A 54,678-nucleotide genomic window follows, 5' to 3' on the forward strand; every position below is an offset into this window, starting at 1 on the left:
GTCGCTGTTCGCCAACCGCCTGAAGTATGCAATCAACTCTGTGGCCTGGAAACCTCCGCGGAGGAATTTCGATGAGATGACGCCAAAAGAGGCGGGACTTTGGCGCAACCGGGAGGCCCTGCTCCGGAACAAGCGGCTGCCGGGGCAGTGAGGACAGGGAGAGACAACGGCGGATAGGAGGAATCGGAGATGCTGGAATTGTTGATATCCCTGGCGGAAGCGGTGCTGGATCTTTGGCCATCCGACCGAAACCGGACGATTAACCGGCGGGTCCGCCTTTTGAAGGAATGCGGGGTTTACGAAGGCTTGAAGGAGAGATACGGTCCGGTGGTGCTGATGAACCGCGAGTTCCGTGAGTTCATTTATTCCGAGAAGGTCGAGGACTTTGCGGACGATTGGGAGAAGATGGAGGGGTTCCTGCACCGGCTCGATGGATTTGTGAAGCGGGAAGGATTGTGAACGGGGAAAAGGCAAGGACACACGGCGTCCTTGCCTTTTCGCATCTATAGAAACCGGCATGGTGTTTGCCGGACATTCACCGTCCCGCGCTGAACGTGCGATAGCCGTTCACTGCATGCCCGGCTGCTGGCCGCCGGTGGCAGGTGCATAGGCATTGAGGATTGCCTGCATATCGGTGTCGGCAAGTTGCGGAACCTGGTAGTAGTGGTGCTTGTTCTGGTAGATCGACAGCTCGTAGGCCATTTCGATGCAGTTCGGGACCGAGTCGGCGAGCACGCGGCGCACGACCGGGTTTGTCGTCTCCAGGGCGGCAGCCGTTTTGCCGGTTGCGCTCGCTTTTGCGGAGCCGAGCAGGAAGCCGGAAATCGCCGCATCGTCAAGTTCCTGAGGAGACATCATCGGTTTTTTCGGCTGGGTCTGGGTCATGCCGTAGATGAAGTCATTGCCGCCCGCCATCTTATAACTCTGGGTCGGCACCTGCGGGTCCTGGCCGGTTTTGAAGCAATCAACGAGCGTATTGTACTCCTGGCGCATGAACCGATACTGGCGGTCCATGATATCAATGAGTTCCGGATCTTTTGCGTGCTGGCGAAGCAGCGTGGACTGGTCCATGGCTGCGATGGACAGCGACAGCACTTCGTGGACATCAAACAGCTCATGGCCGCCGTGGTTCATGTCGGGCGGAACGGTTCCGGTGTGCATGTTCTGGTGAGTCTGGCCCTGGTTCTGGCCTTGGTTTTGACCGAACGGATTTTGGGTCATTGTGGTCGATTCCCTCCATTTAAATTTGTTTTTCGAACGCCGATAGTATGTACCGGCCGGACCCGGATATGCGCCCTCTGTTTTGGTATGATGGGGGCAAAGGGGGCAACGCCTGTGAACGGAAACGATCTCTTCATCGAAACGGAACGGCTCATCCTCAGACCGTACCGCGAAAGCGATTACGATTCCTGGCGCTCTGGACTGGAAGGGCGGACGCTGTCTCAGCATCCCTATGACGAAGGGCGGCCGGTAAACCTGGGCGCCTCAACGCGAAGCTGGTTCAGCGACTGGATCCGGGGGTTCCAACAGGCTGCCGATCTGGACAGGATGGTCATCCTCGGGATTTTCCGCAAGTCGGACGGCGCAAACATCGGCAAGATTGAGATCATCACCATTCTCCGGATGGACTACGACTGGGCGATGATGGGCTACCAGATCAACAACCAGTTTTTCCGGATGGGGTACGGCAAGGAAGCGGTCGTCGCAGCAGCGGAAGCCTTTTTCAGGGAACTCGGTTTTCACCGGATCGAGCTGCACATCCGGCCCGACAATCTTCCGTCGAAAAAGCTTGCGGAAAGCGCCGGGTTCCGGTTTGAATGCACCCGACCCCAGTTCGCATACGAGGGCGGGAAATGGCGCGACTATGACGTTTTTACCAAATACGAATAAAACAGGCGGCACAGTCGGGCTTCGACAAGTGCCGCCTTTATTCGACTCTGTAACTTTAGAACCATTTGAATAGTGGAACTTATTTTGTAGAATAGTGAAGAAGGTTTACTTTCTGTGTCGAAAGGGAAAGTTAGAAAAGGTTTTGAGTACATAACCAAAAAAGGGGGGGCTCTGAATGCGACATCTGAAATGGCTGAGCGTTTTATTCATCGCGGTACTTGTCTTGTCGGGCTGCAACGGCTTCACGAAAGGCGATTCCGCAAAGAAAGACAAACAGGCCGAAGGAGAGGACGGCAAAGTGGTCCTGGACTTCTGGACATTCTGGGGCTCCGAGATCCGGCGGCCGGTCGTCGAAAAGATCGTCGAGGACTTCAACAAATCCCAGGACAAGATTGAAGTGAAGCATACATTCGTCCCATGGGGCGACATCTGGACGAAGGAACTCGCTTCGATCGCGGCCGGTTCACCGCCGGACGTCGTGATCAACGATATCAATGCCACGGCGTTGCGCGGAGAGAAGAAGCAGGCAGAAAACCTGTCCAAGTATCTCGAGAAAGACGACATTTCGGGCAACTTCTATGAAGAGCTCTGGAACGCGACACTCTATGAAGGCGATTCTTACGGCATTCCTTTCAATACGGACACACGGGTCCTCTTTTACAATAAAGACGCCTTCAAAGAAGCAGGGCTTGATCCGGAACAGCCGCCGAAAACATGGGACGAGCTGTGGGAGTTCGCCGAGAAGCTGGACGTGAAAAACGGCGACAAATACGACCGGATGGGCTTCTATCCGCTGTTTGGGGCTGGCACGGACGTCTGGATGCTCAATGCGGACAAAGTCAATTTCATCGATGAAAACGATGAAGTGAAGATCAATACACCGGAAAAGCTGGACACGCTCAAGTGGCTGAAGTCCTGGCATGACAAGTACGGCGACAACAACATCAATTCCTGGCAATCCCAGATGGAGAGCCAGCAAGGCAACCCGTTCTTCTCGGGAGACCTCGGCATGCTCGTCCAGCAGCCGACATTCTTCACACAGATCCGCGACTATGCGCCTGACCTGAACTTCGGCGTCGCGCTGCTCCCGGAAAAAGAGCCGGGCAACGGCAATACAAGCTGGGGCGGCGGCTTCGTTGCGGAAATCCCTTACGGCGCAAAGCATCCCGACGAATCATGGGAGTTCATCAAGTACTTGACGGACAAGGAAGCGCAGGAGTACTGGGCCGTGAAGAACTTCGATAATGTGGCGAACAAGGAAGCGGCCGAGACGGCGGCGGAAAGCGATGAGTTCAGCGAAGACGGCAAGATGGTCTACGGCCTTGCCGTCGAAGCGATGCCTCACACGATGCTGACGCCGACGCCTGTCGTGGCGCCGGACTTCCCGACGCTCATCAATCCTGAGTTCGACAATGTGTACCTCGGCAAGAAAACGCCGGAACAGGCGCTTGAAGACGCCGAGAAGAAAGTACAGAAGCTGATCGACCAGAACAAATAATACAAAAGGAAGGAGGGCGGCGCCGTCCTCCTTCTTTTCTTTTACATCCATGACAAGGAGGCGAGAGGGGATGGCCGGACGAAAACGATTCAACTATAAGACGAGGGAGGGCCTTCAGGGATACCTGTTCATCCTGCCATGGATCATCGGGTTTCTTGTATTCACCGCAGGCCCGCTCCTGTTCTCTTTCGCTGCCAGCTTCACGAATTACAATATTACATCCCAGATGGATTTCATCGGGCTGAAAAACTATGAGAAGCTTTTCGCCGATGACCAGCTGTTCTGGACCTCGCTCTACAACACACTGTACTTCGTGGTGTTCTCGGTGCCGATCACGACAGTCGGCGCCATTGTCTTGTCGGCTCTGCTGAACCGGGATATTCCGGGGATGCGGTTCTTCCGGACGGTTTATTACTTGCCGGCGGTCCTTTCGGGCGTCGGGGTGTACCTGCTCTGGATGCAGCTGCTGGAGCCGGGCACCGGCCTTGTGAACACGGTGCTTGCCTGGTTCGGCATCGCGGGACCGAACTGGTTGTTCGACCCCGACTGGGCAAAGCCCGCGCTGATCTTCATGAAGCTGTGGAGCGTCGGGGGCGGCATGCTGCTGTACCTCGCAAGCATGCAGGGGATTTCCAAAAGCCTGTATGAAGCAGCGGAGATCGACGGTGCCAACGCCTGGCAGCAGTTCATCCGCATCACGGTCCCGATGATCACGCCTGTCATCTTCTTCGACGTCGTGACCAGCCTGATCGGCGGATTCCAGATTTTCCAGGAAGCCTACGTCATGTCCAACGGCGAAGGCGGACCGGTCAACTCCCTCCTCTTCTACAATCTCTACATGTGGAAAAAGGCGTTCGAAGCGTTTGACATGGGCTATGCGATGGCGATGTCGTGGATTCTGTTCATCATCGTCTTTGTCCTGACCATCATCAACCTGAAACTGGCGCCAAAATGGGTGCATTACGAAGGGGGCGGGAAATGATGGTGAAATCCGCCGCCGAAAAGCACTCTCATTTCGATACGATCCAGGGCAGGCGCCGCGCGCTGAACATCATCAACTGGATTTTGCTTGCGGCGGGCAGCCTGCTCGTCCTGTCGCCGCTCTGGTGGATGGTCATCACTTCCGTCAAAACGATGCAGGAAGTGATGACCTACCCGCCCACCTTCTGGCCGGAAAGCTGGAACTGGAGCAACTACGCCAAGACATGGGAAGCCGCCCCGTTTGACTTGTATACGATCAACACGCTGACCATCACGATCCTCGTCGTCATCGGCAACGTATTCGTCAACTCGTTCATCGCGTACGGATTCGCCAAAGTGCCGTTCAAGGGACGGAACGCGCTGTTTGCGATCGTCTTGTCGACGATGATGATTCCGGGATTCGTCACGCTCATCCCGCAGTACGTCCTGTTTGCAAAACTCCAGTGGCTCAACACGTACTATCCGCTTGTTGTCCCGGCGTTTTTCGGGAGTGCGTTCAACATTTTCCTGCTCCGGCAGTTTTACATGACAATCCCTGATGAGCTCATCGAAGCGGCTAAGATGGAAGGGGCCAGCCACTTTTGGATCTGGTGGAAGATCGGCCTGCCGCTCACGAAGCCGGCGCTTGCCACGGTCGCGATCTTCTCGTTCAACGGTGCCTGGAACGACTTCCTCGGTCCGCTCCTGTACGTGAACGACGAAAGCCTGTACACGCTCCAGCTTGGGCTCCAGGTGTTCAAGGGCCAGATGAGCACACAGTGGAACTATCTCATGGCCGGGTCGCTGCTCGTCCTCCTGCCTGTGATTGTGCTGTTCTTCTTCTTCCAGAAGTACTTTATCCAGGGGATCAACCTGCAGTCTGGCGGCAAATGACAGCCACGCAGAAAGGAGAGATCAAATGCTGAAACTTGAAATGAAAAAGTGGGATCACGGCCGGGAAAATGAAGCTGCACCGGCAAAGGAAACCCGGATTGAGATCAGCACCGCATTTTTGCTCGTCCTCGTTTTGCCGCTGATCCTCCTTCTAAGAAGCGGCAGCCGCGTTCCGTTCATGCAAAACACGAATCACACTTACAACATCGGGCGACAGAAGGGAGGCGTCGGACATGGCGAAGATTGAACTGGCGCACATCTCGAAAACATACGAAAAAGACGTTACCGCCGTGAAAGACTTCAACCTGGAGATTGAAGACGGAGAGTTCATCGTCCTTGTCGGGCCGTCGGGCTGCGGCAAGTCGACGATGCTCCGGATGATCGCGGGACTCGAAGAGATCACGGACGGCGAGTTCAAAATGGACGGGCGTCTCATGAACGATGTCCCGCCAAAAAACCGGGACATCGCAATGGTGTTCCAAAACTATGCGCTGTATCCGCATATGAGCGTCTACGACAACATGGCGTTCGCGCTCAAGATGCGGAAGTTCAAAAAAGACGAGATCCGCCGGCGGGTGACCGAAGCGGCGAAAGTGCTCGGCCTCGAAGAATACCTGAAGCGGAAGCCCCGTGCGCTCTCCGGAGGACAGCGACAGCGCGTCGCACTCGGGCGCGCGATCGTCCGCGACGCCAAGTTGTTTCTCATGGACGAACCGCTTTCAAATCTGGACGCGAAGCTCCGGTTCCAGATGCGCGCGGAAATCTCAAAACTCCACCACCGGCTGAAGACGACCACGGTCTACGTCACGCATGACCAGACCGAGGCGATGACGATGGCGACTCGGATCGTCATCATGAAAGACGGCGTCATCCAGCAGGTCGGCTCGCCGAAGGAAGTGTACGATTACCCGGCAAACCAGTTTGTCGGCGGGTTCATCGGCTCTCCGGCGATGAACTTCTTTGAAGGCAAGCTTGAAGGGGGCGCGTTCGTCACGCACGACGGCATCCCGCTCACGCTTCCGGCTCCAAAGGCGGCGGCACTGCAGGCGGCGGGCTTTTCGGACGGAGCCCGCATCACGATGGGCATCCGGCCGGAAAGCGTCACGCTTGAGCCGCCGGGCATCACCGCCGGGTCGCTCGTCCCGGTCGAGTCCGAAGTGATCGTCTCGGAGCTCACGGGTGCCGAAACGCTGCTTTACTCGAAGCTTGGAAACCAGGACCTCATCGCCCGCATCGACTCGGGGCTGGACCTCCGGACAGGCGACAAAGTGACGCTCGCCTATGACATGGAACTGGCCCACTTTTTCGATCCGGCAACCGGCGACCGCCTCAGACTCGGGGAAGAAGCGGGCATATCAATCTGAAACAAAAAAAGAGGCATTGCGGTGACCGGCAAAATCCGGCCTTCTGCAACGCCTCTTTTCTTATTTGCCGTCCTCTTCGTCGGATGCGGCGGTGCTGTCCGTTTCTTCCCGGACTTCCCGTTTGATGTCATCGAGTTTTTCTTCGGCTGACTTGGCTGCCTCGTTTGCCGTCTCGGCCCACTTTTTCTTATCGCCGTCGTTGTCTGCATAGCTTCTCGTCATGCGGATCGCTCTCCTTTTGGCGTACTTGCCTATAGTATTCCCGCCGGCCGGCACATCAAACAGAGGTTTCCGGTCATTCTAAGCAGGGAATAGTGGAGCGATCATTGTTTTTTAAGGAGACTGACAGCATGGCAATGCGCATAGATCAAGAATCGAAAGTCGGATGCAACACCGAATACGGAGAACTGCAGAAGGTCATTCTCTGCCCGCCGCGCTACATGGCGATCGAAGAGGCGATCAATGAAGTGCAAAAGCGATATGAAGATGAAAACATCGACCGCGGGCTGGCCATGAAGCAGTACCGCGAATTCCGCGACACATTGAGGGATCACGGCGTGGAGGTCATTGAGCTGGAGCCATCCGAAGAGTATCCGGAACAGGTCTTCACCCGCGACATCGGATTCACCGTCGGCGGCGAACTGTTCGTTTCCCGAATGGCGAGCGACATCCGGCAGGGGGAGGAAGAGGCCCTCGAACAGCTGCTGGAAGAGCACGGCATCCGGTATCACAAATTTGAAGGCGGCCGCATCGAAGGCGGCGACGTCATCGTGGACGGCGACAGCGTATATGTCGGCGTCAGCGAACGGACATCCCGGGAAACGATCGCCGAACTGCCGGATCATCTTCCGGGACGGACTGTCCATCCTGTCCCGTTCGACGGGAAATACCTGCACCTGGACTGCGTGTTCAACGTCCTGTCGCCGAAGACAGCCCTGATCTTCAAAGAAGCGCTTCCCGAAGAGACGGTCCGCGCGCTCGGAGAGAAATACGAACTGATCGAAGTCGGCAAAGACGAGCAGTTCACGATGGGCACGAACGTCCTCTCGATCGGCGGCGGCAAGCTGTTCAGCCTGCCGGTCAACCGCCGGGTGAACGCCGCCATGCGGGAGAAGGGCTATGAAGTCATCGAGATCGATTTCTCGGAGATCATCAAGTCCGGCGGTTCGTTCCGCTGCTGCTCGATGCCGGTGGAGCGGAGCTGAACATCTCCAAGCCGGAACAAGGCACGGGAATCAGTTGATTCCCGTGCTTTGTTTTGGGGTATAGGCAATCATCTGCAAGTGTGAAAAAAGTCAATCTAAAGGGGGGGAGTGCCATGATCAAGAAGCTCTGGTTCCAGATCGGCGTTGCGATTCTGCTTGCCATCCTGATCATCAAATATTTTTTGGAGATCAAGTTCATCTTCGACCCGCTGTTCATCATTGCCAAGACGGCTCTCATACCGGTCATTTTCGGCGGCGTACTGTTTTATCTGGCGGAACCGGTGCAACGGCGGCTGGAAAGAAGCAACGTTCCGCGCTGGGGCAGCATCACCATCATCATCGCCTGTGTGGCGGTCATCATCTGGGTGTTTGTCGCTTTGATCGGACCGGTCGTTTCCCGGCAGGCGAACAATCTCGGTGAGAATGCACCGGCACTGACCCACCAGCTGAACGAATTCCGGATCGACCTGCTGAACCAGCGGGATGACCTGCCGGAGCAGGCCAAGTCGGCGATCGACAGTGCCCTCGACTCAGTGGAAGCGGGTGCCGTCAAGTTCGGGAAATGGTTTATCCAGTTTCTCCAAACGGTTCTTCAGGCAGTGGTTCTGCTCATTCTCGTGCCATTTTTCTTCATCTTCATGTTGAAGGATCATGAAAAGTTTGCACCGCGGATTTACAATCTGTTTCACGGCAAACGCCGGGAATGGGTGAAAAACACGTTGAGAGACATCGACCTCGTGCTGCGTTCCTACATTCAGGGTCAGCTTCTGATCAGCACGATCCTGGCCACGCTGATCTTTATCGGCTATTTAATTATCGGTTTGAATTATGCCCTGTTGCTGGCGCTTTTTGCGCTCGTCATGAATGTCATCCCGTTCCTCGGTCCGTGGATCGCCTTCGCGCCTGCCGCAATCATCGCCTTCCTGCAGGATCCGAAGATGGTCATCTGGGTGTCGGTCGTCACGCTTGCCGCCCAGCAGACCGACAGCCACCTCATCACGCCGAACGTCATGGGCAAGACGCTCGACATCCATCCGCTCACCGTCATTACGCTCATCCTGGCAGCGGGCAGCATTGCCGGCTTCTTCGGCATCCTGCTCGCCATCCCGACCTATGCGGTGATCAAGTCGGTGGTCATCAACATTTACGAGGCGAGGAAGGATATCAAGCGGGCAGCCACGAAAAGTATTTAGGAAATCATTCAGGAAACGATTTATTTCCCGGGAAATCGCATTATTTCCCGGGAAATCGACATTTCCCGCGCAATATTTCCCGGTCAAAGGGAATATTGCGCGGAATCAGGGAGGAATAGGAGATGTTCGATTATACGGTGAACACCCGAAAAACAAAGGACGAAGCGGTCAAAGCAGTGGAGGAATGCCTGTCGGAAGTGAAGTTCGGCGTGTTGTGGAATTTCGACATGACAGCCACCCTCCAGAAAAAAGGCCAGGATTTCGAAACGCCTGTCACCATTCTTGAAGTATGCAGTCCTGCGGCTGCCGCGAAGATGCTGAAGGAAGATCTGAGGGCGAGTTATCTGCTGCCGTGCAAGATTGTCGTCTATGAACAAGGCGGCAGCGTTAAGATCGGGATGCCGAAGCCAACCGCGACTCTCGGCCTGATGGAAAACGCGGAGATCCGCTCACTGGCTGAAGAAGTGGAGGGAATTTTGAAGTCATGCATCGACAAGGCGGCGCAATGACCGTTATTTCCCACGCATGAGCTTGCCTGGGCCGGCAACCCTAAACGGTGAGAGGAGGTTTTCACCGTGCGCCATTGGCTGTGGCTGCCGGCCTATTTGCTTATGCTGTCATTCCTCATGTATGCGCTCGTTTCCGCGGAAAGCGGGGAAGGCGGCGCGGCTTCCGAGATGTCGCTTGCCGAGGAACGGACCAGCCTGTACATGGCCTACGAAACGCCTTCCGTCCCGTGGCATCTGCTCGCCGCGGTCGACCGGTATGAGCGGAACATCCAGCGGCTACGCAATGACTTGGAGGAAGTGGAAGGCCTGGTTTCCTTCCGGTTCCCCGAGGCGTTCTGGGCCGGCGCGCCGAACCCGGAGGCGGGCGACAGCGACCCGGCCGCAATCGAATTTTTCGACGGCAGGGGAATGGACGGGAACGGGGACGGCAAAGCCGACCCGAATGATGCCGAAGACATTCTCTTCACGCTGGCTGCCGCGCTCGGGGAACATGGCGGGGACGAAGACGCCCACCGTCTCGCCCTTTGGGGGTTTTATGGAAGCGAGGAAGCAGTCGGACAAGTCATGACCATTTCGGAGCTGTTCCGGCAGTTCGGCACGATCGAACTCGATGAATATGTGTTCCCGCTGCCGAAGACCCACCATTATACGTACAAGGGAACATGGGGCGCCAAGCGCGGCTGGGGCGGACGGCGCATGCATGAAGGCACCGACCTGTTCGCATCCTACGGCGTCCCGGTCCGTTCGGTCACATACGGGGTGGTCGAGGTGAAGGGATGGAACGAGTTCGGCGGCTGGCGCATCGGCATCCGCGATGCTCACAATGTATATCATTATTTCGCTCATCTTGCGTATTTCGAAAAAGGGATCGAACAGGGACAGATCGTCGAACCCGGCACCGTCGTCGGCTATGTCGGCTCTTCCGGCTACGGCAAGGAAGGCACCGCCGGCAAGTTCCCGCCGCATCTACATTACGGCATGTACAAATTTGACGGCCGCTCCGAGTGGGCGTTCGATCCGTATCCATCGCTCCGCCGCTGGGAACAAGAGGGGAAATGATTAAACAATAAAAAGGCTGCCCTCCGAGCTGGAGAGGCAGCCGTTTTGAATTGATAGAGGGGGATCCTCGAGTGGCGCAAGTTTGGTCTCGAGTGGCGCAAGTTTGCCCTCGAGTGGCGCAAGTTTGGCTTCGAGTGGCGCAAGTTTGCCCGAGTGGCGCAAGTTCGGCCTCGAGTGGCGCAAGTTTGGTCTCGAGTGGCGCAAGTTTGCCCTCGAGTGGCGCAAGTTTGCCCGAGTGGCGCGAGTTGGTCTCGAGTGGCGCAAGTTTGGCCTCGAGTGGCGCAAGTTCGGGCGCAGTCGGCGCCTGTCCGCCGATCTTATCCATTCCCTCCGGGCAGCCGGATGGTGAAGACGGTTCCTTCGCCGATGCGGCTTTTGACCGAAACGTCGCCGCCGTGCAGCCGGACGAGCTGGCGGACGATCGACAGGCCGAGGCCGAATTCGCCGAACGGATTGGACGTTCTCGACACGCCGGCCCGGTAGAACCGCCCCCAGATCTTCTCCACTTCTTCAGGATCAATTCCGCTGCCGGTGTCCGCTACTTCAATCACCGCTTCGTCGCCGTCCATGAAGCCCCGGAGCTGGATTTCGCCGTTTTCGGTGAACTGGATGCTGTTTTTTGTGATGTTGATGAGAATCTGGATGAGCCGGTCGTAGTCAGCCGAAACGACCGCGTCACCGGAAACGTCGATCCGGATGAGGTCGCCTTTTTCCTCGGCCAGCGGCTCCAGTTGCTCCGCGATCACCGCCAGCACATCTTCCAGCCGGATCGGCTCCTTTTCGAGCGTGATCTGGCCGGAGCGGATTTTTTCATAGTCCAGATTTTCATTCACCAGCCGGATCAGCCGCCGGGTTTCCTTGCCGGCGAGCGCCAGTGCTCGGTTCCGTTCAGCGTCCGGGATCATGTCTCCGCGGATGCCGTCAAGGATGCCCCGGATCGTCGTGAGCGGCGTGCGCATTTCGTGCGACACGTCCGCGATGAACTGCCGCCTGCGGTTCTCGAGCCGGTCGATTTCTTGCATCGATTCGCCGAGCCGGCCGACCATCGCATTGAAGTCGCCCGACAGCTCGCCGATCTCGTCGATGCCGGAGGCGGGCACCCGGACGGAATAATCCCCGGACGCCACATCCGACGCCGCGTCGCGCAGCCGACGCAGCCGCCTGACATGGAATGCCGACAGCGCCCCGCCGAGCAGGAGAGAGGCCGCAAGTGCAGCAAGCATCGCCAGCAGGAGATAGCGGTTCAGCTGCGAGATGATTTCCCTTGAGCCGGAGATCGGCGAAGTGAGCAGGATCCCGCCGGTGAATGCCCCGTCGCGCACGTACGGGAGCAGGGTGAATGTCACGCCTTCGCCGGATCGTTCATATTCCTGGTTCACGACGAGCGTCCGCCCGTTTTTGATCTTGTTCCATTCCTCCTGGCGCAGCCTGATGAGCGAAGCAGGGCGGCCGGACGAATAAAGCACGGCCGAATCCGCGTCGAACAGACTGTACTGGATGTCACGTCCGCCAAGCACCCGGCCGTACTCCCCGAGTGTCGCGGCGGAAGCCTTGGGATCCGCCGACAGGTCATGGAGAAGGTTCTCCCCGTAGGCGACCAGTTCGTCGGTTTTATTTTTGTAGATCAGCCCTTCCGCAAAATGCGAGAACATGATGTTCAGGATGAGGAACGCGATCAGGAGGACACCAACATGGCTCGCCGTGAGCTGGTACAAATAACGGAACTTCATGCGCGGTCCTCCGGCTCTTCAAACCGGTAGCCGACGCCCCAGACCGTGTGGAAAAACTGCCTTCCGTCCGTCTCGGTCTTGCTGCGGAGCCGCTTCACATGGACATCCACGGTACGATCGTCGCCGTAAAAGTCGTAGCCCCACACACTGTCGATCAGCTGCTCGCGGGAAAACACCTGCTTCGGATGGCGGGCGAACTGGGCGAGCAGGTCGAACTCTTTCGGCGTCAGGTTCGGCAAGGTCTGCCCGTCGAGCCGGACTTCCCGTGTCTTTTCGTTGATTAGAAAATGCCGCGTCCGGATGAGGCCTTCCTCGTCTTCGCCGCCTCCCCGGATCCCGTATCGCCGCGTGACGGCCCGGATTCTGGCCATCAGCGCCGCAGGGCTGAACGGCTTCGTCACATAGTCATCTGCACCTGTCTCAAGGCCCGTCACCTGATCGTCCTCGGACGTTTTTGCCGTCAGCATGATGATCGGCACTTCAAGCCCCGCCTTGCGCACCCGGCGGCAAATGGAAACACCGTCCATCCCAGGCAGCATCCAGTCGATGATCAGGCAGTCATACCGTCCGGACAGCGCCTCCCGGCAGCCGGTGTCCCCGTCCGGCACGAATGTCCCGTCGATCCCTTCCTTCTGGAAAAACATGCCGATCATCGCCGATACGCTCTCGCTGTCTTCGATCACCAGAATCTTCACCGCCGTCGCCTCCGTCCCCAATCGGTTCACTTCCTTTCAGTATAATCAAACACGCCGGGCGCGTCAGTTGAACCGTCCGTCTCTTGATTTCAAAAAAACACCCGCCGGGGCACGGGGCCCGCAGCGGGTGCAATCTTGATCACGAGCGGGAAGAAGGCTTGCTTGTCCCGAGCGTCACTTCGATCTTTTGTTTGTCGGCACCGCGATAGACGGTGAATGTCGCCTTGTCGCCGACCTTCAGCTCGGAGTACAGGAAGCGCCGGAGCTGCTGCCCGTCTTCGATCTTTTCGCCGTTGATTTCGGTGATGACGTCGCCTTCCTTCAGGCCGGCCTTGGCGGCTGCGGCTTCAGGATCGACGCCTTCCACGTAAACGCCCTGGGAGATGTCATTTGGCAGGCCGTTCACGTAGCCGCGCGGAATTTCATTGACGTTGTACATCGAGATGCCGATGTACGGGCGTTCCACATGGCCGCTCGCCATCATTTCTTCAACGAGCGGGAGAACGTCATCGGACGGAATGGCGAATCCGAGCCCTTCCACGCCCTGACCGCCGATCTTCAGGCTGTTGATGCCGACGACTTCGCCGTTCATGTTGATGAGCGCGCCGCCGGAGTTCCCCTGGTTGATCGCCGCGTCTGTCTGGATGACTGTCATTTCCCATTCGCCGGCGGATGTGTCGACGCTGATCGACCGGTCGACCGCACTGACGATCCCTTCCGTGACGGAGCGGGAGAACTGCAGGCCGAGGGGGTTGCCGATCGCCACGACCGAATCACCCGCACGGAGCGCGTCCGAGTCGCCGAACTTAAGCGGTGCGGCGTCGATCTTGCCGGCATCCACGCTTACGACGGCGAGGTCGCTAAGAGCATCCGACCCGACGAGTTCGGCCTCGGCGCGGTCTCCGTTGCCAAGCGACACTTCCAGCTTCGAGGCGCCTTCGACCACGTGGTTGTTTGTGACGATGTACGCCTTGCCGTTGTCTTTCTTGATCAGCACCCCGGACCCCGTTGCGTACTCGACATCTTTGGCCGATCCCTGGGAAAACGGATTTTGCTGCTTCTGATAGTTCACGATGCCGAAGATCGACCCGGATGCCTGCTCGACCATGTCGGCGAGCGATCCGTCCGTCGAGACTTTCACCGGGTTGGCCGTCTGCGAATCAGACTGGACGGACGTTTGCGCCGGCTCGCTCGTCTGGGGTTCTTCGTGGTCCAGGAACGGCACCGCGATCGCCAGTGTCAGCACCGAACCGATCACGCCGCCCCCGATCGTCTGCAGCCATCCGAGTGAGCGGCGGGGCTTGTCGGGCTTCGGTGCGGAGCGCTTCACATTAACGGGCTCTCCGGCAGTTGCCGAAGCACGGTTTGGTTCTTCGGAATCCGCGGCCCCGGGCATGTCAGAGCGGTATGCCTCTTCTCGCCCGATGCTCTCAGGTTCCTTCTCTGGCTCTCCGGCAGGGCCGGCGCTTGGAGCGGTCATTTCCTGATCCGCCTCCGCATCCCCCGGAAGCCACTCCTCGCGACGGACGTCCCTGCCATTATTTGCGTCTTCATTCAGATTGCGTTCACGGTCATCTGAGCCATTATAATTCGTCATCGTCGGTTCCTCCTCGATTCTCTTGTACGAACATCTTACTAACCAGATATGAACAAACTATTAACAACGCTTCATAAATGAAAAAGTAGATTTTTCGCGCCCCCGCTCGGGTATAATGAAAAGACGAATACACGAACGAAAGGTTTTGAAGCAATGGACATCACAGGCCACACCGTCGAAAAACTCAACGACCCGACCGGCATCATCGAAGGCGACCGGTACGAATTCTTCCTCGACCTCAACATCGACGAGGAAGACGAGCTGTATACGGAAGGCGGGGTGAAACTGCGCGTCCTTTATGCGCGCCGGGACGGCAGGGAGTGGATCGCCACCTATGACTTCCTCGAATCGGCGACCGGTGAAGTGCTCGGCTTTGCCATGGAAGAAGACGAAGAGGAAGCGGTCGGCGCCTACTGCAGTGCACACCTCGGCGAATGACCCTCGGCGGGCCGGACATCCGGCCCGTTTTTGCATTCTCCCCACTTTTCCCGCAGGGGCCGGCATGCAAACAAGGCATGACGGCATACACTAGGAAAACATGAGGCTTTCAATTTGAATGAATATTTAGTATAATATAGTGGAAGAGGATGCAGTTCAGCCTCAGGTTCAAGTCGTCATCAGTCCCGGAAAGGAAAGGGGTGAACGAAGTGATCCTGCGATTCGGCGACCCGGAAGAGATGAAGCGCCGCCGTGATCCCGATGAACATGCCATCTTGAACATGATCGATGAAGGCAGCCCGGTGACAAGCGGCACAAAGGCCGCGGAGCCGTTCCGAACCGCCCGGGAAGAAAACGGGTTCGGCGAGGACGAGCTCAGGAACATTACGTATCAGTGAACCAAGAAAAGCCCCTGCGGACCGGGTCCGCGGGGGCTTTTGCATGCACGCCGTGCGTTTGGAAATTTTGGGAGCGGGAATGCGGAAAGGAAAGCCGAATTCCCGGGAGGTCCGCCATGCCGCTGACTTTGTTTAGATTCATCCTCGCAGCCGGTTTCGTCCTGCTGCACCTGTTCTCAAAAAACATGAAGTTTCTAAGAGACTCCCCGCGCAGCCGGATACTTTCGGTCGCGGGCGGAATCGCCGTCGCGTATGTGTTCCTGCACCTCCTGCCGGATCTCGCCGAGTATGAGGACGAACTTAAAGGGACGCTGGACTTCGCGACGAACCGGTTCCTGGAACACCACCTGTACATGATCGCCATGCTCGGGCTCGCGATCTTTTACGGGCTCGAGCAGATGGCCAAGGCGTCCAAGCGGCACAACGTAGAAGACGGCCGGCACAAGGCCCGCCCGCTCGTCTTCTGGATCCATATCGGGTCGTTCACCCTGTACAACGCACTCATCGGCTACCTGCTCGTCCGCGAAAACTTCACGAGCCACTACGGCCGCCTGTTCTTCTTCATCGCGATGGGCGTCCACTTTGTCACGAACGACCGCGGCCTGCGCGCCACGCACAAGGAAGACTACGACCGGTATGGCCGCTGGCTGCTCGCCGTCGCAATCCTCGCCGGATGGCTTATCGGCACCATCACCGAAGTGAGCGACGTGGTCATCTCCTACCTGACCGCGCTGCTTGCGGGCGGCGTCATCATGAACGTCATGAAGGAAGAACTGCCGGAAGAGCGGGAAAGCAGCTTCCCGGCGTTCTTGCTCGGCCTCGTCGCTTACTCGCTCATCCTCATCCTGCTTTAACGGGCAGGGAGGGGGATCAACGCCGTCTTTTGGAGGGATGCCCAATGCCGATCGGCCTGCTGACCCTGCTGCTCGCCGCAGGGTTTGTCTTGATTCACTTGTTCTCAAGAAAAATGATCTTCCTCGATGGCACGCCGAGAAGCCGGCTGCTGTCGGGCGCGGGCGGCGTCGCCGTCGCCTACGTCTTCCTGCGCCTGCTGCCGAACCTCGCCGACTACGAGGAAGAACTGAAAGGGACGCTGACGTACGCCACCAACCGATTCCTGGAACACCATCTGTACATCATCGCGCTTGCCGGCCTCGTCATCTACTACGGCCTCGAACAGCTCGCCGAATCGTCGAAAAGGCGCCGCGACGCCGCCAGCCAAAACGGCCGTCCCCGGATCTTCTGGATCCACATCGGCTCATTCGCCCTGCTCAACCTCATCACCGGCTACCTGCTCGTCCACGGCCACTTCCCGCACCTGCACAACCGGATCCTCTTCTTCGTCGCGATGGCCCTCAACTTCGTCGTCAACGACTGGGGCCTGCGCAACATTCACAGAAGCCACTACGACCGGTACGGCCGCTGGCTGCTCGGCCTTGTCATCCTCGCTGGCTGGGCGATCGGCATGACCACGAAGATCGACGACGTCTTCATCTCGTACCTGAGCGCCTTCCTCGCAGGCGGCGTGATCATGAATGTCATGAAAGAAGAACTGCCGAAGGAGAGGCAGAGCAGCTTCTTGGCGTTCCTGGTCGGGGTGGTGGCGTATTCGGGGATTTTGTTGGCGGTATGAATGAAAGTGAATGATCAGTTAATTATGGTAGAATGGAAAGGACTTGGAAGCTGGGGGGGAGCGTCATGAAGAGAGAGATACACGTTGTTGGAGCAGTAATTTGGCAGAATGGAAAAATACTTTGCGCCCAAAGGGGAGCTTTGAAAACACTCGCATTTAAGTGGGAGTTTCCTGGCGGCAAAGTGGAACGAGGGGAAACACCTGAAGACGCATTGAAACGAGAAATCAATGAAGAAATGAACTTTAAAATCCGAATCGGTGAACAAGTTGAGCACACTGTTCATGAATATGATTTCGGCATCGTTCATTTAACGACCTATCATTGCGAGCTAGAAAATGGTGAACCAACAATAACAGAACACGTGGCGGTCAGATGGCTCTATCCGAGCGAGTTAGCTACACTAGACTGGGCTCCGGCGGATATTCCGGCGATCGAAAAGCTCATGCTTAGCGAGGTGGACGGGAATGCAACAAGGAATTTATGAACAGTTAATTAACGAGAAAATCCGTACGGACTTGAATGCACTTTCACTCGAGTTATATGCAATCCATACAGACCAGCTAGACGAGGAGGAAGCGAAAACATTCTTGTCCGCATACATAGGTGCCGTCACGAAAAAGGCTTTAGGTTTAATTAGGGAACAACAAACAGACCACACACTCTTGTCACAGATCCGTGTATGCAATGAAGTGATCGAAACACTCAGCAATCAACTGGAACGGGAAGAGTTTCTCGAGTTGAAGTTAGATGAAAAAGGGGAAGTCCTGACCTCTATTTATGAAAGATTGAATTCAGTCTATGCAATTAAAGACGAAAAACCAGTTCGGCCGATCACATCTCTTTCGCAAAGTTCCTTATTCACCGGGTCTCAGGCAGAGCCGAATATGCTGGAGGAACTTCGGAAAGAAGTCTTATCGTCTGATGAAATCGATTGGCTCGTTTCATTCGTCAAATGGTCAGGAACACGAATTATTTTGGATGAACTGAAAACCTTTACAGAACGAGGTGGAAAACTTCGAATCATCACCACGTCTTACATGGAAGCGACTGACTATAAAGCGTTAGAAGAGCTAAACAAGTTACCAAACACAGAGATCCGTGTCTCACTGGATAAGGAGCGTACCCGTCTTCATGCTAAAGCTTATTTGTTCAAGCGAGAAACCGGCTTTAGCACAGCATATATTGGGTCGTCCAATCTCTCAAATCCCGCACTCACTTCTGGACTCGAGTGGAACTTAAAAGTAACTGAACAAGACTCATTTGACATTATTCGTAAGTTCAAGGCAACCTTTGAAAGCTACTGGAATGATGAGGAATTCCGCTCGCTTTCTGAACCAAATACATGGTTCATGCTCCGCTCTTCTCTGACAAGTGACCGGGTGGCAGAGCGCCAGATTGTGTACAACTTGGACATCCGTCCTTACTATTATCAGCAAGAGATCTTAGATGAACTTGAGGCAGAACGAGTTGTTCACGGACGGTTTCGGAATCTAGTTGTCGCAGCAACAGGCGTTGGGAAAACGGTGATTTCAGCATTCGATTTCAAACGAATGTTAAAGAAAAAGCCAGATGCTCGTTTACTATTTATCGCTCACCGAGAGGAAATTTTAACTCAAAGCATGGCGACTTTTCGAGCCATCTTAAAAGATGCCAACTTCGGTGAGTTATTTGTTGGTCGTCATGTTCCAAACTCGCTTGATCAGCTGTTTATGAGTATCCAAAGCTGGAACAGCAAGCAGATGGAAAATCTAACGACCTCTGGATTTTACGATTTTATCATCATCGATGAGTTCCACCATGCTGCGGCTCCGTCTTATCAGCGGTTACTCTCCTATTACCAGCCAGCAATCTTACTAGGATTAACGGCAACGCCGGAACGGATGGACCAGAAGAGCATCTTCTCATTCTTCGATGATTATATCGCATCGGAAATGCGGTTAACTGAAGCAATCAATCGGAAGCTCCTCGCTCCGTTCCAATACTTTTGTGTGACGGACATTGTTGATCTCACATCAATCAAATGGACACGAAAAGGCTATGATTTGGAGCAGTTATCTAATTTATATACAGCGAATGACCGTCGAAGCGACTTAATCATCGATGCGATCCAGCGGTATGTTACATCGGTTGAAACGGTTAAGGGCCTAGGTTTTTGTGTTTCTGTCGAGCACGCAAAATATATGGCTTCTTATTTCAATAAAAAAGGCATTTCATCCATCGCATTGCACGGAAAATCGGGGGATGAAGAAAGAACTGAAGCGAAACAAAGATTGGAAAGCGGGGAAGTGAAGTTCATTTTCGTTGTGGATTTATACAACGAAGGGATTGATATCCCGGCTGTTAATACAATCCTATTCCTTCGCCCGACCGAAAGTTTAACAGTTTTCCTCCAACAACTTGGTCGAGGACTCCGTTTGCATGAAGACAAAGAGTGTCTCACTGTTTTGGACTTCGTGGGACAAGCCCATCAAGACTACCCATTCGAAGATAAATTCAGAGCGCTCGTAGGGCCTTCGAAGCACTCGATTAAATACTATGTAGAAAATGGGTTCTCTTACTTGCCGAAAGGGTCCGTCATCTTGATGGAACGTCAGGCAAAAGAATACATTTTGAGAAATGTAAAAACAACTAAGGTATCTAAAAAACAGTTGATCGCTAAAATCCAATACTTCGAGCAAGACACAGGGCTCCCGCTAACTTTGTTGAATTTTTTAAGGTACGAGGGCTTAACCCTCTATGATTTTTATGGAAGTCGAAACCGTTTGTTTGAGGGTTTGAAGGCTGAAGGAGGAATGAGGGAACCTTATTCGAATCCGTATAAGGAAACACTAAAAAAGCAGCTGCATAAATTAGCTCATCTAGATTCCACAGATCTCTTAAATTTCCTAGCTCGATATATTGAAGGAGAGGAGCCGACGACCAAGGAACAATACTTAATGGTGGGCATGCTGTATTATTCCTTGTTTGAGCGAACACCTGAACAGTTAGGTTATACCACTATGGATGAGACCCTTAGATCATTGCTCTCATTTGACGAAAATAAGCAAGAACTCCAAGGTGTCCTCCATGTTTGTTATGAAAATATCCATCACGTGGATCGTCCATCTCCATTCCCATTTGTTTCTCCACTTCGTGTCCATGGCCAGTATACGACCGATCAAGTTATGGCTGCATTTGGATTCAATAACGATAAAAAGGCTGCCCGTCTGCAAGCAGGCGTCAAATATTTCCCTGATCTGAAAACAGATGTCTTTTTCATTACACTGAATAAATCTAATAAGGACTTTTCCGAAACCACGATGTATGAAGACTATGCAATTAGCAGTCAGTTGTTCCATTGGCAATCACAAAATCAAACAAAAGACACAAGCACCACGGCACAGCGGTATATTCACCACCGGGAGAATGACCATCAAATTGCTTTATTTGTAAGAGAAACAAAAACAATTGAAGGCAACTTGGCAGCGCCGTATACCTTTTTAGGAACCGCTGATTATGTTAGCCACGAAGGAAGCGAACCAGTTAGCTTTGTCTGGAAACTACACACTCCGATGCCCGGGCAACTCGTACCCATCGCGAACAAAAGTATATTGTAAAAGCTTGAGGTGCAGAGAGGATCTCGACCGGTTATTCTAATCTGGATAACTTTTTCAGAGAACTATCTACTACTTATACGGAGGAATATCGATGAACGTACTTCGTGTTTCGCTGAAAGGGTTCGGTATCGCAATGATTGTGCTCGGAATGTTCCTGGGTATTGAAACATTGGATAGCGGGGCACACCAAGACATGCAGGACGGTGGTTTTGCTGGCAGGCTGTCCGGATTGGCGATATTCATATCTGGCATCTCCATCGGCCTGTTAATGCTCGGTGTGGCAGCACTTCTCGAAATACACCAGGGGGCTGCTTCGAACGTGGGATCACTGCAGTCGGAGGGAGAAAGTAAATCAGTAAATGATTGACGGGCGGGTGACCCGTTTGCTGACCGGTTGATGGAGAATTTTAAGACAGAAAGAGAAGGGATCAAATGATCAGGCAAGCAACACTTCAAGACAGTATGGAAGTCGCCACTCTCGCCGACCGGCTCTGGCCCGGTCAGGGCGTACAGGAATTCCAAACGGAGATGCAGGAGCTTCTCGCAAGTGATCAAGCGGCCGTCTTTCTAACACTCACCGGCGATAAGCCGGTCGGATTCGCACAGGTTCAGCTTCGGCATGATTATGTGGAAGGGACGTCCACGAGTCCGGTCGGTTATCTGGAGGGGCTTTTCGTCGAAGAAGGCTACCGTCAGGAGGGGCTGGCCCGGGATCTTGTATATCGCTGCGAGGAATGGGCCAGACAACAGGGGTGCACGGAGTTTGCGAGTGATTGTGAACTCGGAAATGATGTGAGCCGTGATGTTCATCTGCACCTCGGATTTAAAGAGGTGAACCGAATTATCGCCTTCGCAAAAAAACTTTAGAAGAACCGTTCTGTCCGGCAGAGCGGTTTTTTCTTCCACCGGAAGGCGAAGATGAGCGGAAACGGGTATACTGGATAAAGCATTCAATGCGATGAATTTGAGGTGATTCGGTGTATAAATTATTGTCCCATAACGACCTGGACGGCATCGGCTGCGGCATCGTGGCAAAGATGGCGTTTAGGGATGACGTGAACGTTCGGTATAACTCGGTTCAGGTGCTCGACCGCGAAGTGGAGAAGTTTCTCGACAGCGGCGACAAGGCGACCGAACTGATCATCACCGATCTGTCGGTGAATGAAGACAACGAAGCCCGGCTTGAGGAATTCCGCAAGGCCGGCGGGAAGGTCGTCTTGATCGATCATCACAAGACGGCGCTTCACTTGAACGAATACGAATGGGGACGCGTGCAGGTGGAAGAGGAAGAGGGACGCCTGGCATGCGCCACGTCGCTTCTGTACCGCCACCTGATCGGGGAAGGGTTCCTGGAGCCGACGCGTGCCGCGGACGAGTTCGTGGAGCTTGTGCGGCAGTACGACACATGGGAATGGGAGAAGAACGGCAATGACAAGGCCCGCCAGCTCAATGCCCTGTTCTTCCTCGTGTCGTTCGATGAATTCGAGTCGATGATGCTTGAGCGGCTCCAGGAGAGCGGTCCGTTCAAGTTCAGTTCGTTCGAGAAGAAGCTGCTGGACATGGAAGACGACAAGATGGTCCGCTACATCCGCAAGAAAAGGCGGGAAATGGTCCAGCTTGAGGCGGACGGGCTGTATGCGGGCGTTGTGCACGCGGAGTCGTATCACTCTGAACTGGGCAATGAGCTCGGCAAAGACAATCCGCATCTCGACTATATCGTCATCTTGAACATGGGCGGGCGCAAAGTGTCGTTCCGGACGGTCCATGACGATGTAGACGTGTCGGAAGTCGCCGGGGGATTCGGCGGCGGCGGCCACGCCAAGGCGAGCGGCGCCTCGATGTCGAAGGAAGCGTTCGACCTGTATGTGGTCGAGTCGTTCCACAAAGATCCGCTGCGCGAAGACGCGCGCCACACCCGCTACAACGTGAAGGAGTCCCAGTTCGGGACGATTTACCGCGCGCCGGAAGGGGACCTGTACTATATCCACCCGCTTGAAGGCCGCTGGGGCGTCGAACGCAACGGCAACAAGCTTGAGGAGACCTACGGGTCGTTTGCGGACGCAGAGAAGGCCCTGAAGCGCGAGAAGGGCGTCTGGCTGCTCAATGATGATCAGTTCGTGAAGTTTTTGATGAAGCGTTTGGAAAAGGCGGAGCAGGAAGGCTGAAAATCTTTCTGAGGGGGAACCGGCATGCATGAGCGGGTCGGAACGTGCGAAGTGTGCGGCAGGGAAGTGTTTTGCCTGAACGGGTTTTTGAACGGCGTGGCGGAAAACGGACGGCTTCGCTGCTTTGATTGTGCGGACCGGGAAGACGTTGCCGCCGATGCCCGGAAGGAAGAAGAAAAGCGAACAGAGTAAGATATCCACTTGTGGACTGCCGGAAAATCCGCAGCGACTATCCACATGTTGATGGATCCAATGATAAGAAAATGGTTGTGGATAACCGTTTGAAAAAACTTATCCACGGAAATCCATAGAAAAAACCCGCCAATCGGCGGGTTTTTCACGTTCTTATGCAAACGGGTCGTCAAAGTCGTCCAGTGCTCCCCAAGCGGGGGCGGGTTCCTTCGGTTTCTCGGGTTGCGGCTCTTCTTCTTCTTCGATCAGGAATGCTTTTGGCATCGGCTGAGGGAAGGGCGGCCGGTAGTCGGCGCCGTCGAGCTCGAAGTTGATCTTCCTCGGCATCACTTCGGCGACGTCGACGAAGCCGGTCTGGCGATACAGCTGCTGGGCGGCGTACAGGAAGAAGTTCGACAGGTCGGACTGAGTGTTGATCCAGTCCATGAACTCCGGTGTAAGGTCGCGGCTCAGGTAGATGTTGATGCGCTCGCCTGTTGTGTATTCCTTACTTCGTGTCCGCGCCACTTGCGACGACACCTAATTCTTTTTCTTTTTGCTGTTCGTAACGCGGGGAGCAAGTGTAGACGAGCAGGCCGCGCGCGTTGACGAACATCGGGTCGGTGAGGAAGGTGACATTGATCATCCGGCCCTTGGAGTTCAGGATCTGCTGGAGGTATTTCTTGAGGATGGCCGCGCCGCCGCCGTAGATGAAGACGTACGGGTCATCCTTCATGTCGTCGATCTTGTTGATGATCGGCCGGCTGAGCTGCTGGGCGAGCTGCATGAGGCCGGTCTGGGACTCCGCCAGCAGTTCGTTGTGGCGGGGGTGCTCAGGGTCGAAGTAGATCTCGTTGAACTCGGCCATGGAGTCGATCGACTTGCGCGGGTGGTTGCGGTTCCAGCGCTTGATGATCTCGCTGACGGCCGTTTTCACACCGAAGTTGAGGCCTTCCGACAGTTTCGGATTGAATTTGACGCCTTCCGTCACGACGATTTCCGTTGTGCCCGAGCCGATGTCAAAGTGAAGGAGTGTTTTGTCGCTGAAGTCGACTTTCATGACTTTGTCGCCAATTTCGACTTTGCGTTCGGAGAGCTTGCCGGTTTCGTCGAAGACGACGCCCCACGCGGCGGCGGCGCCTTCCGGAAGGCATTTGCAGTACTCGATTTTGATCGTGGCGGTCACGTTGCGGCCGGATGGGTGGTGGAAGATGACTTCGTGTGTGCCCATGTAGCGCGCCGCGTTGTTTTTGGCGGCATCCTGCGTGATCATGCCGACCGGGAGCGCGACGGACAGGTCGTAGGTTGCGGAGACCTTGTTTTTCTTGTACTCACGGCGCATGGCGTCGATGGCGAGGCCTGCAAGCGTGACGATGACCGGAATTTCGTCCGTGGACTTATCGGTCTTCTTTTCGAGTTCGATGCCCGGGAGGTTGTCGTTGAGGACCTTCTCCCCGATCACATAGCGCTGGCCGTTGATGGAGAGCGCCTTGGAGTTGATCGTCACGTCGATGTTGTTGATCAGATCGTCTGCAGCGATGTCGTCCATGTCCATCAGTTCCGTCGTTTCGCCCATATACAGCGAATAAACAGTTGGAATGTGAATCGGTTTATGATCTTTCACCCATAATTTTAGTGCGTTGTTCCCGGCATCTGCGCCGGCTTTGAGTACTGCCATGCTGTTCACTCCTTCTCGGTTTCTACTTTGGATTATACACGTAGCGGCACATGATAGAAATAGAGATTATGCAGAATGTGCGCACAAAATTGAGACAAAAACCGAGGTTTTCCGCTGTTTCCGCCCGATTTGGAAACAGATCGTGCGCCAATTGTGCGCATATCATATGTATAAAATTGTGGTGACATTGTGTGCTCTTTGTGCGCACAATATGAGGATTTACCCGAAAGTCTTTGAGCCCCTTTTTTCCGCCGTTTCATGCTCTCCTTCTCATCAAAAAGTTTCACCCAGCTACAAAAAATGAGGAGCAGAGTCTTTGCCAAACATCCTATTGAAGCGAAACAATGCGCAATTTATGAGGATGTTGTGCGCATAAAAGGAATATACGCAGTGTGTGTGTATAATATCCTCAAAAAATGCGGCTGTACAGGCAAAACTTCTTCCTCTTTATCCAAAGTTGAATTCAAGCAGCCTATGCGCATGGAGTGTTTCGTCTTTGCGCAATCTATGCGCACAAACGAAACATAATGCGGAAATGCGCATTATGGATATACAAAATGCGCACAAAATGCGCACAACAAAAAGACCGGCCAATTGCGGCCGGAGTTGGATCCCTTAGACCATCTGCCTCAGTTTTTCCAGCACATCTGCGAATGGCTGCACGGCGCGGGCAGCCTCCATGCGCCGGAATGGATCCCCGATTTCCTGAATGCGGCGAGGCAGGACGGGAACGGTCAGATCCTGCGGCCGGATGCCGTCCTCGAGCTCGTGCCACTCTAGGGGGGTGGAGACAGGCGCATGGGCAGTCCCTCTTGTGGAATACGGGCAGATGATCGTTTTACCCTCCGCATGCTGGACATAGTCGACATACAGCCGGCCGTGGCGGTTTTTGATGAGCCGTTCGGTCGTGAACCGGTCCGGGGCCTGCTCACAGAGAAACCTGGCGGTGATTTCGGTGAACTGGCGGGTGTCCGCGTAGCTAAACCGATTCTTGGGAAGCGGAAGGTACAATTGAAGCCCTTTTCCGCCGGACGTTTTGACGAATGAATGCAGGCCGAAGCTGTCGAACACGTCCTTCAGCCGGAGAGCCGCGTCGCGGGCCAGGTCGAACCGGGCGGCATCCGGCGGATCGAGGTCGAAGATGATCTCATCCGGGTACGGCGAGTCCAGCCGGCCGAAGGGCACGTGGAACTCCAGTGCCGCCTGGTTGCCGAGCCAGAGAAGCGTCTCGATGTTGTTGCACAGGATCCGCGGTCCTTCTTCACCGGGGTACGTCTCGACGAATGGAGGGATGGGATCCGGGGCATGTTTCTGATAAAAGCGCTCGTCTTCCGTGCCGTGCGGCCACCGGATGACGGTGAGCGGCCGGTCTTGAAGCCAAGGAAGGAGAAACGGGGCGGCTTCCTGCAGATAAAGAAGAAAGCCGTCTTTGTCGACCCCGGCTTCCGGGAACAGAGGCTTGTCCGGATTGGTGACGGCGACGCCCGGCGGAATCGGTTCCAGTGCTCTCCGGAGACGCTTCATGGTGATCGATTCCGGATCTTCACCGTGGAGGAATCGGCTGAACCGCGGCTCGCGAAGTTTGCCGCCTGCCACGCCGATCGTCAGCAGTTCGGCGCATATGGCGGGCCCGAGCGTCCAAATGCCGGCCGTTTTCTTCTCGCCGTTTTGCTTGAACAGAAGAGCGAGCGTTTCCGCTTCCTCATCGGACAGCCCGTGTTTCAGGGAGACGACGGGGATCAGTTTTTCCTGGTCCCGGACACAGCCGGTGAAGTGGCCGTTTTCGCCGTCGTATTCGGTGAGGATGACAGGGGGGTGCCGCCAGTTTTTCACTTTCATCCAGTCTGTCGTGCGGATGCCATCGGTCCACCGGCTGCCGATCCGTTTGGCGACAAGGCCTTCACCGTTGCCGGAGAGCAGTTTCTTGCGGATCTCTTCGGCTTGCTTTGTTGCTGCGATGCCCTGGACAGGGGAAGGGGCGGCCGCGGAAACATCGGTTGGAAAGCCGGCGGTCTCCAGCAGTTTGTGGAGCGACTTTTTCCGATTCTCAAGTGGTTCGGCACGCAGATCCCGCCCCTGTTCTTCCAAGATGTCGAAAGCGGCGAACCGGCACGGAAACCGGTCGGCCGCGTCGGTGATCGTGGATGTTGCACGCATCCGGGACCGCCTGGAAACCGTGGGAAAATCGCTCCTGGCGTCGTTGAGCAGGTGGACGAGTTCGCCGTCGAGGAGCAGGGGGAGAAGGGGAGACATGTCGCCGGTTTTCTCCAGACAATAAGAGACAATTTCCGGAAATGCGGCGGCCAGATCATGGCCGTTCCGGCTGAGGAGGCGGACGCGGTCTTCCCGCCAGTCGAGCAGGCAGCGGAAACCGTCGTATTTAATTTCATACAGCCAGCCGGGACCGTCCGGCAGGTTTTCGACAGGCGTCAGCTTCATCGGTTTGAAGATCGGGATCAGCTCCGTTTGACTGTTGTTTTTGTCGAGTGTGTGCGTCTGCTTGAATTTCATACATATTCGGGCGTCAGCGGCGCATGCTACGGGAAAAAGCGGGTGAATGGACATGCATACGGTCTGGAAGGGCAGCATCAGTTTCGGGCTCGTCAATATTCCGGTGAAGCTCCACGCGGCGACGGAGGACCATGACATTAAGCTCCGTCAGCTGCACAAGGCGTGCAATGCGCCGATTTCGTACAAGAAGGTGTGCACGGCATGCAATGAGGAAGTGCAGACAGACGATATCGTAAAGGCGTACGAGTACACGAAAGGGAAGTTCGTCGTGCTGGACGCGGAAGATCTGGAGAAGCTGAAGAAGGAGAACGAGGACAAGGCGGTGGAAATCGTCGACTTCGTGAAGCTGGAGGAGATCGACCCGATTTATTTTGAGCGGTCGTATTTTTTAGCTCCCGACAAAGGCGGCGGCAAGGCGTATGCTTTGCTTCGTGCCGCGCTCGACAAATCGGACAAAATTGGGGTCGCGAAGATCATCTTGCGTCAGAAAGAGCAGCTCGCCGCGGTCCGGGTGTTCAAGGATGCGCTCGTCTTGGAGACGATCCACTGGCCGGACGAGGTGCGGAAAGTGGAAGACGTGCCGAGCGTCCCCGAGGCGGAAGGGGTCGTCGGGAAGGAATTGGACGTGGCGCTGCTTCTCATCGACCAGCTCACCACGCCGTTCGACCCGACGAAATACACGGACGACTACCGGAACGCCCTCATGGAGCTGATCGAGGCGAAGAAGGCGGGCAAGGACACGGTCACCGTTGCGGAGCGCGAGGCACCGGCCGCCGCCACCGCAACCGACCTCATGGCCGCACTTCAGGCATCATTAGATAAAACCGGCACGAAAAAGAAAAAGGCCCCACCGAAGAAAAGAGCGGCGGCGAAGAAGAAACAGGCGTGACAGGCGGACATTTTGGCCTTTGGCATATAGGAAGGAAAGGGACCATCCGGACTTGCGGATGGTCCCTTTTGCGGTTGTGCGGGTTGGGCTCGAGTGAGGAGAGTTGGTCCGAGTGGCGCAAGTTGAGGCTCGAGTGGCGCAAGTTCGGCCCCGAGTGGCGCAAGTTGAGGCTCGAGTGGCGCAAGTTGAGGCTCCGAGTGGCGCAAGTCGCCCCCCGCCCCCCTCAATCCCCCTCTAAGTATTTCCTGAGAAATGTTCCGCCGCTTTTGCCTGTCAGGTCCAGTCCGAAATGTACGAGCAGCGTGGTCAGGATCGCCCAAAAGACGATGCTGGCCGCCACCCAGAGAAAGGCCGCCCGCTTTGTGCCGCCGAGCGTCACGGCGAGGAACGCGGCGAGGTGGCTGCCGACGATGAGCGGGCCGAGAAGGGCGAGGCCCGGCACGCCGTATTTTTGAAACAGCCGGGCGGCCCGTTCACTGCGCTTGGTACCGGCGGCCGGTTGTTTGCGGCGGCGCTCCCGCCATCTCCTGTAACGGTCCATGAACAGCACGACCACAAGCACTGTCAGCACGTTTCCGGCGATGCCGGCCGCCAACGCCAATACCGGGCTCAGCCCGCCAAGGACGCCGACGGGAACAATGACATAAGCCTCGACCATCGGCACCGCTCCGAGCAGGAACACCAGGCCATACGCCGTGAACAGACGCACCATTCAACCCACCTCCAATCAGATGATCCGCCTGGCAAAATGCAAGCGTTAACAGAGATAATACAGAATCGGCGTCCAACATTTTCTATTAAAAGCAGGTTGAATTGTCGATCCATTCTGTTTAGTATAGAAAACATTCTTATAGCACTTCACCGTAATAAAGGGGGAAATCGACATGGCAACCACCGCTGAAGCAAAAGTGAAGCAGAAAAAAAGCTTTTTCAATCGCTTCCTGGACTTCATTGAAAAATACGGGAACAAGCTGCCGGATCCGGTCATGCTGTTCGTTTACATCACCGCCGCCATCCTCGCCGCCTCGGCCGTTTTCGGCCTGATGGGCGTATCAGCCGTGCACCCGGGGACGGGCGAGACGATCACCGCCGTCAACCTGCTGAGCGGGGAAGGAATCGTCAAGATGCTCACCGGCCTCGTGACGAACTTCACCGAATTCCCGCCGCTCGGCCTCGTGCTCGTCGTCATGCTCGGCGTCGGGCTGGCCGAGTCGACCGGTCTCATCACGGCATTCATGAAGGCGTCGATCCTGAAGGCGCCGACTAAAATCATCCTTCCGACGATCATTCTCGTCGCTGTCTGCGGAAACGCGGCGGCCGATGCGGCATCGGTCGTCCTGCCGCCGATTGTCGCCATGATCTTCATCGCGCTCGGCCGCCATCCGATCGCCGGGCTCGCCGCAGCCTATGCCGCCTGCGTCGGCGGATTCGGCGCGAACCTGATCCTGTCGGTGTCCGACCCGCTCATCTACGGCTTCACCGAGCCGGCTGCGCACATGGTCGATGCCTCCTACAAAGGCAACCCGATGATCAACTACTACTTTATCGCAGTTTCGGCAATTGTTCTCGTCCCGGTCGCGACATTCGTGACAAACCGGATCGTCGAGCCGCGCCTCGGCAAGTAGGAAGCACCGGGGAAGAGATTGACGAGAAGATCTCGCCTGCCGAGAAGAAGGGCCTGCTCTGGGCAGGTGTCTCGCTCCTCGTGCTGGGCGTCCTCATCGCCCTCATGACCCTTCCGCAAAACGGCATCCTGCGCAATCCGGAAGACGGCAGCCTCATCATCTCGCCGTTCATGGATTCCATCGTGCCGATCATGATGATCCTCTTCCTCGTGCCGGCGCTCGTCTACGGCAAGATCACCGGCTCGCTGAAAAACTCCAAAGATCTCGGCGACCAGCTCGGCAAGGCGATGTCCGGCATGGGCACCTACATCGTCATCGCCTTCGTCGCCGCTCAGATGATCGCCTACTTCAACTGGAGCAACCTCGGCCCGATCGTCGCCATCAACGGCGCCGCCCTGCTTGAGAAAATCGGCTTCACCGGACTGCCGCTGTTTGTCGGATTCATCATCATCGCCGCGATCATCAACTTCCTCGTTGCGAGCCAGTCTGCGAAATGGGCGATCCTTGCCCCGGTGTTCATCCCGATGTTCATGCTGCTCGGCTATGACCCGGCCGTCACGCAGGCCGCCTACCGCGTGGGGGACTCGATCACGAACCCGATCACCCCGATGCTCGCGTACTTCGCGATCGCCCTCACCTTCGCGAAGCGTTTTGACCCGAAAATGGGCATGGGCACGTTCATGACTTCCCTGCTTCCATTCTCGGTCGCCTTCGCCATCATGTGGACCATCCTCTTTGCCGCCTGGTTCCTCCTCGGCTTGCCGCTCGGTCCCGGAGGCGGAATCTTCATGGCAAAATAAAAGCCGCATGCCGGCCGCCCGGATCCGCTGTCCCGGACAGCGGGGCCCGGGCGGTTTTGCCGTTTCCGCCGAAGGGAAAGGGAAGAACAGGAGGAGATGCGAAATGAAACTGCATGAACCGATGCCTGAACTAAACGGGGCCACCGGGTGGCTCAACGGCGAAGTGACGCGGGCGGACCTGGTCGGCGACAAGCCGGCGCTCGTCCACTTCTGGTCGGCGAGCTGTGAGGTGTGCAAGGAAACGATGCCTGAAGTGAACGCCCTGCGGGACAAACACAAAGGAGAACTAAATGTCCTCGCCGTCCACATGCCGCTCACTCCTGCGGATCAGAAGGAAGAAAAGGTGCAAGAGACGGCAGAAAAGGCCGGCATGACACAGCCGGTCTTCATCGACGGCGATCTCAAGCTCACCGATCGCTTTGAAAATCAGTATGCCCCGGCCTATTACCTGTTCGACAAGACCGGCCAGCTCCGCCATTACCAGGCCGGCCGCACGGCGGTCTCGATGGTGGAAGACCGCGTGGAGCATGTGCTGGGAGAATAAATCAACCCAGAAACCGCCTGAATTCCGGAATGCCGGAGTCCGGGCGGTTTTTTCGTGATGAACCCGCCGATGCTTTCATTGTTGAACTGCCGTCCCGAAAGTGAGAAAGTTAATACGGTATTTTATTTTATTCAATCCACCGGGGGGAGCCGATATGAACGGAACTTCCAAGTCCGGGCGAAACCACCTGATCACCTTCGGCATTCTGATCTTCCTGTGTGCCGTTTCGATGGTTTTCGTTTTTCACAATCACCAATTCTACGACCGGCCGATCGTGAAAGTGACCGGGACGCAGACGACGGCCTCCGAGAAACAATCCGATGCGGGCGGCAATGAAGACCGGCTTGTCACCCAGAAGATCACCGCCGTGCTGATGAACGGTCCGGACAAGGGCCGGTCGATTCAATTGTCCAACGACTATTCGCACTCCGGTGCGTTTGACCAGGAGTACCGCGAAGGGGACGAACTGTTTGTCCACCTTGACCCCGGCGGCAAAACCGGCGACATCGAAGACGTGAAGCGGGACAAATACATGGCGGGCGCCTTTTGGCTGTTCATGTTCGTACTGGCGGCAGTCGGACAGAAAAAAGGGCTGTTCGCGGTCCTGAGCCTCGCGGTAAATATCACCCTGCTTGTTTTCGCCATCGAGCTTTACGTGCGGACGGACATCAACCTGCTTGTGGTCGCCGCCCTGCTCGCCGTTCTGTTCACGGTGCTGTCGCTGCTGTTCTTCAACGGATTCAACGGCAAAACCTACGCGGCGATGGTGACGACGCTGCTCGGGACGTTCGCCTCGCTCGCCGTCACCCTGCTCGTCATGTGGCTGACGAAGCAGAACGGACTCCACTATGAAGAAATGCAATTCCTCACCCGGCCGTATCATCTCGTCTTTATCGCCGGCCTGTTCATCGGTGCGCTCGGGGCGGTGATGGACGTGGCGATCACGATGTCGTCGTCCGTGTTCGAGCTTTATGAGAAGAATCCGGGCATTTCGATGAAGGCACTCAAGGCGTCGGGCCTTGAAGTCGGCCGCGACATCATGGGCACGATGACGAGCATCCTGTTTTTTGCTTATATCAGCGGCTCCATCCCGATGCTCATTCTTTACTTTAAAAATGCCACGCCGTTCGGCTACACGCTGTCGATCAACCTGTCGCTCGAGCTGGCGCGTGCCTTGTCAGGCGGGATCGGTATCGTGCTCGCCATCCCGATCGGCCTGTATGTGTCGATGTTTTTCGTGAAGCGAAGGGGGGCTGAACGATGAATACGCTCGTTTTGCTCGCGGCGATTCTGCTTGGCCTCATGGTATGGGTCGGCGGCGGTAAAGGGGCGCGGTCGTTCATCGCGCTGTTTTTGAACTTTGGCGTATTCCTCGCCACGCTCATGTTCATGATGGACCCGAACGTGGATCCGGTCCTCCTGACGCTGTTTGCCGCGGCGGGAGTGAGCGCGATCAACCTGTTCTTCACAAACGGGGTGAACAGCAAGACCGTCATGGCGTTCAGCTCGACGCTCGTCACGATCGCGGTCCTGCTGTTCATGATCTACTGGTTCGCCAAAAAAGCGATGATCCAGGGCTTCAGCGAAGAAGAGGTGGAGGAGATCAGCATCTTCTCGCTATACGTCGGCGTGGACTTCACGAAAATCGCCGTGTCGATGGTTATCATCGCCGTGATCGGTGCGATCACCGACGTCGCGATCGCCATCTCCTCGCCGATGCGCGAACTGTTCTTCCATCATCCGGAAGTCAGCCGGACCGGCCTGTTCCGTTCGGGCATGTCAATCGGCCGGGATATCCTCGGCTCTGATACGAACACGCTGTTCTTCGCGTTTATCGGCGGCTACATGTCGCTCCTCATCTGGTTCCGCGACCTGCATTACACCTTCGGACAGATCGTCAACTCGAAAGTATTCGGCGGAGAAATGCTGACGATCTTCTTCGCCGGCATCGGCATCGCGCTCATCATTCCGATTGCCTCGGGCCTGAACGCATGGTATTTGACGAGAAAGCGGGCCGGCGGAGGGGAGAAGTAAGTTGTGTTGAGATCAAAGAGGATTCCGGCAGGGAGGAACGAACATGGACAAACCGAAAATCTACACCATGAGCTTTGCGAAAGTGTATCCGCTCTATATCGCAAAAGCGGAAAGAAAAGGGCGCACAAAAGACGAGGTGGATGAAATCGTCCGCTGGCTGACCGGTTACAGCGACGAAGAGCTCGAGCAGCTGCTGGCGAAAGAAGCCGACGTTGAGACTTTCTTTGAAGAGGCACCAAAGCTGAACCCGGATCGCCGCCTGATCAAAGGCGTGGTCTGCGGCGTCCGGGTGGAAACCATCGAAGAGCCAGTCATGCGGGAAATCCGCTATCTGGACAAGCTCATCGACGAGCTGGCAAAGGGAAAAGCGATGGAGAAAATTTTGAGGAACTCTACAGGTTGACTTGGCCGGCGCTCAGAAGCGAAGCGTTGAGCGGCATCCCGCTGTCTTCAGCCCGCAAAGTCTAATTCGACAAAAAGATAACGTTCCGCCGGATAAAGATAACGTTTTGGAAGATAAAGATAACGCTCCGCCGGATAAAGATAACGTCGTCCGGAAATCTGCATTTTTTAGCGCCCCCTGCATGCCAGGGGGCTTTTTGATTGGCACGGACCCGCAAGTCCCGGACTCCGCCGCATCGTTTCACCCGACAAGTTCAGAAAACTCAATTATAATGGGGGCAGACAACAGACGGAAAGCGGGGGAGCGGAAGTGGAATACGAAGTCATCATTGTCGGGGCGGGGCTGTCGGGGCTTGTCGCCGCATCGGAACTGGCGGACGCGGGAAAGAAGGTGCTGCTGCTCGATCAGGAGCCGGCATCAAACCTCGGGGGACAGGCATGGTGGTCGTTCGGCGGGCTGTTTCTCGTGGATTCGCCGGAGCAGCGGAGGCTCGGAATCCGGGACTCTCAAGAACTGGCCTGGCAGGACTGGCTCGGGACAGCGGGCTTTGACCGGCTGGAAGACGAGGACGGCTGGGGCTTCCGTTGGGCGGAGAGCTACGTGGACTTTGCGGCGAATGAAAAACGGGACTGGCTCCATTCGCTCGGCGTCCGGTTCTTCCCGGTCGTCGGCTGGGCGGAGCGCGGCGGCAGCCTGGCGGACGGCCACGGCAATTCGGTGCCGCGGTTCCATATTGTGTGGGGCACCGGCCCGGGAATCGTCCGGCCGTTCCGTGACCGGGTACGCCGGGGCATCGGCAAAGGGCTGATCCACTATCTCCCGAGGCACCGTGTGACGGAACTCATCACCGAAAAAGGGGCCGTCGCAGGCGTTCGGGGAGAAAAGCTCGTCCAAAGCGCTGAAAAACGGGGAGTGGCCACGTCCCGTGAAGTGGAAAGCCTGTTCGAAGTTCGGGGCGGGGCCGTTCTCGTCACGAGCGGCGGCATCGGCGGCAACCACGGGCTCATCCGAAAAAATTGGCCGGCCCGCCTCGGAAACCCGCCGGCGCGGATGCTGTCGGGCGTGCCGGAATATGTCGACGGCCACATGCTGGAAGCGGCCGAAAAGGCGGGCGGGCGTCTCGTGAACCGAGACCGGATGTGGCATTACACCGAAGGCATCAAAAACTTTGATCCGGTATGGCCGAACCACGGCATCCGGATCTTGCCGGGCCCTTCTTCGCTCTGGTTTGACGCGGAAGGCCGTCGGTTCGGCGCACCGAACTTTCCGGGGTTCGACACGCTTGCCACGCTTGAAGCGATCGGGAAAAGCGGCCATGACTATTCGTGGTTCGTCCTCACCCGCAAGATCATCGAAAAGGAATTCGCCCTCTCAGGCTCCGAACAAAACCCGGATCTGACCGGCAAAGACATCCGGATGATCCTGTCGCGCATCCTGCCCGGTGCGCCGGCGCCCGTCCAGGCGTTTCTTGACAAGGGGGAGGACTTCGTCACCGCCGATACGCTTCCGGAGCTGGTGGACAACATGAACCGGCTCGCGGGTTCGGACTTGATCCGCCTTGAGGAGATCGAGCGCCAGGTACGGGCACGCGACCGTGAAATGGACAACAAGTTTGCGAAGGATCTGCAGGTGACCGCGCTCCGGGGCGCACGGAACTCGCTGGGCGACAAGCTCATCCGCGTTGCCCCGCCGCACAAGATCCTCGATCCGGCGGCCGGTCCGCTCATCGCCGTCCGGCTGAACATCGTCAGCCGCAAAACGCTCGGCGGGCTGCAGACGGATCTCGGCGGGCGTGTGCTCGGCACGGACGGAAAACCGGTTCCGGGCCTTTACGCTGCCGGCGAAGCTTCCGGTTTCGGGGGCGGCGGCGTCCACGGATACCGATCGCTTGAAGGCACTTTCCTCGGCGGGTGCCTGTTTTCCGGAAGGCAGGCGGGCCGGGCGCTTGCGAAAATGTAAAAGTCAGGGGGAATGAATGATGAAACTGCTTGCCATCGTCGGCAGCCTCAGGAAACAGTCGTACAACCTCAGGCTCGCCCGTACAGTGCGGGAACGCTTCGCGGACCGGTTCGAGCTCCGCATCGCGGACATCGGATCTCTTCCGCTGTTCAACGAAGATCTGGAGGATCGGCCGCCGGAACACGTCGCGGCATTCCGCCGCCAGATCAAAGAGGCGGACGGTGTCTTCGTCATTACACCGGAGTATAACTGGTCGGTTCCGGGCGTGCTCAAAAATGCGATCGACTGGGCGTCCCGCGAAGACCGCCCGCTCAGCGGCAAGCCGGTCATGGTGATGGGCGTGTCAAACGGCTCTGTCGGGACGCTCCGTGCCCAGTTGCACCTGCGGCAGATCCTTGCTTCTTCCGGCGTGCAGGCGGACGTGCTTCCCCCTGCCGGCAACGAAGTGCTTGTGCGCACGGGCGGCGAAAAATTTGGCAGCGGCGACGGCCTGCTGACGGATGACAAGACCCTTGCCTCGCTCGACAGGAAAATCAGCAAGTTCCTCGAGTTTGTGGAATCGCGGAAAGAAGGGCGCTAGACCCCGCCTGCCTGATATGGTATGATTCGATTAATCTGAAAACGGAAAGGACTGACGGGTGGACGATGGACAAATGACGGAACTTCCAGCGCAAATCGCAGGCACCGCAACCGGTGCATTCCGATCGGCAACGGGATCCGTCTGTCCATTTTTCCATCCGTCGTCCTGATGTCGCCTGCGGGCGGCTTATTCGGCGACGGCCCGGAAAACGGCGTCGCGGCGGTTCCCTCCGATCTTCAATGACGGAGGGTTTTTTGTGCCCTCCTGTTCTAAAGGAGGAATCATTTATGCAAATGGGTGAACTGAGCAATCTGAAGGCCGCATACGGGGATGAAGTGATTTTTGAAGAGGTGTCGGCAGAACTGCCGGAGGGGGCGGTCGTGGCGCTTGTCGGGCCGAACGGGGCAGGGAAGTCGACACTGCTGGAAATGATGGCGGGTGTACGGGAACCGGACGGCGGAGGAATCCGCTGGATCGGAAAGCGCCCGGCGGCCACTTATTTCCGGCAGGAGCAGGAAAAAGAACCGGCTTCACGCGGGGACACCGCCGCCGTGCTGGAAGAGCTCAGCAGGTGGGGCGTTCCGGAAAGAGTTGCATACAATACCGCGAGCGGGGGCGAACGGATGAAGCTGCGCCTGGCTGCCGCGCTCGCCGAAAACAGCCGGCTTTTCCTGCTTGACGAGCCGACGAACCACCTTGACCGGGATTCGCTCGGCCGCCTGGTGGACCACATCAAAAAGTCCGGTGCCACATTCGTCATCGTGTCGCATGACCGGCACTTCATCGACCGGGTCGCCGGCCGCGTCTGGGAACTCGATCACGGCAGGCTCATGGTCTATGAGGGCAATTACAGCGACTACCGGGAAAAGAAAGAAGCCGCCCGCGCCGCCCAGCAGAAGCACTGGGAGCAGCAACAGCGGAAGATCGCCTGCGTGGAAGAGCAGATCGGGCAACTGTCCCGGTGGTCGGACAAAGCGCACCGGGAATCGACAAAAAAGGCCGGCACAAAAGAATATTTCCGCATGAAGGCCAAGAAAAAGGACGTCCAGATCCGCTCAAAACGCCGGCGGCTCGAGGCGGAACTGGAAAAGGAAAGGGTCGAAAAGCCGGAGGAAGAACACTCGGTCGAATTCGACGTTCCGGGGGGCCGGAAAAAAGGCCGCCGGGTGTTCGAGCTGAAAGATGTCTCCAAGTCGTTTGGCGGACGCGCGGTACCGAAGGGGCGTCTCGGGGAGCACCTGCTGTTCAAGGGCGTGCGTTTCACTGTCCTGGCCGGAGAACGGCTCGGCCTGGTCGGCCCGAACGGCTCCGGCAAGTCGACGCTGTTCCGGATGTTGCTCGGCGAAGAACCGCATGGCGGCGAAATCTGGCGGACGGAAGGAATGACGGTCGGCTGGCTCAGCCAGTCGGTGCTCGACCTGCCGCTTGATCTGACGATGGAGGAGTATTTCCACCGGGGGACATTCGAAGCACAGGGCAGGCTGCGGACCGATCTGGCGAATCTCGGGTTCACGGCCGGGCAGTGGCTCCTTCCCCTTTCCTCACTCAGCATGGGCGAACGGCTGAAGGTGAAGCTCATGCGGTTCATACACGAAGGCGCCGATGTCCTGCTGCTTGACGAGCCGACAAACCATCTGGATCTGCCGTCGCGCGAAGAACTGGAGAGGACATTGGATTCCTTCCCCGGCACGCTGCTGTTCACTTCGCATGACCGGTATTTCATGGAGCGGCTTGCCAAAGGCCTGCTTGTTTTTGAAGAGGAGACAATCCGGAAAGTTCCGATGAACCTTCAGGAATGGGAGCAGCGCAAAGCGGGGGACAAGGAGCCGAAGCCGGTTGCAGATGGCGGTCTTGAGCGCCTGAAGCTCGAGACGGAGCTGCAGGCAGTGCTCGGAAAGCTCAGTCTGGCGCCTCCGGGCGGGAGCGAATACGCAGAACTCGACCGCCGCTTTAGGGAGCTGAGCGGACAATTGAGGAAACTGAGGTCCTGAATGAAAAATCCCGTTAGTCCGAATGTCCCCGGCACAGTCCGGGGATTTTTCACCCGAGGAGGGAAAATCTGATGAAACTGCGTGCGACGATGCCGGAATTTGAAGGTGCGACGATCTGGCTGAACGGCCAAAGAACGAAAGCGGATCTGGTCGGCGAAAAGCCGACGCTCGTCCACTTCTGGTCCGTCAGCTGCCGTCTCTGCAAGGAAGCGATCCCGGCCATCAACACGCTCCGCGACCGGAACAAAGGAGAACTGAATGTCATCGCCGTCCACATGCCGCGCTCGAAAGACGATACCGATATTGAACGGATCAAGAAAACCGCCGCCGATCATGACATCACCCAGCCGATTTATGTCGACAATGAAATGACGCTGACCGACGCTTTTGAAAACAAATTTGTTCCGGCGTACTATGTGTTCGACAAAGACGGGCGGCTGCGCCACTACCAGGCGGGAGGCGGGGGCATGGCAATGCTCGAAAAACGCGTGCACCGCGTCCTGGCCGAGACAAAGAAAAACGGGGAAACCTGACGAAACGGCAACCGGCCGCACCCGATGTAGGAGTGCGGCCGGTTTTAAATTGGCGAAATGGGTGAAACTAAAGAAAATGGCCCCGAGTCCAAAGACGGCGGGCTGTTCTGAGCCGGGAACGGACCGCCGGAAATCATTCCCGGTTTGACAAACCGCATTCCGGGGAAATAAATGTATATGAAAGACGGAATGCGACAATAAAAAAACAAGCCTCCTGTATCGACGGCGGCTTGCCCCCTATTTACACTTCTGGAAGCTCCAGAATCTTATGGATGAGTTTCATGCAGGTATCTACAATTTCAATCGGTGCCTGGTCGACGGTCTGGCCTTTTCTGGAGTGCCAGTCAAGGCTCTTGAACTGATCGGCAAGGATGACGCCTTCGACATTCAGGCCGGGCGGAAGTTCAACTTCGAACGGATAGCCCTTTTTCTGGTTGGTGATCGGGCATACGACGGCAAACCCGGTCACTTCGTTGAAATTATCGGGAGACAGGACGATCCCTGGCCGGCGTCCGGCTTGTTCATGACCGGATTGCGGGCTGAAATCGAGCGTGACGAGATCCCCGCGTCTCGGTGTGGCAGTCAAAACAGTTCGTTGCCGGCGACTGCGAGTTCCAGCTCCTCATGGCGGTTTTCGGACGTGATCATGGCGAGCAGTTCCTCGAGTGTCGGTTCGGTCTCGATCGGCTTTACAAGCAGTGCCTGATTGGATTCGATAGTCAAAGTGACCTCCGTCCCTTCTGTCAGATTGATCTGTTGTGCAAGAGCGGCAGGGATCCGCAGTCCTAAACTGTTCCCCCACTTCTGTATCTTCACAACAATCCCTCCTTGCGGTAACGTTATTGTAACACATATTCCGTGTCCATGTATAGCCTTTGTATATACATTTTGACGGAATTTCGGGAGGGAGCCTTTTTGGTGTCCAAAAAGGGCAGAAAAGAGAAGATCCGGCCGGGACCGCGGAAACTCAGTTTTCGGGATTTCGGCCTTATTTTCGATTGCGGCGTCTACGATGGGACGTCTTTCTTCGGCTTTCTCGGCCAGATGAAATACGACAGCGAAATGGCGAGATCGAGGGCAGCCACGAGCGTCCACACTTTCAGGATCTGCTCCAGTGCCTCCGTCCGGCCGGGATTTCCGACGAGAGCGATCATTGCTGCGAGGTAGCCGCCGCCGAGAATCCAGGCTGCCGCGTGGAGCAGGCTTCCTTTCAGGGATTCCCGGGCATGCGCAAACCCATGCATCTTAGCCGGCTTCGGCCCTTTTTTCAAAATGTAGTACCGGAAGCGTTCATCCGCCCAGCGGATCATCCGCCGTCCATAGGCGAGCGAGACGCCGAGGTAGATTGCGGCGATGCCGTGTGCCTGTGAGGCGGTTGCGCCGTTCATCAGGTCATGGGTCGTGGCGATGAGCAGGATGAGGTCGAGGACGGGCGTCATGGCGAGCAGCCAGAAGCCCGCGCGTTTTTTCCCGAGTATGTATCTCACGGCGAGTCCGGAGACGATGAACACCCAGAACCCGATTTCCACGGCGACGATCAGCCAGGCGATGGCGGTCAACAGCATCCACTCCTTTTATTAAATTCTAGCAAATCAATCAATGGTTGCAATTATTCCCCCTCATGATATGATGTAGGCGTCAATTGAATACGAACCGCCACTGGGGGAGCCTGAAGAACGGCTGAGACGTGCATGTGCTGCGCGGACCCTTCGAACCTGATCCGGATCATACCGGCGTAGGGAAGTGGGCCGATCCGCTTTGACCCCATGTATATCCAGGCCGCTTCCTGACGTTTTGATCAGGGAGCGGCTTTTTCGTGTTCGCCAACCATTGAAAGGGAGTGCACGAGATGAGTTTTTGCAAGAGTGTGAGACAGGAATGCGACGCAATCTGGGAGGACAGCTTCAACCATCCGTTCGTCCGGGCGCTGGCGGACGGAACGCTTGATGAAAAGGTGTTCCGCTTTTACGTGCTGCAGGATGCGTACTACTTGAGCCATTTTGCAAAAGTACAGGCCCTCGGTGCGGTGCACGCAAAGGATCTTGTGACGACGCAGCGCTTCGCCAAGCATGCGGAGGAAACCTGTGTTGCCGAAATGTCGCTTCACGAGGAATTTTTCGGGCTGCTCGGCGTGACGCCCGAGGAGCACGCCGCTTTCCGGCCGGCTCCGAACGCTTATAACTACACATCGCACATGTACCGTGCGGCGTTCACCGGCGATCTTGCCGACACCCTCGCGGCGCTGCTGCCGTGCTACTGGCTGTACTGGGAGATCGGCGAGCGCCTGAAAGACGCCAAGCCGGGCCACCCGATCTACGACAAGTGGATCGCGACTTACGGCTCTGAATGGTTCGGCAGCCTGGTCCAAGAACAGATCGGCCGCATGGACCGTCTTGCCGAAGGCCTGCCCGAGGAACGGATCCAAGAACTCGCGGAGCACTTCCGCAAAAGCAGCCTCTATGAACTGAAGTTCTGGGAGATGGCCTGGACGCTTGAAACCTGGACGGCGGAAGAACGGGAGGCGGTCCGATGAGCAGCGGATCCTTCACGGACCGGGTGCGCGCACAGCGCCCGCTCGTCCACTGCATCACGAACATCGTCGTCGCCAACTTCCAGGCGAACGGACTTCTGGCACTCGGAGCCTCTCCGGTCATGGCCGACTCGCCGGAGGAAGTCGGGGAAATGGCAAGGGCCGCCTCCTGCACCGTCCTGAACATCGGAACGCTTCATTCGGACAGCCTGCACTCGATGGAACTCGCCGGAAAAGCAGCGGCCGGCGCAGGCCGTCCGGTCGTCCTCGACCCGGTCGGCGCGGGTGCGACCTCTTTCCGGAGGGAAGCCGTGCGGCGGATCCTCGGAAACCTTGATGTGACGCTCATCCGCTGCAACGCCGGCGAACTTGCGGCGATTGCGGCGGAAGACTGGCAGGCGTCCGGCGTCGACGCGGGAAGCGGGAAGATGGATGTCCGTGCCGTTGCGGAGAGGACGGCACGCGAGCATGGCTGCCTCGTCGCGGTCACCGGAAAAGTGGATTACGTCACGGACGGCATGAAGACGTTCCGGATCGAAGGCGGCCATGAACTGCTGTCGCGCGTGACGGGGACGGGGTGCCTCCTGAGCGCGGTGTGCGGCGCGTTTATCGCCGCGGCCGGAGACTCGAAGCTTGAGGCAGTGGCGGAGGCCCTCAAATTTTACAAAACGGCCGGGGAGCTTGCAGCGGCCGGTGTGCAGGGTCCGGGCACCTTCGGGACTGCATTCATCGACCAGCTGTATTTGCTGGAAGGCGTGGAGGCAGCTGCGGTAGCCGAAACAAGGGAGGTGCGGGCATGACGCATGTGGCCATGACGATTGCCGGATCGGATTCCGGCGGCGGGGCCGGAATCCAGGCAGACTTGAAGACGTTCCAGGAACTCGGCGTGTTCGGCACGTCCGCAATTACAGCGGTCACCGCACAGAATACGCTCGGCGTCCACGGCGTGTGGCCGCTCGGAGGGGAAGCCGTGACGGCGCAGACGGACGCGGTGTTCGGAGACTTCGAAGTATCCGCCGTGAAAACCGGCATGCTGTTTTCAGCAGAGATCATCCGCGCGGTTGCCCGGTCACTTGAGGAGGCGGACCGGCCGGCGCTCGTCGTGGATCCGGTCATGATCGCAAAGGGCGGTGCGAACCTCTTGCAGCAGGAGGCGGTGGACGCGCTCGCCAAGGAACTGATCCCGCTGGCGGCGGTCATCACTCCGAACATCCCGGAAGCGGAAGTCCTCACCGGCATGGACATCCGGAGCGAGTCCGACATGGAAAAGGCCGGCCGCAGCCTGCTCGGGATGGGTGCGCGGGCGGTCATTGTCAAGGGCGGACACCGCACGGATGAGCGCCGGGCATCCGACCTGTACATGGACCGTGACGGCAGCCGGATGGTCCTCTCGAGTGAGCGGATCCACACGAAGGACACACACGGGACGGGCTGCACGTTTTCCGCCGCACTGACCGCATTCCTCGCGGCCGGGCAAACATTGCCGGACGCCGCGGAAGGAGCAAAGCGGTTCATCCAGGCGGCGATCTCCGACGGGCTCGGCATCGGATCGGGCCACGGGCCGACAAACCACTGGGCCTACCACCGGATCGGCGGCATGTCGGCGAAAGGGGCGATCACCGTTGAATCGTGAACAACTGGCGGTTTATTTTATCATGGGAAGCGGCAATACGGCGGGCCGCGACCCGCTCGCCGTGCTCGGATCGGCGCTTCGCGGCGGCGTGACCTGCTTTCAGCTCCGCGAAAAAGGGCCGGGCGCGCTGAAAGGGGAGCCTCTTGCGGACTTTGCCGCCGGCTGCCGGGATCTTTGCCGGCAGTACGGGGTCCCGTTCATCGTCAATGATGACCTGGAACTGGCGGTTGCGACCGGCGCCGACGGACTGCACATCGGCCAGGAAGACGGAAATGCGGCAGAGATCCGCCGCCGGATCGGCAACCGGATGATCCTTGGCGTCTCGGCCCACGACGTAAACGAAGCGGCCGCCGCCCGTTCCGCCGGCGCAGATTACCTCGGCATGGGGCCAGTCTACGGGACGCGGTCCAAACCAGATGCCCGGGCCGCCTCCGGCACTGAACTTATCACCAGCGCAAAGTCCGCTTACCCGGACCTTCCGATTGTCGGCATCGGAGGCATTCGGGAAGACAACGCGGCGCCCGTCATTGAAGCCGGTGCATCCGGGGTCTCGGTGATCAGTGCGATTGCGCATGCGGGCGATCCGGAACGGGCCGCGCGGGAACTCCGCCAGGCGGTCCGGGAAGCACTTGAGCCAGGAAAGGTTTCGAAATGAACGGCAAGACGAAAAAGCTCATGCTCATGGCGATGTTCACGGCAATCGCGGTCGCCGGCTCGGTGTTCGTTTCGTTTCCGGCCGGTGTCGCGCGGGCCTTCCCCGTCCAGCACGCCGTGAACGTGATCGCCGCCGTTATGCTCGGACCGGCCCCTGCAGTCGGGATCGCCTTTCTCACGGCACTTGTCCGGATTTTGACCGGAACCGGCTCGCTGCTCGCCTTCCCGGGCGGCATGATCGGCGCCCTGCTGGCCGGACTGTTTTTCCGGAAAACCGGACGCGTCTGGACGGCCGCCGCAGGAGAGATGGCAGGCACGGGCATCATCGCGTCGCTCGTCGCCGCCCCGTATGCGAACATCCTGATGGGCGCCTCGGCGGGTGCGCTGTTCTTCCTGCCGGCATTTCTCGTCTCCAGCGTGAGCGGCGCCCTCATCGGCTTTGTGCTCGTGCACCGGCTGGAAGGTGCGGCTTCGAGGCTGCTGACGCACTGAACCTTAAAAAAGGACCTTTTCCTTCTCAATGAGGGAAAGGGTCCTTTGCATTTTGTGCATGTCTCTGCAGCAAAGGATTGATCCATTTCCCCGCATACGGAGCAAAGAAGTTCAGGAGAAGTCCTCCAAAGCAGACTGTCAGGACGGTACCGATTCCGATTGGCCCCCCGGCGGCCAATGCAAACGCAAGGAACAGTGCGTAAATCAACGTTCTGGCCATGAACAGATTTGGGCGGACCATCTTGCGGATGATGAGCGTCAAGCGGTCAACGGGGACCGGCGCAAAGTTTGTATGCAGATAAACCGCGTTGCCGAACCCGATGAACAGCATGCCGAAGAAAAAGCCGAGAAACGGGAGTGCCCCGTTCACCGGCAAATGGAATCCGTTGAGAAGAAACAGCCAAAGGTCGATTCCGGCACCGGTGATCAAGGCGGTCACAAGGCCGAGGAGCTCCGGACGCTGCCGGGACAACAGGGAATTCGTGCCGATCAGGGCGAGCGCAATGAGGATTTCCCAGCTGCCGACCGTGAGGCCCACATTCCTCGACAGTCCGACGAGCATGGCATCAAACGGAGAAGTTCCGAAATCCGAACGGATGGTGAGCGAGATGCCGAATGTCAGGATGAAAATACCGGACGCGTAAAACAAATACCTCATGCCGGTCGCTCCCTTCTGATGTTATTGTTGCAAGTGCAACAAAGAAGCGCTAAATTGAATATAAGACGCTTTGGTTGCAAATGCAACATAAATTGAAAGGAGACGGCTCATGAATGATATTCTCCGTGAAATCGGAATGATCGCCAGGGCACTTGATTCCATCAGCAACATTGAGTTCAAGGAAATTGACCTGACGAAGGGCCAGTATTTATATGTGGTCCGGATTTGTGAAAACCCGGGGATCATCCAGGAGAAGCTCGCCGAAATGATCAAAGTGGACCGGACGACTGCGGCGCGCGCAGTGAAGAAGCTGGAGTCAAACGGGTTTATTGAAAAGCGGGAGGATGGGCAAAACCGGAAAATCAAACGGCTGTACCCGACTGTCATGGGTGAAGACATCTACCCGTTCATCATCCGTGAAAATGAGCATTCCAGGCACGTGGCGCTGGAAGGACTTTCGGAAGAAGAAATCCGGATTGCCGAAGACCTCCTCTTCAGGATCAGGAAGAATGTCGAAGAAGACTGGGAGCATGTTAAAAAAGGGAACCGGCGGGAGTACTGAGCAGGCCGGGAAAGGGGAGAAAAAGAGATGAAGGCGGAAATAGTAAAGTGCGGTGCGGAGGACCTGGAGGCAATCCGGGCAGTGGGAATAGACACGTACGAGGAGACATTCGGGGCGCACAATCCGCAAGAAATCATGCGGGCCTACATTGAAACTGCGTTCGCGCCGGAAAAACTGGCCGCCGAACTGGCCGAACCGCAATCGGAGTTTTTCCTGGTTTTCGCAGAAGGGGAAGCTGCGGGCTACCTGAAAGTAAACACAGGGACTGCCCAGACTGAAAAGATGGGCAAAGACGCCATGGAAGTCGAGCGCATCTACATCCGCTCGAAGTTCAAGGGCAGGGGACTGGGCAGGCAACTGATGGATTTGGCCGTCAAGCTGGCCGGGGAACGAGGCAAGACCAGACTCTGGCTCGGTGTCTGGGAACATAACCCGGACGCCATCCGGTTCTACGAAAAATCCGGCTTTGTTCAGACCGGATCCCATTCATTTTTCATGGGAACCGATGAACAGCGCGACCTGGTTATGACAAAAAGGTTGTGATCGAGCAATAAAAAACCCCCGCAAAAGCGGGGGGCAGCGCCTATTCCTTCGGTTCTTCAGGGAAGAGGAACCAGGAGAGGACGCCGCTGAGAAGGGCGGCGCCGACCGCCATGTAGAGGCGGTGGAGTTCCGGGACGTCCTGGAACTCCTTGTTCAAATACCACCAGGCGACGCCGGCGACGATGAGCATGATCGGTATGGCGAATGTGAGTGCACGTTTCAATGGTGTCATCCTTTAACTGGTTGAGTTAAGGATAGTTTATCATAACTCAGTAGCCGCCGCCTTGAAAGCCGCCGGGACCTCCGAAGCCCGGTCCGCCAAAGCCCGGTCTGCCGAAGCCGGGATTCGCGTAAATGTTGCGGCCCGGAACCGTAGTGGACGTTTCGGTGAAGTAGTGTCGCGGCACATTGACGATATTCTGCCGGTTGACGTTGACGATCGGGTGAACGAACGGTACTTCACACTCAGTGAAGGAGTCGTGGAACCGGTACGTCGGCGGGCAGACGATCGGGCACCGGCCGTGCGATCCGCCGTGTTGCATGTGATGAGAGTGGCAGCGGTGGTGATGATGGTGGCGATTCATGGAAACACACCTCCTTCCCTGTTCCTTCTATTACATGCAGCAAGGACCCGGGACAGGTAGACGCGCGTCACGGCCCGCTCCGGTTTGTCTGCAAGAATAGCGGGAATACATGAAGAAACACTGTGAATCCGGCTGAAAAGGAGGAACCCGCATGGCAAAGGAACGGATTGTGCTGTTCGACGGGGAATGCAACTTCTGTGATAAAAGCGTCCAGTTCATCATCAAGCGCGACCCCGCCGGACATTTCAAATATGCTTCATTGCAAAGCGACGTCGGCCAGGAACTGAGAAAGAAGCACCGCATCCCGGATGACGTCGACTCGATGGTGCTGATCGAGGGGGACCGGGCGTACACGAAGTCGGCCGCCGCCCTTCACATCGCCAAGAAGCTCGACGGGCTCTGGCATCTGCTGTTCCTGTTCATACTTGTCCCCAAACCGATTCGCGACCGTGCATACGATTACGTCGCGGCCAACCGGTTCAAGTGGTTCGGCAAGAAGCAGGTGGATGCCTGCATGCTTCCGCCGCCAGACATCAGAAAGCGATTTTTGGCTTAAAAAACGTCATTAAAAGGCTGCACGGAATCCGGAATTCATCCGGTTCCCGTGCAGCCTGTTTGATTTGCCTCCTCACCGGTTCTTCCTTTTCCTCCTAAGGAAAAAGAACAGGGCGAGAAGCAAAATGATCACCAAGCCGACGATGACCAGTGCCGGCGTGTCATAGATGATGAAATGCGAGTCTTTCGTTTCGTACATGCCTTCACCTTCCCGTCCTCACCCTGCACGGTGCCGTTTCGCTTCATTTCCCGCGCTCACTCAAAGCTAGACGTGTTCCAATGCTGGTAGGCGATCACCTCGGACATGTGGGCGAGTCCTTTTGACTCGGCACGGTGGATCGGGAACCAGCCGTCACCCTTGTCGAGATACACTTCATGATGGGGGGCCTGGTCATGGTAGCCGGTCACTTCGAACGTGCCGTGTTGGCGGAGCACCGCATGGACTTCGTAGTCGATCGTCGGGGCGGGGGTGATCGGGTTGCCGACGGAGTGCTCGAGAACGAATCCGAATTCCCGGCCGTCATGCTCAAGCGGCTCGATCGTGAAGTCCTCGATCGACGCGCGGCCCTCTTCCCGCTTGCGGCCCGAGATCCCGTAGGCGACCGTTTTCCCCGCTTCTTTCGTGAAGACGAGCGGATACCCGCGGTCCGTGTACGACAGTGTCACGTCGGCACGCGTCCGGAAACTTTCGCCTTCCGGATCGAATTCCCTGCCGTCACCGTCGAATGTCCGGTTCGGCGACAGGATGTTCGGATTGCTGATTTTCTCTTCGGCAAGGAAAGTCGTATAGCGGAACTTCCAGCGGGAAACCGGATCCGGCTCGCGCCATTCCTCGACGGGCAGCAGCATCTCACTCGGCCGGCCGAGCATCTTGGTCATCCAGAATTCTTCGGTCACATCCTCTTTCGTGCTGGACTCCGGATTGAACAGGCCGGCAATCCGGCCGAGCATCGTCTTCGGGGAGCTCAGCGGCTCCTCGGACTCTTGCGCGGGCCGCTCCGCGCGGATGGCATAGACGCTCGGCGCATCTGGCACTTCACGGTCGATGAAATGGGTGCCCTCCGTCTGTTCGAGGAGGATTCCGTCGCGGTACACTTCATATTTCTTCACTTGAGGGATCTTCTCCCACGCCAGGGCGATTTGCGACTTTGCGACGATCGTGGTGAAGACGATCTGGCGGACCGGGTTGGCTGTGTCCTTTTTGGTCTTGAGGGCGGATGTCTGCATACGGATCACATCTGTGACCCGTTCACGGCCGTCCAGGCACTCGACCGCGTAATGATACATTTTCCCGTGCATGACGTCCTCGTCCGTAAAGTCACAGACCGGCCCTTCCTGCACAAGCCGGCCTTCCTTGTACACCCGGTACGACTCTCCCGGGTCATCCCAGTCAAACTCGATCAATCCCTCGCGGTGGACGACGGACCGGATCTCAAAACGGTCAGCTTGTTCCAACTCGCTCACACTCCTTTTTTCCCGGCGGCCCTTTCTCCGAGTATGGGGGCGCATCGTTTCCTCTATACCCGATTGCGGGGGAGTCTACCACATTCAGCCGGGAATCAGGGGTGCCCAAATTTTGACTCATCGCTTCAGCATCACGAGCTGGCGGTCTCGGAACCAGAGCGGAACCCGGACATCGGAACCTTCCAGACGGACATCGCGGTCCAGCTGTTCGTTCCTCGGCAGCCCCTCCTCGCCGGAAAGGCAGGTGTACAGCTCTGCTTCCTCCCCCGGAACCAACTCCCCGCGCAGGAATGCAAGCAGTTCATCCGTGCATTTTTGCACGGATTCCGGATTCCCTTCGAATATTCCGTCAACCTGGAGGACGAACGGCTTGGACACCGGCAGCCGATCGGCCGGCTCTCCGTCCACCGGCGTCAATGATACAAACACCGCGTCCAACTCCGTGTCATACACCCGCACGTCCTCATCCGCCAAATCAGCCAGCGATTTTTTATCCAGCAGATTCCGCCAGTCAGCCGGATCATCGGTCGGCGGCAGTTCCGAAAACTTTACGATCCGGACATTCTCCCCGAGATTGCCCGCTGGCAGCGGCCGGTCCGTCGCCAAGTAACTGTAAAAAGTCATGGAATTACCTCCTGTTCTGTGCTTGAAAAGATTCTCCGCTGAACCCTTGTAATCCTTGCAACAAGAAAAACAGGACTGCCTCTGTTCGGAATACGCCCGCCTAATTTTTTGTGCCCTGCAAAAAGAAATACTTCAGATTCTGAAACGCCGGTGCCGCTCCGTCCGTAGATGAAGAGAGAATCCAAAACGGAAAGAAGGGTCAGCCCCATGCTGAACTTGATTTTATTTTCATTGATCGCCGGGATCGTCCTCGCTTTGCTTGCCGTTCCGTTCCGGATGAGCCGGAAGGTAAAGGAAGACGGCAAGACGGCTTTGGTGAACGTGCGGACGTCGCCGCTCCTGGTCGGGACGGCGGTTGCCGCAGTCGTGATCGTGTTCGTCGTCTACTATGCCGGTAACATCGACCGGAACTGGACGTCGCTCTGGCCGGCGGTGCTCGTTGCCTCGCTGGCGGGGGCGGCCATGTCGGCTGGGAGCGAGCGGAAAGGGCGGACCGTGCTGTCGCTTGCGGCGCTCGTGTTCGCCGCCTATGTGCTGACTGCGCCGCTGTTTAACGCGGACCGGAAATACAAAGCCGTCGAAATGGACGAAGCCGTCGAGATTGCGGCTTTCGACGAGACGAAGACGCCGGCGAGCGTGCCGCCGAAATTCGCGCGGAACAAGATGAAGAAAGCGTTCGGACAGGTGCCGAACACCAGTTACTATGAGCTCGGAAAGCTGCAGATCCAGACGGTGAACGGAGAATTCGTCTACATCGCGCCGGTGGAGTTTGCGGGCTTCTTCAAATGGATGAACGCCGGAACGGTGCCGGGCTACTTCACAATGAGCGCAACCGACTCGGCCGACAATCCGAAGTTTGTGAAGACCGAGATGGCCTACACGCCGTCGTCCTATTTCCATAAAAACGTGGAGCGGCATATGCGCAACGCGGAGCCGGGCATGATTTATTACGGGGATGTGCAGCTGGAGGTCGATGACGACGGAAAGCCGCATTACATCCGGTCTTACGGAAACTTCATCTCCGCCCGGAACGGCTTTGACGTGAAAGGTGTCGTCGTCACCGATCCGCAAACCGGCAAGACGAAGCGGTATGCACTCAAGGACATCCCGGATTACATCGACGGGGCCGTCTCGCCGGAAGCCGTCAGCCTGGCGAACAGCTATTACGGAAATTACGTCCACGGTTTCTGGAACTCGAAATTCGGCAAGAAAGACGTGAAGCTGCCGTCCGACGAGGGCGTGGAAGCGAACGTCAGCCCGGTGTTCGATGAAACCGGTCATATGTATTACTTCACCGACTTCACGAGCCCGAAAGAGGAAGTGGACTCAATGCTCGGCTACTCGCTCACCGACGGCCGGACCGGCGAGGCAATTTACTACACAGGTGATCTTGAAGAGTCGTATATGGACTCGGCCGGTGCGCTGCAGATCATCGAAAAGAAATTCATCGAGAAGAAGTGGTCGGGCGAGATGCCGGTGCTGTACAACTTCTACGGCGAGGCCAGCTGGCTGACGCCGGTGCTCGACTCGAACGGCTTCCTGCAGAACTACTTCATCGTCTCGGCGGCCAACCCGGAAATCTCCGTGTATGCCAACTCGCCGAATGAAGCGCTGAAGCTGTACAAGACGGCGCTTCAAAGAGGGGGCTCCTCCGTCGACGGCGCATCCGGAGCCGAGGAGGCGAAGGCGGAAATGACCGTCAAGCGCGTCTACAAAGAACGCGCCGGCGACTTCACCCTCGTCTCGGTGCTCGGCGACGACGGCCGCAGCTTCCTCGCTTCTACCGAATCCGTCCCGCTCGCCGTCTATATCGAAGAAGGCGACCGGCTGAGCGTGACTTACCTCGAAACCGGCGAGCTGTTCCTGCCGGTGAAAGAACTCGACAACCTGTCGCTCGGAAAGTGAAAAACAGCCTCCGCCGCCGGAGGCTGTTTTAAATGGCAGGCCCGCCGCCGCCGAATGAGAATGTCCGGTAAAGCTGGCTGAGTGTCGGGATACGGCGCCCGAATGTCGGGAAACAGCTACCGTATGTCCGGCAGCCGTGTCCGCTCCGCGCGCCTAAAAAAAGACGCCCCCGTCCGTCATGACGGGGGCGTCTGATGCGTCAGACGGCGAACGGCTCGAGAAGGTCTTCTTTTTGTTCCTGCTTCCGGTGGAAGTCAAAGACGGCATCGGCCGGTTCGTATGAAACTCCGTAAAAGTCGGCATCCTTGTACGTATGGATTTCTTCGTATGTCCGGCGCATGCCGTTGAAGATCGCCTGCTCGACGGCTTCCTCTCCGGCGCCGTCGGGCGACCAGTAGAGGATTTCGAGATCATTTTTCTCGCCGGTGGCAAGGGAACGGCGGCTGTACCCGATCCGCCTCGCATGGCAGAAGCCCTCGCGCGCGTAAAATTTCAGCCGCTTGGACGTGTCTGTGTCGACATAATCGACCGGCTCGACTTCCAAGATCACCGGCTTGCCTTTCGCTTTCAGCTTCCGGATCAACTTGCCGCCGAGTCCTTGCCCGCGGGACTCGGACGAAACGTAAAGATAGTCAACGAACAGAAAATCATCGAATTCGGCATACATGAGAACATGATCCGGCCCTTCATCCTTGCCGTAGATGCCTTCCTTTTCCGCGAGCAATGTTTCCATGTGGGTCCGTGACTTCATTTCTTCAACGGGAAAGTACTCATTCAGCTTGTCATACCAGTTCAAAACTGCAGTCAAATTCAAATCTCCTCCGGTGTTTTGAAATTCATCCGGGGGTTTTTGTTTGAGGGGTCATTCCAAGAGGAAAAAACAGATGAGAAAAAATCCTCGTCGCGGATACTGGGGCAGAGACCCCGTCCACAACTTCTTCTTTACCCGCCGGCCAGCAGGGGCAAACCTGTTCCAACTGAAAAAGTCCTTTCTTATGAAAACAGGGCCGCGGCAAATCCGTTGCAACCGTCTGGAACGCATTGTATAATTAAGTCAAAGATAGTCAAAGTCAGCGGCCGGATGAGGCATGGAAGAAAAGAGGTGATTCCGTTGCGCAACATTTCGGACATTATTGAAGGATATTTGAAAGCCATCATCGAAACTGAACAGGACGGCATGGCGGAGATCAAGCGGAGCGAAGTGGCGGAGAAATTCCAGTGTGTCCCTTCGCAGATCAACTACGTCATCAACACCCGGTTTACGACCGAACGAGGCTATATGGTCGAAAGCAAGCGGGGGGGCGGCGGCTATATCCGCATCGTGAGAATCCGTCCGCACAGCCGGATTGATCTGATTGACCAGATCATCGGAACGATCAAGAAAGGGTCCACCCAGTCGATGGCGGAAGATGTGATCCGCCGGCTCATTGATGAAAAAGTGATTTCAAAGCGGGAGGCGAAGATGATGCTCGCCGCAGTGGACCGGATGACGCTCATCTCCCAGCTGCCCGAGCGTGATCTGCTGCGTTCACGCATCATCCAGGCCATGCTGATGACCCTGAAATATGAAGAAGCAGGCAACAGAGACGCGGCCGGCCGGAAAGAAACGGGCGGCGAGGCGGAAGGCGACGGCCGGAACGGCTGAAACCGCCGCCTACATCCGGAAAGAGGTGTTTGTTTTGATCTGTGACCACTGCCATGAACGGCCGGCATCGGTCGTTGTGACGCAAAGCAAAAACGGCAAGACGCAGGAGCGGCATCTGTGCGACGTCTGTGCGTCCCATTTCCATCCGTTCCAGGGCGACTTCGGAAGCGATCCGTTCGGCATACAGCAGTTTCTGGCCAATTGGATCGGCGGGGGGATCCCGCAACAGGCGGGCCGTCCGCAGAGCGTGGAGGAAGGGCCGGAATGCCCGACGTGCGGACTGACGTTCCGCCGGTTCCTTGAACGGGGAAAATTCGGCTGCCCGGACTGTTACGACGCATTCCGGAAAGAGCTGCCCCAAGTGTTCCGGAAAGTTCAGAACGGGCACGCGGAGCACACCGGAAAAGTGCCGGAAAGCTTCAGCGGCCGGGTGTCTGCAGAGCGGAAGATCGGAGAACTGAGGGGGCTCATGCAAGAGGCGATCGGCTCCGAGGAATTCGAGGAAGCTGCCAGGATCCGTGATGAGATTCGGGGCCTGGAGCGGAGTCTCGCGGAAGGAGGCGATTCCGGTGACGTCGATTGAGAAATTTTTGCAGAATGCCGTGACCCCCTGGATGGGAAGCCGCGGCGAGCATTCCGACATTGTGCTGTCGACGCGCATCCGGCTGGCGCGCAACCTTGCGGGGCACCGATTCCCGATCGACTTCAGCCGGGAAGAGGCCGAGGGAGTGGAGCGCCAGGCGGCAGCCGTCCTGACGGGCGAAGGGGAACCGTTCTCCTGCATCCGCATGGAGAGCATGCCGGCGCTGCAGCGGCAGGTGCTCGTCGAAAAGCACCTTATCAGCCCTCAGCTCGCCGACCCGGAACGTCCGGGGACGGTCATTCTGTCAGATGACGAATCGGTCAGCATCATGGTCAACGAAGAAGACCATATCCGCATCCAGGTGATCTACCCGGGCCTCCATCTGATGGAGGCGTTTGAGCGGGCGGATGAAATCGACGACCGGCTGGAGGCGAAACTCCCGTATGCGTTCGACGGGGACTTCGGCTATATCACGAGCTGTCCGACGAACACGGGCACGGGCCTGCGGGCTTCGGTCATGCTTCATCTGCCGGCCCTGTCGATGACGAACAACATGGCCAGGATCGCCCAGGCGGTCGCCAGGCTCGGCATGGTCGTCCGGGGAAGTTACGGGGAAGGCTCCGATGCACTCGGCAACGTCTACCAGGTATCGAACCAGATTACGCTCGGCAAGTCCGAACGCGACATCCTGAAGGATCTCCGCGACCTGACCGAACGGCTCATTGAGCAGGAAGAGCGTGCGCGCCGGGCACTCCGGGAGCGGTCGGCCGTGAAGCTGGAGGACCGGATCTGGCGCTCATACGGCATCCTGTGCAATGCGCGCGTGCTCGCAACCGATGAGGCGGCGACCCGGCTGTCGGACGTCCGCCTCGGCATCGACCTCGGCATCATCGAGGGCGTCGACGTCTCCGTTCTCAACGAACTCATGATCTTCATGCAGCCGGCATTTCTCCAGCAGTTTGCCGGGGAGAGCCTGCAGCCCGGAGAGCGCGACGTGTTCCGCGCCAAACTCATGCGCGAGCGGATCGCCATGGAGCGCGGCGAAAAAGACTCGCCGGAAGAATAAATCAATGACGGGGCTGCCGGAGCATATATTTTGAAAGGCGGCCCCTTCCGCGATATAATAGTCAAAGATAGTCAAAATCAATTTTGCGCTCTCCGGCGGTTTTATCCGCCGCCGAAAAGGGGAACGTTGACTTATAGAATCTGAATGTCGGCATGAAACTGCCTAAAGATCGATTACACAAGAAGAGAGGGATTTGCATGATGTTCAACCGCTTTACGCAACGCTCGCAAAAAGTGCTCCAGCTTGCCCAGGAAGAAGCGATCCGGATGCGCCACGATGCCATCGGGACTGAACATATCCTGCTCGGCCTCATCCGCGAGGGCGGCGGCATCGCCGCCAAGGCGCTCGAGGCGATCGGAGTGAATTTTGAAACGATCGAGGAGGGTGTCGAAAAGCTAGTCGGCACCGGAACGAAGGAAGTCGGCCCGATCATCCACTACACGCCGCGCGCAAAGAAAGTCATTGAACTTTCCCTGGACGAGTCGAGAAAGCTCGGCCATTCCTACGTCGGCACGGAACATATCCTCCTTGCGCTCATCCGTGAAGGGGAAGGAGTCGCGGCACGCGTCCTCGCCAACGCCGGCGTCAGCCTGAACAAGGCCCGCCAGCAAGTGCTCCAGCTGCTCGGCAGCAATGA

63 protein-coding genes, 1 pseudogene and 1 riboswitch (2 of these 65 cut by a window edge) are annotated in these 54,678 nt (G+C 57.0%); of the genes and pseudogenes, 45 read left to right on the top strand and 19 right to left on the bottom strand.

Going from position 1 to position 54,678, the window contains the following annotated elements:
* Positions 1–151, top strand: partial view of a primase C-terminal domain-containing protein gene (locus ACFFIY_RS12270; RefSeq protein WP_354194261.1) — the 3' end only. It extends 2,642 nt beyond the left edge of the window; only the last 151 of its 2,793 coding nucleotides appear in the window; its start codon lies off the left edge, out of view; it ends in the stop codon at positions 149–151.
* 38 nt (positions 152–189) lie between these two features.
* The gene (locus tag ACFFIY_RS12275) at positions 190–459 is read left to right on the top strand and encodes a hypothetical protein (protein WP_354194263.1); all 270 of its coding nucleotides are present in this window, start codon (positions 190–192) and stop codon (positions 457–459) included.
* Positions 460–567: 108 nt separating this feature from the next.
* Here the strand turns inward: ACFFIY_RS12275 and ACFFIY_RS12280 are convergent, their stop codons facing one another.
* Positions 568–1,221: a spore coat protein gene (locus ACFFIY_RS12280; protein ID WP_354194265.1), complete on the bottom strand. Its 654-nt coding sequence runs from the start codon at positions 1,219–1,221 to the stop codon at positions 568–570.
* Positions 1,222–1,335: 114 nt separating this feature from the next.
* Here ACFFIY_RS12280 and ACFFIY_RS12285 point away from each other — a divergent pair, with 114 nt between their 5' ends.
* From ACFFIY_RS12285 to ACFFIY_RS12310, 6 genes are all read left to right on the top strand, one after another.
* Positions 1,336–1,890: a GNAT family N-acetyltransferase gene (locus tag ACFFIY_RS12285; RefSeq protein ID WP_354194267.1), complete on the top strand. Its 555-nt coding sequence runs from the start codon at positions 1,336–1,338 to the stop codon at positions 1,888–1,890.
* Between the two features lie 175 nt (positions 1,891–2,065).
* A complete protein-coding gene (locus ACFFIY_RS12290; protein ID WP_354194269.1) occupies positions 2,066–3,388 on the top strand; it encodes an ABC transporter substrate-binding protein in 1,323 nt (440 codons plus the stop codon).
* Positions 3,389–3,458: 70 nt separating this feature from the next.
* Positions 3,459–4,370 carry a carbohydrate ABC transporter permease gene (locus ACFFIY_RS12295; RefSeq protein ID WP_354194271.1) on the top strand — a complete coding sequence of 304 codons (912 nt, stop codon included), beginning with the start codon at positions 3,459–3,461 and terminating at the stop codon, positions 4,368–4,370.
* Entirely contained in the window at positions 4,367–5,242 is an 876-nt protein-coding gene (locus ACFFIY_RS12300; RefSeq protein ID WP_354194273.1) for a carbohydrate ABC transporter permease, read from the top strand. The genes ACFFIY_RS12295 and ACFFIY_RS12300 overlap by 4 nt, the downstream gene beginning before the upstream one ends.
* Before the next feature lie 25 nt (positions 5,243–5,267).
* Positions 5,268–5,489 carry a hypothetical protein gene (locus tag ACFFIY_RS12305; RefSeq protein ID WP_354194275.1) on the top strand — a complete coding sequence of 74 codons (222 nt, stop codon included), beginning with the start codon at positions 5,268–5,270 and terminating at the stop codon, positions 5,487–5,489.
* Complete coding sequence (locus ACFFIY_RS12310) at positions 5,476–6,606, top strand: ABC transporter ATP-binding protein (RefSeq protein WP_354194277.1); 1,131 nt, start codon at positions 5,476–5,478, stop codon at positions 6,604–6,606. Before ACFFIY_RS12305 ends, ACFFIY_RS12310 begins: the two co-directional genes overlap by 14 nt.
* A 60-nt stretch (positions 6,607–6,666) precedes the next feature.
* Here the strand turns inward: ACFFIY_RS12310 and ACFFIY_RS12315 are convergent, their stop codons facing one another.
* Positions 6,667–6,828, bottom strand: a complete 162-nt coding sequence (locus ACFFIY_RS12315; RefSeq protein ID WP_354194279.1) for a hypothetical protein — start codon at positions 6,826–6,828, stop codon at positions 6,667–6,669.
* A gap of 128 nt (positions 6,829–6,956) precedes the next feature.
* Between ACFFIY_RS12315 and ACFFIY_RS12320 the strand changes: the two genes are divergently transcribed.
* The 4 genes from ACFFIY_RS12320 to ACFFIY_RS12335 all read left to right on the top strand — a co-directional run bounded on the left by ACFFIY_RS12320 (position 6,957) and on the right by ACFFIY_RS12335 (position 10,572).
* Complete coding sequence (locus ACFFIY_RS12320; protein ID WP_376837297.1) at positions 6,957–7,811, top strand: dimethylarginine dimethylaminohydrolase family protein; 855 nt, start codon at positions 6,957–6,959, stop codon at positions 7,809–7,811.
* 113 nt (positions 7,812–7,924) lie between these two features.
* Positions 7,925–9,004 carry an AI-2E family transporter gene (locus ACFFIY_RS12325; protein WP_354194281.1) on the top strand — a complete coding sequence of 360 codons (1,080 nt, stop codon included), beginning with the start codon at positions 7,925–7,927 and terminating at the stop codon, positions 9,002–9,004.
* A 122-nt stretch (positions 9,005–9,126) separates the two neighbouring features.
* The gene (locus ACFFIY_RS12330; RefSeq protein ID WP_354194283.1) at positions 9,127–9,513 is read left to right on the top strand and encodes a DUF302 domain-containing protein; all 387 of its coding nucleotides are present in this window, start codon (positions 9,127–9,129) and stop codon (positions 9,511–9,513) included.
* A 66-nt stretch (positions 9,514–9,579) separates the two neighbouring features.
* On the top strand, positions 9,580–10,572 hold the full coding sequence (locus ACFFIY_RS12335) for a M23 family metallopeptidase (RefSeq protein ID WP_354194285.1): 993 nt from the start codon (positions 9,580–9,582) through the stop codon (positions 10,570–10,572).
* Between the two features lie 317 nt (positions 10,573–10,889).
* Here the strand turns inward: ACFFIY_RS12335 and ACFFIY_RS12340 are convergent, their stop codons facing one another.
* The 3 genes from ACFFIY_RS12340 to ACFFIY_RS12350 all read right to left on the bottom strand — a co-directional run bounded on the left by ACFFIY_RS12340 (position 10,890) and on the right by ACFFIY_RS12350 (position 14,594).
* Entirely contained in the window at positions 10,890–12,302 is a 1,413-nt protein-coding gene (locus tag ACFFIY_RS12340; protein ID WP_354194287.1) for an ATP-binding protein, read from the bottom strand.
* Positions 12,299–12,997 carry a winged helix-turn-helix domain-containing protein gene (locus ACFFIY_RS12345; protein ID WP_354194289.1) on the bottom strand — a complete coding sequence of 233 codons (699 nt, stop codon included), beginning with the start codon at positions 12,995–12,997 and terminating at the stop codon, positions 12,299–12,301. Before ACFFIY_RS12345 ends, ACFFIY_RS12340 begins: the two co-directional genes overlap by 4 nt.
* 139 nt (positions 12,998–13,136) lie before the next feature.
* Positions 13,137–14,594, bottom strand: a complete 1,458-nt coding sequence (locus ACFFIY_RS12350; RefSeq protein ID WP_354194291.1) for a S1C family serine protease — start codon at positions 14,592–14,594, stop codon at positions 13,137–13,139.
* Positions 14,595–14,747: 153 nt separating this feature from the next.
* Here ACFFIY_RS12350 and ACFFIY_RS12355 point away from each other — a divergent pair, with 153 nt between their 5' ends.
* The 10 genes from ACFFIY_RS12355 to ACFFIY_RS12400 all read left to right on the top strand — a co-directional run bounded on the left by ACFFIY_RS12355 (position 14,748) and on the right by ACFFIY_RS12400 (position 23,017).
* Positions 14,748–15,032, top strand: coding sequence for a DUF6509 family protein (locus ACFFIY_RS12355; RefSeq protein WP_354194293.1), 285 nt, complete (start codon positions 14,748–14,750; stop codon positions 15,030–15,032).
* Positions 15,033–15,232: 200 nt separating this feature from the next.
* Positions 15,233–15,430 (top strand): hypothetical protein, encoded by a 198-nt coding sequence (locus ACFFIY_RS12360; RefSeq protein WP_354194295.1) that lies wholly within the window; start codon positions 15,233–15,235, stop codon positions 15,428–15,430.
* 116 nt (positions 15,431–15,546) lie between these two features.
* A complete protein-coding gene (locus ACFFIY_RS12365; protein ID WP_354194297.1) occupies positions 15,547–16,284 on the top strand; it encodes a ZIP family transporter in 738 nt (245 codons plus the stop codon).
* A gap of 44 nt (positions 16,285–16,328) precedes the next feature.
* Positions 16,329–17,063: a hypothetical protein gene (locus tag ACFFIY_RS12370; RefSeq protein ID WP_354194299.1), complete on the top strand. Its 735-nt coding sequence runs from the start codon at positions 16,329–16,331 to the stop codon at positions 17,061–17,063.
* Between the two features lie 65 nt (positions 17,064–17,128).
* A complete protein-coding gene (locus ACFFIY_RS12375) occupies positions 17,129–17,548 on the top strand; it encodes a (deoxy)nucleoside triphosphate pyrophosphohydrolase (RefSeq protein WP_354194301.1) in 420 nt (139 codons plus the stop codon).
* Positions 17,529–20,660, top strand: coding sequence for a DEAD/DEAH box helicase (locus ACFFIY_RS12380; RefSeq protein WP_354194303.1), 3,132 nt, complete (start codon positions 17,529–17,531; stop codon positions 20,658–20,660). The genes ACFFIY_RS12375 and ACFFIY_RS12380 overlap by 20 nt, the downstream gene beginning before the upstream one ends.
* Positions 20,661–20,751: 91 nt before the next feature.
* Complete coding sequence (locus ACFFIY_RS12385) at positions 20,752–21,027, top strand: hypothetical protein (RefSeq protein WP_354194304.1); 276 nt, start codon at positions 20,752–20,754, stop codon at positions 21,025–21,027.
* Positions 21,028–21,122: 95 nt separating this feature from the next.
* Positions 21,123–21,527, top strand: a complete 405-nt coding sequence (aac(6'), locus tag ACFFIY_RS12390; protein WP_354194305.1) for an aminoglycoside 6'-N-acetyltransferase — start codon at positions 21,123–21,125, stop codon at positions 21,525–21,527.
* Between the two features lie 110 nt (positions 21,528–21,637).
* A complete protein-coding gene (locus ACFFIY_RS12395; RefSeq protein WP_354194306.1) occupies positions 21,638–22,825 on the top strand; it encodes a DHH family phosphoesterase in 1,188 nt (395 codons plus the stop codon).
* A gap of 24 nt (positions 22,826–22,849) precedes the next feature.
* Entirely contained in the window at positions 22,850–23,017 is a 168-nt protein-coding gene (locus ACFFIY_RS12400; protein WP_354194308.1) for a hypothetical protein, read from the top strand.
* A 153-nt stretch (positions 23,018–23,170) separates the two neighbouring features.
* Here ACFFIY_RS12400 and ACFFIY_RS12405 read toward each other — a convergent pair whose 3' ends face one another.
* The 3 genes from ACFFIY_RS12405 to ACFFIY_RS12415 form a co-directional block, all read right to left on the bottom strand.
* Positions 23,171–23,524, bottom strand: coding sequence for a hypothetical protein (locus tag ACFFIY_RS12405; protein WP_354194309.1), 354 nt, complete (start codon positions 23,522–23,524; stop codon positions 23,171–23,173).
* A complete protein-coding gene (locus ACFFIY_RS12410) occupies positions 23,505–24,674 on the bottom strand; it encodes a ParM/StbA family protein (RefSeq protein WP_354194311.1) in 1,170 nt (389 codons plus the stop codon). The genes ACFFIY_RS12405 and ACFFIY_RS12410 overlap by 20 nt, the downstream gene beginning before the upstream one ends.
* Before the next feature lie 615 nt (positions 24,675–25,289).
* A complete protein-coding gene (locus tag ACFFIY_RS12415) occupies positions 25,290–27,185 on the bottom strand; it encodes a DNA ligase D (RefSeq protein WP_354194314.1) in 1,896 nt (631 codons plus the stop codon).
* Between the two features lie 52 nt (positions 27,186–27,237).
* Here ACFFIY_RS12415 and ku point away from each other — a divergent pair, with 52 nt between their 5' ends.
* A complete protein-coding gene (gene ku, locus ACFFIY_RS12420) occupies positions 27,238–28,074 on the top strand; it encodes a non-homologous end joining protein Ku (RefSeq protein ID WP_354194821.1) in 837 nt (278 codons plus the stop codon).
* A 223-nt stretch (positions 28,075–28,297) separates the two neighbouring features.
* On the opposite strand, the gene ACFFIY_RS12425 is transcribed toward ku, so the two are convergent.
* The gene (locus ACFFIY_RS12425; RefSeq protein WP_354194316.1) at positions 28,298–28,786 is read right to left on the bottom strand and encodes a small multi-drug export protein; all 489 of its coding nucleotides are present in this window, start codon (positions 28,784–28,786) and stop codon (positions 28,298–28,300) included.
* 172 nt (positions 28,787–28,958) lie between these two features.
* On the opposite strand from ACFFIY_RS12425, the pseudogene ACFFIY_RS12430 reads away from it, so the two are divergent.
* The 9 genes and pseudogenes from ACFFIY_RS12430 (at position 28,959) to ACFFIY_RS12470 (ending at position 38,543) form a co-directional block, all read left to right on the top strand.
* A pseudogene (locus ACFFIY_RS12430) lies at positions 28,959–30,499 on the top strand (AbgT family transporter).
* Positions 30,500–30,602: 103 nt separating this feature from the next.
* Positions 30,603–31,043, top strand: a complete 441-nt coding sequence (locus ACFFIY_RS12435; protein ID WP_354194320.1) for a TlpA family protein disulfide reductase — start codon at positions 30,603–30,605, stop codon at positions 31,041–31,043.
* Between the two features lie 154 nt (positions 31,044–31,197).
* Positions 31,198–32,307, top strand: coding sequence for a YibE/F family protein (locus ACFFIY_RS12440; RefSeq protein WP_354194322.1), 1,110 nt, complete (start codon positions 31,198–31,200; stop codon positions 32,305–32,307).
* On the top strand, positions 32,304–33,077 hold the full coding sequence (locus tag ACFFIY_RS12445) for a YibE/F family protein (protein ID WP_354194324.1): 774 nt from the start codon (positions 32,304–32,306) through the stop codon (positions 33,075–33,077). Before ACFFIY_RS12440 ends, ACFFIY_RS12445 begins: the two co-directional genes overlap by 4 nt.
* Before the next feature lie 43 nt (positions 33,078–33,120).
* Positions 33,121–33,480: a DUF2200 domain-containing protein gene (locus ACFFIY_RS12450; protein ID WP_354194326.1), complete on the top strand. Its 360-nt coding sequence runs from the start codon at positions 33,121–33,123 to the stop codon at positions 33,478–33,480.
* 309 nt (positions 33,481–33,789) lie between these two features.
* A complete protein-coding gene (locus ACFFIY_RS12455; RefSeq protein WP_354194328.1) occupies positions 33,790–35,439 on the top strand; it encodes an FAD-binding dehydrogenase in 1,650 nt (549 codons plus the stop codon).
* Between the two features lie 16 nt (positions 35,440–35,455).
* Positions 35,456–36,019 (top strand): NADPH-dependent FMN reductase, encoded by a 564-nt coding sequence (locus tag ACFFIY_RS12460; RefSeq protein ID WP_354194330.1) that lies wholly within the window; start codon positions 35,456–35,458, stop codon positions 36,017–36,019.
* 287 nt (positions 36,020–36,306) lie between these two features.
* The gene (abc-f, locus tag ACFFIY_RS12465; protein ID WP_354194332.1) at positions 36,307–38,010 is read left to right on the top strand and encodes a ribosomal protection-like ABC-F family protein; all 1,704 of its coding nucleotides are present in this window, start codon (positions 36,307–36,309) and stop codon (positions 38,008–38,010) included.
* A 71-nt stretch (positions 38,011–38,081) separates the two neighbouring features.
* Positions 38,082–38,543 carry a TlpA family protein disulfide reductase gene (locus ACFFIY_RS12470; RefSeq protein ID WP_354194334.1) on the top strand — a complete coding sequence of 154 codons (462 nt, stop codon included), beginning with the start codon at positions 38,082–38,084 and terminating at the stop codon, positions 38,541–38,543.
* Between the two features lie 241 nt (positions 38,544–38,784).
* On the opposite strand, the gene ACFFIY_RS12475 is transcribed toward ACFFIY_RS12470, so the two are convergent.
* From ACFFIY_RS12475 to ACFFIY_RS12485, 3 genes are all read right to left on the bottom strand, one after another.
* Positions 38,785–39,129, bottom strand: a complete 345-nt coding sequence (locus tag ACFFIY_RS12475) for a type II toxin-antitoxin system PemK/MazF family toxin (RefSeq protein WP_354194336.1) — start codon at positions 39,127–39,129, stop codon at positions 38,785–38,787.
* Positions 39,126–39,359, bottom strand: a complete 234-nt coding sequence (locus tag ACFFIY_RS12480) for an AbrB/MazE/SpoVT family DNA-binding domain-containing protein (protein WP_354194338.1) — start codon at positions 39,357–39,359, stop codon at positions 39,126–39,128. The genes ACFFIY_RS12475 and ACFFIY_RS12480 overlap by 4 nt, the downstream gene beginning before the upstream one ends.
* A gap of 191 nt (positions 39,360–39,550) precedes the next feature.
* On the bottom strand, positions 39,551–40,102 hold the full coding sequence (locus tag ACFFIY_RS12485; RefSeq protein ID WP_354194340.1) for a hypothetical protein: 552 nt from the start codon (positions 40,100–40,102) through the stop codon (positions 39,551–39,553).
* Between the two features lie 92 nt (positions 40,103–40,194).
* A riboswitch (TPP riboswitch) is annotated at positions 40,195–40,302 on the top strand.
* Positions 40,303–40,392: 90 nt separating this feature from the next.
* Here ACFFIY_RS12485 and tenA point away from each other — a divergent pair.
* From tenA to thiW, 5 genes are read left to right on the top strand one after another with little or no spacing between them, the layout of a single operon-like run.
* Positions 40,393–41,076 carry a thiaminase II gene (tenA, locus tag ACFFIY_RS12490; RefSeq protein WP_354194342.1) on the top strand — a complete coding sequence of 228 codons (684 nt, stop codon included), beginning with the start codon at positions 40,393–40,395 and terminating at the stop codon, positions 41,074–41,076.
* The gene (thiM, locus tag ACFFIY_RS12495; protein ID WP_354194344.1) at positions 41,073–41,873 is read left to right on the top strand and encodes a hydroxyethylthiazole kinase; all 801 of its coding nucleotides are present in this window, start codon (positions 41,073–41,075) and stop codon (positions 41,871–41,873) included. The genes tenA and thiM overlap by 4 nt, the downstream gene beginning before the upstream one ends.
* Entirely contained in the window at positions 41,870–42,706 is an 837-nt protein-coding gene (thiD, locus tag ACFFIY_RS12500) for a bifunctional hydroxymethylpyrimidine kinase/phosphomethylpyrimidine kinase (protein ID WP_354194346.1), read from the top strand. Before thiM ends, thiD begins: the two co-directional genes overlap by 4 nt.
* 22 nt (positions 42,707–42,728) lie before the next feature.
* Positions 42,729–43,361, top strand: coding sequence for a thiamine phosphate synthase (gene thiE / locus ACFFIY_RS12505; RefSeq protein ID WP_354194825.1), 633 nt, complete (start codon positions 42,729–42,731; stop codon positions 43,359–43,361).
* Positions 43,358–43,852, top strand: a complete 495-nt coding sequence (gene thiW, locus ACFFIY_RS12510; RefSeq protein ID WP_354194348.1) for an energy coupling factor transporter S component ThiW — start codon at positions 43,358–43,360, stop codon at positions 43,850–43,852. The genes thiE and thiW overlap by 4 nt, the downstream gene beginning before the upstream one ends.
* Positions 43,853–43,877: 25 nt before the next feature.
* Here the strand turns inward: thiW and ACFFIY_RS12515 are convergent, their stop codons facing one another.
* Positions 43,878–44,510, bottom strand: a complete 633-nt coding sequence (locus tag ACFFIY_RS12515) for a YczE/YyaS/YitT family protein (RefSeq protein ID WP_354194350.1) — start codon at positions 44,508–44,510, stop codon at positions 43,878–43,880.
* A 109-nt stretch (positions 44,511–44,619) separates the two neighbouring features.
* Here ACFFIY_RS12515 and ACFFIY_RS12520 point away from each other — a divergent pair, with 109 nt between their 5' ends.
* Together ACFFIY_RS12520 and ACFFIY_RS12525 are read left to right on the top strand one after the other, a co-directional pair.
* Positions 44,620–45,072 carry a MarR family winged helix-turn-helix transcriptional regulator gene (locus ACFFIY_RS12520; RefSeq protein WP_354194352.1) on the top strand — a complete coding sequence of 151 codons (453 nt, stop codon included), beginning with the start codon at positions 44,620–44,622 and terminating at the stop codon, positions 45,070–45,072.
* Positions 45,073–45,099: 27 nt separating this feature from the next.
* The gene (locus tag ACFFIY_RS12525; protein WP_354194354.1) at positions 45,100–45,615 is read left to right on the top strand and encodes a GNAT family N-acetyltransferase; all 516 of its coding nucleotides are present in this window, start codon (positions 45,100–45,102) and stop codon (positions 45,613–45,615) included.
* A 40-nt stretch (positions 45,616–45,655) separates the two neighbouring features.
* Here ACFFIY_RS12525 and ACFFIY_RS12530 read toward each other — a convergent pair whose 3' ends face one another.
* Both ACFFIY_RS12530 and ACFFIY_RS12535 read right to left on the bottom strand, forming a co-directional pair.
* Positions 45,656–45,838, bottom strand: a complete 183-nt coding sequence (locus ACFFIY_RS12530; RefSeq protein WP_354194356.1) for a histidine kinase — start codon at positions 45,836–45,838, stop codon at positions 45,656–45,658.
* A 46-nt stretch (positions 45,839–45,884) separates the two neighbouring features.
* Positions 45,885–46,199 carry a hypothetical protein gene (locus ACFFIY_RS12535; protein ID WP_354194358.1) on the bottom strand — a complete coding sequence of 105 codons (315 nt, stop codon included), beginning with the start codon at positions 46,197–46,199 and terminating at the stop codon, positions 45,885–45,887.
* Positions 46,200–46,350: 151 nt separating this feature from the next.
* Here ACFFIY_RS12535 and ACFFIY_RS12540 point away from each other — a divergent pair, with 151 nt between their 5' ends.
* The gene (locus ACFFIY_RS12540) at positions 46,351–46,755 is read left to right on the top strand and encodes a thiol-disulfide oxidoreductase DCC family protein (RefSeq protein WP_354194360.1); all 405 of its coding nucleotides are present in this window, start codon (positions 46,351–46,353) and stop codon (positions 46,753–46,755) included.
* A gap of 72 nt (positions 46,756–46,827) precedes the next feature.
* Here the strand turns inward: ACFFIY_RS12540 and ACFFIY_RS12545 are convergent, their stop codons facing one another.
* The 3 genes from ACFFIY_RS12545 to ACFFIY_RS12555 form a co-directional block, all read right to left on the bottom strand.
* Positions 46,828–46,953 carry an LPXTG cell wall anchor domain-containing protein gene (locus ACFFIY_RS12545; protein ID WP_354194362.1) on the bottom strand — a complete coding sequence of 42 codons (126 nt, stop codon included), beginning with the start codon at positions 46,951–46,953 and terminating at the stop codon, positions 46,828–46,830.
* 56 nt (positions 46,954–47,009) lie between these two features.
* On the bottom strand, positions 47,010–48,209 hold the full coding sequence (locus ACFFIY_RS12550) for a DUF3238 domain-containing protein (protein ID WP_354194364.1): 1,200 nt from the start codon (positions 48,207–48,209) through the stop codon (positions 47,010–47,012).
* A gap of 126 nt (positions 48,210–48,335) precedes the next feature.
* Entirely contained in the window at positions 48,336–48,842 is a 507-nt protein-coding gene (locus tag ACFFIY_RS12555; RefSeq protein ID WP_354194366.1) for a hypothetical protein, read from the bottom strand.
* 207 nt (positions 48,843–49,049) lie between these two features.
* Between ACFFIY_RS12555 and ACFFIY_RS12560 the strand changes: the two genes are divergently transcribed.
* Positions 49,050–50,747, top strand: coding sequence for a hypothetical protein (locus ACFFIY_RS12560; RefSeq protein ID WP_354194368.1), 1,698 nt, complete (start codon positions 49,050–49,052; stop codon positions 50,745–50,747).
* A 199-nt stretch (positions 50,748–50,946) separates the two neighbouring features.
* Here ACFFIY_RS12560 and ACFFIY_RS12565 read toward each other — a convergent pair whose 3' ends face one another.
* Entirely contained in the window at positions 50,947–51,543 is a 597-nt protein-coding gene (locus ACFFIY_RS12565) for a GNAT family N-acetyltransferase (protein ID WP_354194827.1), read from the bottom strand.
* 315 nt (positions 51,544–51,858) lie between these two features.
* On the opposite strand from ACFFIY_RS12565, the gene ACFFIY_RS12570 reads away from it, so the two are divergent.
* The 4 genes from ACFFIY_RS12570 to clpC form a co-directional block, all read left to right on the top strand.
* On the top strand, positions 51,859–52,392 hold the full coding sequence (locus ACFFIY_RS12570; protein WP_354194370.1) for a CtsR family transcriptional regulator: 534 nt from the start codon (positions 51,859–51,861) through the stop codon (positions 52,390–52,392).
* The gene (locus ACFFIY_RS12575; RefSeq protein ID WP_354194372.1) at positions 52,313–52,975 is read left to right on the top strand and encodes a UvrB/UvrC motif-containing protein; all 663 of its coding nucleotides are present in this window, start codon (positions 52,313–52,315) and stop codon (positions 52,973–52,975) included. The genes ACFFIY_RS12570 and ACFFIY_RS12575 overlap by 80 nt, the downstream gene beginning before the upstream one ends.
* On the top strand, positions 52,962–54,041 hold the full coding sequence (gene mcsB, locus ACFFIY_RS12580) for a protein-arginine kinase McsB (protein ID WP_354194374.1): 1,080 nt from the start codon (positions 52,962–52,964) through the stop codon (positions 54,039–54,041). Before ACFFIY_RS12575 ends, mcsB begins: the two co-directional genes overlap by 14 nt.
* A gap of 197 nt (positions 54,042–54,238) precedes the next feature.
* Positions 54,239–54,678, top strand: the 5' end (the start) of a protein-coding gene (gene clpC / locus ACFFIY_RS12585; RefSeq protein WP_354194376.1) for an ATP-dependent protease ATP-binding subunit ClpC. 2,026 nt of this gene lie beyond the right edge of the window; 440 of the gene's 2,466 nt are visible here — the first part of the coding sequence; it begins with the start codon at positions 54,239–54,241; its stop codon lies off the right edge, out of view.

This window comes from Bhargavaea ullalensis (assembly GCF_042432615.1).
Lineage (GTDB): Bacteria > Bacillota > Bacilli > Bacillales_A > Planococcaceae > Bhargavaea > Bhargavaea ullalensis.

What these genes read in the sequence shown, in the direction of transcription:
- ACFFIY_RS12275 (WP_354194263.1), top strand. Translation starts at nt 190, where the DNA reads ATGCTGGAATTGTTGATATCCCTGGCGGAAGCGGTGCTGGATCTTTGG.
- ACFFIY_RS12280 (WP_354194265.1), bottom strand. Translation starts at nt 1,221, where the DNA reads ATGACCCAAAATCCGTTCGGTCAAAACCAAGGCCAGAACCAGGGCCAG.
- ACFFIY_RS12290 (WP_354194269.1), top strand. Translation starts at nt 2,066, where the DNA reads ATGCGACATCTGAAATGGCTGAGCGTTTTATTCATCGCGGTACTTGTC.
- ACFFIY_RS12295 (WP_354194271.1), top strand. Translation starts at nt 3,459, where the DNA reads ATGGCCGGACGAAAACGATTCAACTATAAGACGAGGGAGGGCCTTCAG.
- ACFFIY_RS12300 (WP_354194273.1), top strand. Translation starts at nt 4,367, where the DNA reads ATGATGGTGAAATCCGCCGCCGAAAAGCACTCTCATTTCGATACGATC.
- ACFFIY_RS12305 (WP_354194275.1), top strand. Translation starts at nt 5,268, where the DNA reads ATGCTGAAACTTGAAATGAAAAAGTGGGATCACGGCCGGGAAAATGAA.
- ACFFIY_RS12310 (WP_354194277.1), top strand. Translation starts at nt 5,476, where the DNA reads ATGGCGAAGATTGAACTGGCGCACATCTCGAAAACATACGAAAAAGAC.
- ACFFIY_RS12315 (WP_354194279.1), bottom strand. Translation starts at nt 6,828, where the DNA reads ATGACGAGAAGCTATGCAGACAACGACGGCGATAAGAAAAAGTGGGCC.
- ACFFIY_RS12320 (WP_376837297.1), top strand. Translation starts at nt 6,957, where the DNA reads ATGGCAATGCGCATAGATCAAGAATCGAAAGTCGGATGCAACACCGAA.
- ACFFIY_RS12325 (WP_354194281.1), top strand. Translation starts at nt 7,925, where the DNA reads ATGATCAAGAAGCTCTGGTTCCAGATCGGCGTTGCGATTCTGCTTGCC.
- ACFFIY_RS12330 (WP_354194283.1), top strand. Translation starts at nt 9,127, where the DNA reads ATGTTCGATTATACGGTGAACACCCGAAAAACAAAGGACGAAGCGGTC.
- ACFFIY_RS12340 (WP_354194287.1), bottom strand. Translation starts at nt 12,302, where the DNA reads ATGAAGTTCCGTTATTTGTACCAGCTCACGGCGAGCCATGTTGGTGTC.
- ACFFIY_RS12350 (WP_354194291.1), bottom strand. Translation starts at nt 14,594, where the DNA reads ATGACGAATTATAATGGCTCAGATGACCGTGAACGCAATCTGAATGAA.
- ACFFIY_RS12355 (WP_354194293.1), top strand. Translation starts at nt 14,748, where the DNA reads ATGGACATCACAGGCCACACCGTCGAAAAACTCAACGACCCGACCGGC.
- ACFFIY_RS12365 (WP_354194297.1), top strand. Translation starts at nt 15,547, where the DNA reads ATGCCGCTGACTTTGTTTAGATTCATCCTCGCAGCCGGTTTCGTCCTG.
- ACFFIY_RS12370 (WP_354194299.1), top strand. Translation starts at nt 16,329, where the DNA reads ATGCCGATCGGCCTGCTGACCCTGCTGCTCGCCGCAGGGTTTGTCTTG.
- ACFFIY_RS12375 (WP_354194301.1), top strand. Translation starts at nt 17,129, where the DNA reads ATGAAGAGAGAGATACACGTTGTTGGAGCAGTAATTTGGCAGAATGGA.
- ACFFIY_RS12380 (WP_354194303.1), top strand. Translation starts at nt 17,529, where the DNA reads ATGCAACAAGGAATTTATGAACAGTTAATTAACGAGAAAATCCGTACG.
- ACFFIY_RS12385 (WP_354194304.1), top strand. Translation starts at nt 20,752, where the DNA reads ATGAACGTACTTCGTGTTTCGCTGAAAGGGTTCGGTATCGCAATGATT.
- ACFFIY_RS12400 (WP_354194308.1), top strand. Translation starts at nt 22,850, where the DNA reads ATGCATGAGCGGGTCGGAACGTGCGAAGTGTGCGGCAGGGAAGTGTTT.
- ACFFIY_RS12410 (WP_354194311.1), bottom strand. Translation starts at nt 24,674, where the DNA reads ATGGCAGTACTCAAAGCCGGCGCAGATGCCGGGAACAACGCACTAAAA.
- ACFFIY_RS12415 (WP_354194314.1), bottom strand. Translation starts at nt 27,185, where the DNA reads ATGAAATTCAAGCAGACGCACACACTCGACAAAAACAACAGTCAAACG.
- ku (WP_354194821.1), top strand. Translation starts at nt 27,238, where the DNA reads ATGCATACGGTCTGGAAGGGCAGCATCAGTTTCGGGCTCGTCAATATT.
- ACFFIY_RS12425 (WP_354194316.1), bottom strand. Translation starts at nt 28,786, where the DNA reads ATGGTGCGTCTGTTCACGGCGTATGGCCTGGTGTTCCTGCTCGGAGCG.
- ACFFIY_RS12435 (WP_354194320.1), top strand. Translation starts at nt 30,603, where the DNA reads ATGAAACTGCATGAACCGATGCCTGAACTAAACGGGGCCACCGGGTGG.
- ACFFIY_RS12440 (WP_354194322.1), top strand. Translation starts at nt 31,198, where the DNA reads ATGAACGGAACTTCCAAGTCCGGGCGAAACCACCTGATCACCTTCGGC.
- ACFFIY_RS12445 (WP_354194324.1), top strand. Translation starts at nt 32,304, where the DNA reads ATGAATACGCTCGTTTTGCTCGCGGCGATTCTGCTTGGCCTCATGGTA.
- ACFFIY_RS12450 (WP_354194326.1), top strand. Translation starts at nt 33,121, where the DNA reads ATGGACAAACCGAAAATCTACACCATGAGCTTTGCGAAAGTGTATCCG.
- ACFFIY_RS12460 (WP_354194330.1), top strand. Translation starts at nt 35,456, where the DNA reads ATGATGAAACTGCTTGCCATCGTCGGCAGCCTCAGGAAACAGTCGTAC.
- abc-f (WP_354194332.1), top strand. Translation starts at nt 36,307, where the DNA reads ATGCAAATGGGTGAACTGAGCAATCTGAAGGCCGCATACGGGGATGAA.
- ACFFIY_RS12470 (WP_354194334.1), top strand. Translation starts at nt 38,082, where the DNA reads ATGAAACTGCGTGCGACGATGCCGGAATTTGAAGGTGCGACGATCTGG.
- tenA (WP_354194342.1), top strand. Translation starts at nt 40,393, where the DNA reads ATGAGTTTTTGCAAGAGTGTGAGACAGGAATGCGACGCAATCTGGGAG.
- thiM (WP_354194344.1), top strand. Translation starts at nt 41,073, where the DNA reads ATGAGCAGCGGATCCTTCACGGACCGGGTGCGCGCACAGCGCCCGCTC.
- thiD (WP_354194346.1), top strand. Translation starts at nt 41,870, where the DNA reads ATGACGCATGTGGCCATGACGATTGCCGGATCGGATTCCGGCGGCGGG.
- thiE (WP_354194825.1), top strand. Translation starts at nt 42,729, where the DNA reads ATGGGAAGCGGCAATACGGCGGGCCGCGACCCGCTCGCCGTGCTCGGA.
- thiW (WP_354194348.1), top strand. Translation starts at nt 43,358, where the DNA reads ATGAACGGCAAGACGAAAAAGCTCATGCTCATGGCGATGTTCACGGCA.
- ACFFIY_RS12515 (WP_354194350.1), bottom strand. Translation starts at nt 44,510, where the DNA reads ATGAGGTATTTGTTTTACGCGTCCGGTATTTTCATCCTGACATTCGGC.
- ACFFIY_RS12520 (WP_354194352.1), top strand. Translation starts at nt 44,620, where the DNA reads ATGAATGATATTCTCCGTGAAATCGGAATGATCGCCAGGGCACTTGAT.
- ACFFIY_RS12525 (WP_354194354.1), top strand. Translation starts at nt 45,100, where the DNA reads ATGAAGGCGGAAATAGTAAAGTGCGGTGCGGAGGACCTGGAGGCAATC.
- ACFFIY_RS12535 (WP_354194358.1), bottom strand. Translation starts at nt 46,199, where the DNA reads ATGAATCGCCACCATCATCACCACCGCTGCCACTCTCATCACATGCAA.
- ACFFIY_RS12540 (WP_354194360.1), top strand. Translation starts at nt 46,351, where the DNA reads ATGGCAAAGGAACGGATTGTGCTGTTCGACGGGGAATGCAACTTCTGT.
- ACFFIY_RS12545 (WP_354194362.1), bottom strand. Translation starts at nt 46,953, where the DNA reads ATGTACGAAACGAAAGACTCGCATTTCATCATCTATGACACGCCGGCA.
- ACFFIY_RS12555 (WP_354194366.1), bottom strand. Translation starts at nt 48,842, where the DNA reads ATGACTTTTTACAGTTACTTGGCGACGGACCGGCCGCTGCCAGCGGGC.
- ACFFIY_RS12560 (WP_354194368.1), top strand. Translation starts at nt 49,050, where the DNA reads ATGCTGAACTTGATTTTATTTTCATTGATCGCCGGGATCGTCCTCGCT.
- ACFFIY_RS12575 (WP_354194372.1), top strand. Translation starts at nt 52,313, where the DNA reads ATGAAGAAGCAGGCAACAGAGACGCGGCCGGCCGGAAAGAAACGGGCG.